This is a genomic window from Mycobacterium sp. E2327 (genome assembly GCF_001672675.1).
In the GTDB taxonomy this organism is placed as follows: Bacteria; Actinomycetota; Actinomycetes; order Mycobacteriales; family Mycobacteriaceae; genus Mycobacterium.
The window spans coordinates 1-54445 of the sequence record NZ_LZKE01000070.1 but is presented as its reverse complement, the minus strand read 5'-3'; the positions used below and the strand labels follow the sequence as shown (position 1 = coordinate 54445).

Sequence of the window (54445 nt, the reverse complement as noted above, 5' to 3'; positions counted from 1 at the left end):
GACCATTCTTGCGTCTGACGTGCACTACCACACCAGCGATACCATCATGCGCATCCCCGAACTGCCCGAGCACCTGGTGATCATCGGAAGCGGTTTTGTGGCAACGGAATTCGCGCACGTGTTTTCCGCACTCGGCGTCCGGGTCACCCTGGTGGTCCGGGGCTCCACGCTGCTTCGCCACTTCGACGACACGATCTCCAAACGGTTTACCCGCATAGCCTCGCGCAAATGGGAGCTGCGCACCCACCGGATGGTCGCCCGCGCCGCCAACCGCGGCGCCGGCGTGGCCCTCGAGCTCGACGACGGCTCCACCCTGAACGCCGACGTGCTGCTGGTGGCGACCGGCCGGTTGCCCAATGGCGACCTGCTGGACGCCGAGCAGGCCGGCATCGATGTCCAGAACGGCCAGGTGGTGGTCGACGAATACCAACGCACTTCGGCGCGCGGCGTTTTCGCGCTCGGCGACGTCTCGTCGCCGTACCAGCTCAAGCACGTCGCCAACCACGAGGCCCGCGTCGTGCAGCACAACCTGCTGTGCGACTGGGACGACACCGAGTCGATGGCGGTGACCGACCACCGATTCGTGCCGTCGGCGGTGTTCACCGATCCACAGCTGGCGACCGTCGGCCTCACCGAAAACCAGGCGATCGCAAAGGGATTCGACATCTCGGTCGCCTTCCAGGACTACGGCGACGTCGCCTATGGCTGGGCCATGGAGGACACCACCGGCATCGTCAAACTGATCGCCGAGCGCAACACCGGGTGCCTGTTGGGCGCGCACATCATGGGCCACCAGGCGTCGTCGATCATCCAGCCGCTGATCCAGGCGATGAGCTTCGGTCTGACCGCCCCGGAGATGGCGCGCGGCCAGTACTGGATTCATCCGGCGCTGCCCGAGGTGGTCGAGAACGCCCTACTGAGCCTGCGCCCCCCTCAGCCGCGCTGACACTGCGGGCACAGCCCGTGCAGCGTCAAGCCGGCCGCCTCCGACAGCGCGAACGCGCTGCCCGCCATCGCGTGCTCGAGCGCCGAGCTCAGCTGCCGGGCGGGCACCTCGATGATCGACCCGCAGCGGGTGCACACCGCGTGGTGGTGGGGGGCGGTGGCCAGGCCGTAGGTGGTCACGCCGCCCTCGAGGGTCAGCGCGTGCAGCACACCCTGGTCGACCAGGGTCGTCACGGTGCGGTAGATCGTCGCGACGTCGGGCGGCGGGGTGCCGGGCGGCAGGGACGCGCGCACCCGCTGGTGGATCTCGGCCACCGGCAGGTGGCCGTTGACCGGCTCGAGCACGGCCAACACTTGGATCCGCGACGCCATCCGCCGCAGCCCGTGGGCGCGAAGGAGACCACCGATCCGTTCGGTGACGGCGGGGTCCAGCGCGGTGGCCTGTTTGGAGGCCTTGGGCGTCATCCTCTCAGTGTCGCGGCCGACACCCCGGATTGCCAGTTTTCCCTCGGCTACTCCTGCAATCCACTTGCAATTGGCTCGCGACGCTCCCTAATGTCGTGATCGTGGCCGGTAACCTGCGAAGCGCCTTGGCGCCGGCGGAGTGGTGGCGGCTCGGGTCGATGCTGGCGGTGATCGTCGCGCTGCATGTGATTGGCTGGGGCACCCTGGTGCTGCTCGTCGATCCGGCGCGACTCGATTTGGGGGGCAAGGCTTTTGGTATCGGCGTCGGGCTGACGGCCTACACCCTGGGCATGCGCCACGCCTTCGACGCCGACCACATCGCCGCCATCGACAACACCACCCGCAAGCTGATGGGCGACGGGCAGCGCCCCCTGGCCGTCGGCTTCTTCTTCTCGCTGGGCCACTCCACCGTCGTCTTCGCACTGGCGGTGCTGCTGGCGACCGGGGTCAAAGCGGTAGTCGGGCCGGTCGAGGACGACTCGTCGACGCTGCATCACTACACCGGCCTGATCGGCACCAGCGTCTCGGGCGTGTTCCTCTACCTGATCGCGACCCTCAACATCGTCGTGCTGGTCGGCATCCTGCGCGTGTTCGCGCGCCTGCGCCGCGGTCATTACGACGAATCCGAGCTCGAACGGCAACTGCAGAACCGCGGGCTGATCAACCGGTTCGTCGGCCGCCTCACCCGATCGATCACCAAGTCCTGGCACCTCTATCCGGTGGGGCTGCTGTTCGGGTTGGGTTTCGACACCGCCACCGAGGTGGCGCTGCTGGTGCTGGCCGGCACCAGCGCGGCGGCCGGACTGCCGTGGTACGCCATCCTGTGTCTGCCGGTGCTGTTCGCCGCGGGCATGTGCCTGCTGGACACCATCGACGGCTCGTTCATGAACTTCGCCTACGGCTGGGCCTTCGCCAGCCCGCTGCGCAAGATCTACTACAACATCACCATCACCGGGCTGTCGGTGGCGATCGCGCTGATGATCGGGACCGTCGAGCTGCTCGGCCTGTTCGCCGGCCAGCTGGGGTGGCACGGCCCCTTCTGGCGGTGGCTAGCCGACCTCGACCTCAACGCCGTCGGCTTCGCCGTCGTGGGCATGTTCGTCCTCACCTGGGCGGTGGCGCTGCTGGTCTGGCGCTACGGGCGCATCGAGGAAAAGTGGACGTTCTCCTCGCCGGAGCCCGAGTCGGCGACTTAGCCGGTTGCAAACCAGGATGAGATCATGCAGCCCAGGTTGACCGCGCGGGTGGAACAAAGTCGGTCGATACCCGTACTGCTCTGGCAATTCGCCGAGCCTCGGCTGTGTATCTCGTCGGGCCCGCTCGGCGGCGGCATCGGCGCCCGGGACTGGGTGGTCAACGCAACGGTCCCCCTCGATTACAACCGGACCGACCCCGACCGCCACCTGACTGAGATCGGTACCGCGCTCAAGCTCGTCGGCGCCGGCTGCGGGCTACTCACCGCGGTCGACGTGACCCGGCACCACAGCGCCGACGACAGCGGCGTGCACGCCGCCGCGACGGTTGGGCTCTCCAGCCCGGCCTGGGCGGCCGCGCCCGACCGGCACTTCCGCCGCGAGATGCGGTCCAGCGTCCAAACGACCGAGTTCGCTGACTACCAGACTATGGAGCACCGACCGCCGACCGACGGTGACGAGCACCGGGCGGGGACGATCAACATCGTGGTTGCGGTGCCGGTGCGGCTGTCTCATGCCGCCCTCGTCAACGCCGTAGCCACCGCAACGGAGGCGAAAGTGCAAGCGTTGCAAGACACCGGGGTGCCAGCCACCGGAACCGCCTCGGACGCGGTTGTTGTGCACTGCCCGACCGACGGGACCCCGGAGACGTACGGCGGGCCGCGCTCGGCGTTCGGCGCACGCATCGCACGAGCGGTCCACGCGGCCGTGCTTGCCGGTGCCCGGTCCTGGATTTCAGGATCCCCCGAGCGGTGCTACGACCCGTGCACGCATAAACACTCGTGAGCGCGGACGGTGTCGAACCGCCGGCCGCTGGCTGCGTTTCACGCGGTGCCGTTTCCTCCATCGGATGGCTCTTGCTGCGTTGGTGAGTCGCCGCTCCACGTGCTCGGAATCATCGGCATGCGCGGGCTGCCGTCGAAGGCATCGTCGGCGAGCATGGTCAACCCTGCCGGTCCAGCGCCGGTTTTGGTGGCGATTCCGGCGAACCCCTGAGGCGCGGCGCCAATTGCCGATGCCGCCGCCGCGTCAACCGGGTCTTCGCCCGCATCGCTTGCGTCGTCCAAATCCATGTATTCGTAACCGCGCCCGAGCGTCTGGGTCCTCGTGCGCCGGCGCCGCTGCGTTCTGTTCTTTTCCATGGGTGTCGCCGCGGTCGCGGGCGCGGCGGCGCTGTCGAGTTGCGGCACCTTCTTTCGGGCCTTGCCGGCCGCCGCCGCGCCGGCAACCGCGCTCAGGTCGCCCACCAGATAGGCGAAGCCTTCCATGCCCACACCGGTACCCGCCCCGGTCATCGTCGGTGGGGTGGCCGACGGCGGGAGCGCTGCGGGTGTAGCGGCCGGCGCGGTGGCCTCCACCGGAGCCGGCGTCGGAGAAGAGGCGGGGGTCGGGATGCTCGGGGACAGCGCAAGGACCGGCGGCATGATGGGCGGCGCGACGGGGGGTACCGGCGGCAGGGCGGCCAGTCCCGCCAGGCCGGCGAGGCCAATCGGCGCCACCGCGCCGGAGGCCAACGCCACTATCGGAGCGGTTATCAGGGGCACGAAAACCGTCAGGACCACGGCAGTCTGCTCGAGCAGCGTCTTGAGCAACGCGATGGTGTCAGTGATGATCGTGCCGACGGCTTCGACGGTGGTGAACAGGATGGTGAAACCGATCGTCGCGGGATCGCCGCTGGCGAGCGCCGCCGTGAGATCCAGTCCGATAAAGAAGAACGTTTCCGACAGATACGCGACATACGAGCCGATATCCATCGGATAGCCCAGGGCGAACGCGATGTTGGACGGGCTGAAAAAGATCAGTGGGTTACCCAGCAGGGGCAGGTAGGGATCAAACCCCGAAAACATCGCCGCGAAGAAGGGATTGTCGTACAGCGCGTTGCTCAGCGGTTCTAGGACGTCGTTCCAGTAGTCGACGAAACCAATCTTCGTCAGCCAGGCCATGACCTGGTTCTCCGTGTCGGGAGGCAACGGGAAGGCCTGGTAGAAAGCTTCCACCAGCGCATGAAGATTCACGATCTTCGGCGCCGCCGGCACCTGCGGGGACGAGGCCACTGCCGCGGTCGAGACCGCATGGTAGATGCTCATCACGGTCGCGGCCTGGATCCACATCCGTGCATAGTCAGCTTCATTCAGTGCGATGGGGATGGTGTTGATGCCGAAGAAATTTGTCCCCAGCAACGCCGCGTGGGTGGCGTGGTTGGCGGCCAGCTCGGCCAGGGTGGGCATCGCAGCGAGGGCGGTGGTGTAGGCGGTGGCCGCAGCTTCATGTCGGACTGCCGTCGCCGCACTGTCAGCGGCGGCTAGTGCGAGCCAGGCAATATGCGGGCCGTGGCTGGCCACATACGCCGCCGCGCTCGGGCCCTCCCATGCCCCGGCCTGCACCCCCGCCATTAGCGCGGTCAGCTCCTCGGCCGACTCGGTGTACGCGATGCTCAACGAGGTCCACGACTCTGCCGCGGCCAGCAGCGGACCGGGCCCCGGCCCGCTGCTCAGCAGAGCCGAATGGACCTCTGGCGGCGAAGCCATCCAGATTGGGCCGGTCATCGGAGACGACCGAATTCGACAATGATGGTTCGACAACGAGGTTTCGGCGCCATGACAGGCCAGCTCTCTCGGGGTACTCCGCCCCGGGTAGCAGGACACGATGACGCGAGTCTCCTGGCTCTCGGATCACTGCTCGCCTCGCCTTCCGACCGGTGGCCGTGGCTTCGTGAGGTTCGCTCCCCGATGACAGTGGCGGGACCGCGCCGGATTCGCACCGGCTTCCTGCGTCGTCATCGCCTTACGCGGAATATTGTCGCACCCCGACGCCGAACTTGCCCGAATCGAGCAAATCCAAGCTGATGCTGAGATCGAGTTGGGCTTGAGTTCGGGCAACCACCGTTTCGGGTGTAGAAAAGTGCCATGCACGAGCTGTCGCTGTGCGAGGCCATCGCCGGTCTGGTCAAGACCCATGCCGAGGGCCGGCACGTCGACGTGGTTCGGGTGCGGATCGGGGCCCTGCGCCAGGTGGTGCCGGAATCGCTGTCGTTCTGCTGGACCCTGGTCCGCGATTCCGAGGACATGCCGGACGCCGAGCTGGAACTCGAGTGCGTCGGCGCCGAGGTGAGGTGCCGCTCGTGCGGCCGCGAATCGGAGATCACGTCGGCCTGGTCGATCTGGTGCCCGCGGTGCGACAGCCCCGATGTGGAGGTGCTGCACGGCAACGAGTTCCTGGTGACGTCCTTGGACGTCTCGTGAAAAGCGCTCCCCCCGAACGGATTTGACCATGGGCAGATTCCACCGGCACGACGACGGAACCGTGCACACCCACGATCACGACCATCCCGATCACCAGCACGGGGACCACAGTCAATACCAGACGGGCAAGCAGCGCATCGACGTGCTGGAGGCGATCTTCGCCGAGAACGACGTCCTCGCCGCGGCCAACCGGGCGGCGTTCGAGAGCCACGGGATCCGCACGCTGAACCTGATGAGCTCCCCCGGGTCGGGCAAGACCACCATCCTGCAGTCGACGCTGGACGAGCTCGCCGGCGAATTCGCGATCGGCGTCATCGAGGGTGACATCGCCACCGATCTGGACGCGGCCAAGCTCAGCGGGCGCGGTGCCCAGGTGTCACTGCTCAACACCAGCAATGGGTTTGGCGGGGAATGCCACCTGGACGCGCCGATGGTCAATCGCGCCCTGCCCGGCCTCGACCTCCCCGGGCTGGACCTGGTGATCATCGAGAACGTCGGCAACCTGGTCTGCCCGGCGGAGTTCGACGTCGGCGAGCACGCCAAGGCCATGGTGTACTCCGTGACCGAGGGCGAGGACAAGCCCCTCAAATACCCGGTGATGTTCCGGTCGGTGGACGTGGTGCTGCTCAACAAGATTGACCTGGTGCCCTACCTGGATGTCGACGTAGACGCGTACATCTCGCACGTCCGCGAAGTCAACGCCACGGCCGAGATCCTGCCGGTCAGCGCGCGCACCGGCGCCGGGATGGGCGCCTGGTTCGGGTGGCTGCGGCGATTCGCGGCGAACTCCGAGGACTGAGGGCGGTCGTACTGCGATTGACTCGCGTGACGGACCTGCCAACCACTCGCAAGACGACGGGAATTTTCCGGTGCATCGTTAGGCTGGCTCACGGGTTGGCCGGCCCAGCGCCCGACAGGCGAAATCCCCTGCGCGGCAACGCTAATGGGTGCAAACAGAGGTTAATAGCACATCTGTATATTTGCCGGCAAACGGTGGACCGTTGACAACCGACTGAGGCGGGAGTAGACCCAAATTCAGCGCTGCGCAAGTGGGCCGACGGTCGACTCCGGCAGCGCAAGGAGCGTCCAGCCCGGCTCCGGAAAGCTGCAGCATGCCAACAGAAGCGGCAGTCAAAGCAGAAGAAACATTGATCCATGTTCTATGGATTAACGCGGGCCTCAGTTGCGACGGCGATTCGGTGGCGTTGACTGCCGCCACCCAGCCCAGCGTCGAGGAGATAGCCCTCGGTGCGCTTCCGGGCTTGCCCAAGGTTGCCGTGCACTGGCCCCTGATCGATTTCGAATGCGGCCCGAACGGCGGGGCCGACGACTTCCTCGAGTGGTTCTTCAGAGCCGATCGCGGCGAGCTCGAGCCGTTCGTGCTCGTCGTCGAGGGATCAATCCCCAACGAGAAGATCAAGGACGAGGGGTACTGGTGCGGGTTCGGCAACGACCCGGCCACCGGCCAGCCCATGACCACCAGCGAGTGGCTCGACCGGCTGGCGCCCAAGGCCACCGCGATCGTCGCGGTCGGGACCTGCGCCACCTACGGCGGCATCCACGCGATGGCCGGCAACCCGACCGGTGCGATGGGCGTGCCCGACTACCTCGGCTGGGACTGGAAGAGCAAGGCCGGCATCCCGATCGTCTGCGTCCCGGGCTGCCCGATCCACCCGGACAACCTGTCCGAGACGCTCACCTACCTGCTCTACATGGCGACCGGCCAGGCGCCGATGATCCCGCTCGACGACGCGCTGCGCCCCAAGTGGTTGTTCGGCAACACCGTGCACGAGGGGTGCGACCGCGCCGGCTACTACGAGCAGGGTGATTTCGCCACCGAATACGGGTCACCGAAATGCATTGTGAAGCTTGGCTGTTGGGGCCCGGTCGTCAAATGCAACGTCCCCAAGCGCGGGTGGATCAACGGTGTCGGCGGTTGCCCGAACGTCGGCGGCATCTGCATCGGGTGCACCATGCCCGGCTTCCCGGACAAGTTCATGCCGTTCATGGACGAGCCGCCCGGCGGCAAGCTGTCCAGCACCGCGGTCGGGTTGTACGGCAGCGTGATCCGCAGCCTGCGCAGCGTCACGGGTCGCACCGTCGACAAAGAGCCGAAGTGGCGCCACAACGGCGACCAACTCACCACCGGGGCCCGCCGCACCTGGTAGGTCGCGGCACGCTTCGTTCTATTTCGCCTCACCCGGAGGGACTTCGATGACAACTATCGTCCCCGAGCCGACCACCGCCAAGCGGGAACCCGGCCAGCTCGTCGACATGGCCTGGGATCCGATCACCCGGATCGTGGGCAGCCTCGGCATCTACACCAAGATCGATTTCGAGAACAAGGAGGTCGTCGAGTGCCACAGCACCTCGTCGATCTTCCGCGGCTACTCGATTTTCATGAAGGGCAAGGATCCTCGCGACGCCCACTTCATCACCAGCCGCATCTGCGGCATCTGCGGTGACAACCACGCGACCTGTTCCTGCTACACGCAGAACATGGCCTACGGGGTCAAGCCGCCGCATCTGGGCGAGTGGCTGATCAACCTCGGCGAGGCCGCCGAGTACATGTTCGACCACAACATCTTCCAGGAGAACCTGGTCGGCGTGGACTTCTGCGAGAAGATGGTCTCCGAGACCAACCCGAGCGTGCTCTCGCTGGCCGAGAAGACCGAGGCGCCGCACGCCGACGCGCACGGATACCGCACGATCGCCGACATCATGCGCTCGCTCAACCCGTTCAGCGGAGAGTTCTACCGGGAGGCGCTCCAGGTGAGCCGCTGGACGCGAGAGATGTTCTGCCTCATGGAGGGTCGCCACGTGCACCCGTCCACGCTGTACCCCGGCGGCATCGGCACCGTCGCGACCGTTCAGCTGATGACGGACTACATGGCGCGGCTGATGCGCTACGTCGAGTTCATGAAGAAGGTCGTGCCGATGCACGACGACCTGTTCGACTTCTTCTACACCGCACTGCCCGGTTACGAGAAGGTCGGGCTGCGGCGCACGCTACTCGGCTGCTGGGGCTCGTTCCAGGACCCCGAGGTGTGCAACTTCGCATACAAGGACATGGAGCGTTGGGGCAACGCGATGTTCGTCACCCCGGGCGTGGTGGTCGACGGCAAGCTCGTCACCCACTCACTGGTGGACATCAACCTCGGCATCCGAATCCTTTTGGGCAGTTCGTATTACGACGACTGGACCGACCAGGAGATGTTCGTCAAGACCGACCCGCTGGGTAACGCGGTGGACCGGCGCCACCCGTGGAACCAGCACACCAACCCCCACCCCCAGAAGCGGGACATGGAGGGCGGCAAATACAGCTGGGTGATGTCCCCGCGCTGGTTCGACGGCACGGACCACCTGGCGCTGGACACCGGCGGCGGGCCGCTGGCCCGGCTGTGGGCGACGGCGCTCGCCGGCCTGGTCGACATCGGCTACGTCAAGGCGACCGGTAACAGCGTCAAGATCAACCTGCCCAAGACCGCGCTGAAGGGTCCCGTCGAGTTCGAGTGGAAGGTCCCCCAGTACGGCAGCAACACGATCGAACGCGACCGGGCCCGCACCTACTTCCAGGCCTACGCGGCCGCGTGCGCGCTGCACTTCGCCGAGAAGGCGCTGGAGGAGATCCGCGCCGGGCGCACCAAGACCTGGGAAAAGTTCGAGGTGCCCGACGAGGCCATCGGTTGCGGCTTCACCGAGGCGGTTCGCGGTGTGCTGAGCCACCACATGGTGATCCGGGACGGCAAGATCGCCAACTACCACCCGTACCCGCCCACCCCATGGAACGCGAACCCGCGCGACAGCTACGGCACGCCGGGCCCGTACGAGGACGCGGTGCAGGGTCAGCCGATCTTCGAGGAGAACGGCCGGGACAACTTCAAGGGCATCGACGTCATGCGCACGGTGCGCAGCTTCGACCCGTGCCTGCCGTGCGGCGTGCACATGTACCTCGGAAAGGGCAAGACCCTGGAGAGACTGCACACGCCGACGCAATCACCTGTAACGGAGTGACGCATGGCGGATCGCCCGGAGACCCCCGAGAACGACACAGAGTGGCGCGCAGCGGGCGATCGGATCCAGACCCTCCTGGATTCCTGCGCGGCGAGCGGGGCGGCCGCGCACGAGCGCGCCCAGCAGTTGGTCCGCGAGGTGGTCGGCCTCTACGGGGCCGGCCTCGAACGGATCGTGCGAGCCGGCGACGCCGGTTTCGCCGAGCGGCTGGCCACCGACGACCTGGTGGCCAGCCTGCTGCTGGTCCACGGGCTACACCCCCACGACGTGCACCGGCGGGTTTCCGAGGCGCTGGACCGGGTGCGGCCCTACCTCGGTTCGCACGGCGGCGACGTCGACCTGCTGGAGGTGCTCGACGAGGGCACGGTGCGGCTGGCATTCAAGGGCAGCTGCAAGAGCTGCCCGTCGTCGGCCGTGACGCTGGAGCTGGCCGTCGAGGACGCGGTCCGGGCGGCCGCGCCGGAGGTCACCTCGATCGAGGTGGTGACGGCGGAGCCGGCGGCCAACGCGGCCGTGATCCCGACGGAATCACTGATGGCACACGTGCGTTCGAACGGCCACAGCCCGAACGGAACCGGCACCTGGCACCCGCTGCCCGAATTGGCGGAGTTGGAGCCGGGCGACGTCGCGGGGTTCCGGGTTGCGGGCACCGCGCTGCTGGTGTGCCGAGTCGGCGACCTGCCGCTGGCCTACCGCGATCACTGCCCGGTGTGTGACGACTCGTTGGCGGGCGCACGACTGAACGCGACGCTGCTGGGCTGCCCGCGCTGCGGCACGCAGTTCGACGTCGTGCATGCGGGCGCCGGCCCCGACGGAACTCACCTCGAGCCGCTCCCCCTGCTGCCTCGCGACGGGGTGCCCTCGGTGGCGCTCCCCGAACCGATGGGAGCCGGCGCGTGACGACCCCGTATGACGTTCTTGCCCGCATCCGAAGCGACCGCGCGGCCCCCGAGCCGGCCGCCGAGCGGTGCGAAATGTGCTCGGAGATCATTCCCGACGAGCATCAGCACGTGGTGAACGTAGGCGCCCGGCAACTGATGTGCGTCTGCCGCGCCTGTTATCTGTTGTTCACCGACACGGGTGCCGAACTGCGCTACCGGTCGGTGCCGGACCGATACCTGGCGTTTCCCGATTTCGCGCTGGACCGCCGCGCGTGGGAGGCGCTCCAGATCCCGGTCGGCGTCGCGTTCTTCTTCACCAACTCCGCGCTCGGGCGCACCGTCGCCTTCTATCCCGGCCCGGCCGGGGCGACCGAGTCCGAACTCGACCTGGAGGCCTGGAACGCGATCGGCGGCGCCGACCCGCGGGTGGCCCTGCTGACCGACGACGTGGAGGCGCTGCTGGTCCGGATTGACGACGAAGTCGAAAGTGCGGACCCGCAAAGCTATCTCGTGCCGATCGACGCCTGCTACGAGTTCGTCGGGCGGCTGCGCATGCTGTGGCGGGGGTTCGACGGCGGTCAGGAGGCCCGCGCGTTCATCGACGACTTCTTTGCCCGGGTCGCCGCCCGGGCGGTGGAGACGCGGCCATGACGACAGAGCACCTGGACGTGAACTTCGCCGTCCTCGACGTCGCACCCGAGCCGTACGCGGTGAGCCCGGTGCTGACCGCGCGGGTCAGCGTCGCCGCCAGCGGGGACGACCCCGTGCACGCGATCGCCCTGCGCTGCCAGGTCCGGATCGAGCCGCTGCGCCGGTCGTACTCGGAGGCGGAGGCGGCCGGGCTGCTCGACTTGTTCGGTCCCCGCGAACGCTGGGCCGCCACCCAACGCACCTTCCTCTGGCAGCACGCCACCGCGATGGTGCCGGGGTTCGCCGGCAATACGACGGTCGCGCTGCCACTGGACTGCACCTACGACTTCGAGGTCGCCGCCGCCAAGTACCTGCACGCGCTGCGCGACGGCGCGCTGCCACTCCAGTTCCTGTTCAGCGGAACCATTTTCGTCAAGTCCGAACGCGGGTTCTCGGTCCAGCAGGTGTCGTGGGACTGCGAGTACCGCTACGACATGCCGGTCTCGGTCTGGCGGGACCTGATCGCGCAGCACTATCCGAACACCGGGTGGGTGCGGCTGAGCCACGAAACCATCGCGGCGCTGGCGGCCTACAAGTCGGCGCAGGGACTGCTCGACCTCGACCACGCGGTCACCTCGCTGCTGGACACCGAACGGGAGGCGGCCACATGACCTCCGCTTGGGACCGGGCCCGTGGCGTCGCCGACGCGGTGTTGTACGAGGGCTACCTGCTCTACCCGTATCGCGGCACGTCGAGCAAGAACCAATCACGCTGGCAGTTCGGCGTTTTGGGACCGCCCGGCGCCGCGGAAGCGGGCCTGGGCGAGGACGACACCCTGGCGGCGGAGTTCCTGGTCGACGGGTCGGCGGCGCTGACCCTGGTGGTCAGGTTCCTGCAGCTGCAGCACCGCAGCGCGGAGCGCGAATTCGCCCACGGCGCATTCGAACCGGTCGACGAGCTGAGAACCGCGGCCGGGTCGTGGCTCACCTGGGACGAGGCGGTCGAGTGCGAGCTGTCCTTCGGCCCCCTGGCGTTGGACGGTCGGCCGCGCACGCTGCCGGTGGTGGCGAATGCCGCCACGGACATCGAGCTGCTCGCCGGTGGTCGGCTGGTCCGCGAGCGGCGCGAGGTGCGCGGCGAGCTGACGGTCACCAGCGAGCCGGACGGCGACCTGCGCCGGGTGTCGGTGCGCGTCGCCAACGTCGCCGCGGCCGCGGAAAGCAAAACCGATTCCATCGCGCGGTCCATGATCGGCACCCACCTCATCGCCGAAGTCGTTGGCGGGGAATTCGTTTCGCTGCTCGAGCCGCCACCAAGCGCCGTCGAGGCGGCGTCGCGGTGTCGCCAGCACCGGTGCTTCCCCGTGCTGGCCGGCCCCGCCGGCACCCGCGACATCCTGCTGATCTCGCCGATCATCCTCTACGACCACCCCGAGGTCGCCGAACAGAGCAACACGGCGCTCTACGACTGCACGGAGATCGACGAGATCCTCACCCTGCGCGTGATGACGATGACGGACGACGAGAAGGCCCAGGCCCGGGCCACCGACCCGCGGGCCGCGCAAATCATCGACCAGTGTGACGCCATGTCGCCCGACGCGATGGCGCGCCTGCACGGGGTGCTGCGCGACCCGCACACCCTCTCGGGACTGGTTCCCGAGATCCCCGAGGGGGTCGACTGGTGGGATCCGCTGGCCGACAATGCCGTTCGTCCCGATCTCGACGCGGTGCTGGTGAACGGCGTGCGGGTCGCGCGCGGCAGCCGGGTGCGGTTGCACCCGCTGCGCAACGCCGACGCGCAGGACATCTTCGTCGCCGGCAAGACCGCCCGCGTGACGTCGGTGCACGAGGACGTGGAGGGCAACAAGCATGTCGCGGTCGTCGTCGACGACGACCCCGCCGCCGAGCTGCACGACTGGTACGGCCGCTACCTGTACTTCTCCCCCGACGAGGTCGAGCCACTCGAAGCCGGACAACCCGCAAAACCCTGAAAGGAGTTCCAAATGGAAGTCTTAGGCTGGATATTCGTCGCCATCATCGCGTTGGTGGCCGCGATCGCAGTCATGCTCGGACTGATATCGCTGCCCGACGCCCGCCGCTACCTGAAGTTGAGGCGTATGTAGCCGACCGGGGGAATCAATGACAGCGCGCATCCTGGTAGCCGGGATCGGCAATATCTTCCTGGGGGATGACGGATTCGGCTCGGAAGTAGTCCGCAACGCCGAGATCCCGCGGGATGACGCGGGCGTCCGGGTCATCGACTACGGCATCCGCGGCATGCACCTGGCCTACGACCTGCTCGAAGAGTGGGACTCGTTGGTCCTCGTCGACGCCGTGCCCAGCCGCGGCAGCCCCGGCACGTTGCACGTGTTCCAGGCCGACTGCGAGCAAGACTCGGACGCAACGGGTTTGGACGCGCACAGCATGGACCCGGCCGCGGTGTTCGCCAGCCTGCGGGCCCTGGGCGGCAGCCCGCCGTACACCGTGGTCGTGGGCTGCGAGGCGGGCAGCGTCGAGGAAGGCATCGGTCTGAGCGAGCCGGTGGCCAAGGCCGTCCCCCGCGCCGCGCGGGCCGTCGAGGAAATCGTCGCGGCGCTGCAAACGTCCACCGTACGAGAGGACCGCTGAGCCATGTGTCTGGGGATCCCCGGCCAAGTGATCCGGATGTTGGACGGATACGAGGGACAGCTCGCGCTGGTCGACGTCACCGGCGAGGAGCGCCGGGTCAACGTCGGCATGCTGCCGGAGGAGACGTTCGCGCCCGGCGACTGGATAATCATCCACATGGGCTTCGCCGTGGAGAAGACGGACCGCTCCGGCGCGGAGGAAGCGATGGCCGGCCTCGAGCTGATGGGCAGGGGCCGCCCCGACCCGACGGTCAGCCCGGGGGGCGGTTGAGATGACCCAGTCCCCCCTGATGCTGCGGATTGATGACGTCCGGCAGCGCTTCACCGTGACCGGTGTCGTCCAGGGGGTTGGCTTCCGTCCGTTCGTCCACCGCATCGCCAGCGAGCTCGGCCTGGCCGGATTCGTCGGCAACGATTCCGGCGCGGTGTTCCTCGAGGTGCAGGGCGACCGCGGACGCGTCGAGGAGTTCGGTCGCCGGCTGCGCGCCGAGGCGCCGCCGCTGGCGCGAATCGGCGGCGTGACCGTCACCGACCTGGCCGTCGAGGCCGTCGGTGACCGCGAGTTCCGGATCGTGGAGAGCCGGACGATCGCCGGTGAGCACATTTTCAAGACGCCGATCCCGCCCGACATCGCGGTGTGCGACGACTGCGTCCGGGAGTTGTTCGACCCGCGCGACCGCCGTTACCGGCACCCCTTCGTGACCTGTACCAACTGCGGGCCGCGGTTCACCATCATCCGCGAGTTGCCCTACGACCGCCCGGCGACCACCATGTCGGGATTCGCCATGTGCGACCGGTGCGCGGCCGAATACCACGACCCGGCGGACCGCCGCTTCCACGCGCAGCCCATCGCATGCCCGGATTGCGGTCCGTCGCTGCGGTTTTCGTCGGACGCCGGCGAGGTCACCGGGTCGGATGCCGCGCTGGCGGCCGCCCAGCGCGCGCTGGCCGCCGGTGCCGTCGTCGCCGTCAAGGGGATAGGCGGCTACCACCTGGCCTGCGCGGTCGACGACGACGCGGCGGTCGGCGCCCTTCGGGCCCGAAAGGCGCGGGGCGCCAAGCCGTTCGCCATGCTCGTCCGCGACCTCGAGGTCGCGCGGCGCTACGCGCACGTCGACGCCGACGAGGCCGCGGTGCTGTCGAGCCCCGCCCGCCCGATCGTGCTGCTGCGCCGCCGCGAGGGTGCGCCCGTCGCCGACGCCGTCGCGCCGGGCAGCCCGCTGCTCGGGCTGATGCTGCCGTACTCCCCCATCCATCACCTGCTGCTGACACCCGTCCCCGACGCGCTGGTGATGACCAGCGCCAACCGCTCCGACGAGCCCATCTGCTTCACCGATGGCGATGCGGCCGAACGCCTTCCGGCGCTGTGCGACGCGGTCCTCGACCACAACCGGCCGATCCACGTGCCGTGCGACGACTCTGTGGTGCGCGTGATTGACGGTCGCGAGTTGCCGATCCGCCGGTCCCGCGGCTATGCGCCGCTGCCCGTCGATCTCGGGCGGCCGGGCCCGGCGGTGCTCGCGGTGGGCGGGGAGCTGAAGAACACCTTCTGCCTCACCGACGGCTCGCGGGCGTACCTGTCCGGCCACATCGGCGACATGGCCACCTGGGAGACGCTGCGGGCATTCGAGCGCGCGGTCGTTCAGCTCTCCGGGATGCGCGGCGAGCCGGCACGAATGGCCGCGGACCTGCACCCGGGGTATCACACCCGGGGCTGGGCGGAGCGTCACGCCGGCGAGCGGCCGCTGGATCTCGTCCAGCACCACCACGCGCACGTGGTCTCGCTGCTGGCCGAGCACGGCCGGCTCGGGGAGCCCGTCATCGGGGTGTCGTTCGACGGGACCGGCTATGGCTGCGACCAAACCATCTGGGGTGGTGAGGTTCTGGCCCTCGGGACCGACAGCCACCGGTTCGTTCGGGCCGGTCACCTGCTGCCGGTGCCGCTGCCGGGCGGTGACGCCGCGGTGCGCAACCCGTGGCGGATGGCGCTGTCCCAATTGTGGATGGCCGGCATCGACTGGACGCCCGATCTCCCGCCGGTTGCCGCCGCGACCGGGGACGAATTGCGGCTCACCCGTTCGCAATTGGAGAGCGGAGCCGGGTGTGTGCCGTGTTCGAGCGTCGGCCGGCTGTTCGACGCGGTCGCCTCGCTGCTCGGGGTGCGGCACCGGATCGACTACGAGGGCCAGGCCGCCATCGAGCTCGAGGCGCTCGCAGAGACGGCCTCGGACGACCAGGGGCCGTCGCTGCCGCTGACGGTGCGGGCCGACGGGGTGATCGATCCGACGACCATGGTGCAAACGATGGTGGCGGCCCGCTACGCCGGCACCGCGCCCGCGCTGCTGGCCGCCGCCTTCCACGAGGCGCTCGCGGACGCCGTCGCCAAGGCGGTCCGTCGCGTGGCGGGCGATATCCGCCTGGTGGGGCTCACCGGCGGCGTTTTCCAGAACGTGCTGTTGCTGCGCGCCTGCCGTAAGCGCCTGCAGCGCAACGGGTTCGAGGTATTGACCCACCACATCGTCCCGCCCAATGACGGCGGGCTGGCGCTGGGTCAGGCCGCGATCTCGATGCTGACGGGTTTGGAAGAGGATGAGTGAGATGACTACCACCACCGCCATTGATCGCGGGCTGGGCGCCGAGTTGGCCGAGGACCTCGCCGCCGGCGCGTTCACGCTGGCCAAGCGTTTCGCCGCGGGGGCCACCATGTGGTCGATCGCGCCGTCGTGGGAACCGCACGCGCTGCACATCGCGGTTGAGTTCGTGCACCCGGTGATCGTGGGCAAGCGGGCGCTGCCCGCGGTCGCGCTGACCGGACCGGAGCTCGTGGACCAGGTGCGGGTGTCGGTGCGGCCCGGCGACATCGTGGTCGCGGTCGCCGGGGCCGACGACCCGCAGGTGCGCTCGGTGATGCGGCGCGCCCCGGCATGGGGGGTGACCACGATCTGGATCGGCAGCGGCGAGCGGCCCCCGGCCGGGATGGCCGATCACGTGCTGTGGCTCGACGACCCGGATCCGCGGGTGCCGGCGACGGGCGGCTTCGTGCTCTTCTATCACCTGCTGTGGGAGCTGACGCACGTGTGTTTCGAACACCCGGGGTTGCTGAAAGACGATTGCGGAGAAGAAGTTTGCGTTACGTGCAGCGACGAGGGTCGCCTGGGCGAGGTAATCAGCCCGTCCGCAGGCGGCCAAGCGTCGGTGCGCACCGCGCGCGGCGTCGAGGACGTGATCACCACGCTCGTCGACCCGGTCGCCGCCGGCGACCTGGTGCTGGTGCATGCCGGTGCGGCGATCGGCAGAGTCGAGGACGAGGCATGAGCACGGACGAGCCCACCAACTTCCTCTACCCGTTCATCGACGCGCAGGAGGATGACGCGAAGTCGCTGCTGGCCGACCTGGCCGCGTCGGCGCAGGCGAAGGCGGCCGAGAGCCTGGCGCTGCGCCGCTCCACCCTGGAGGCCAACGCCGACCTGGTGGAGGCGGCCGCCGCCGAGCTGGCGCGCCGTTTCGCGGTGGGCGGGCGGCTGTTCACCTTCGGAAACGGCGGCAGCTGTACCGATTCCACGACGCTGGCGAGGCTGTTCGCCCGGCCGCCCATCGGCAGGCCGCTGCCCGCGTGGTCACTGACGGCCGACCAGGCGGTCATGACCGCGCTGGGCAACGACGTCGGATTCGAGTTGGTGTTCGCCCGCCAGTTGATCGCGCGGGCGAAAGCCGGCGACATCGCGATCGCCATGTCGACGAGCGGCGGGTCGCCCAACCTGCTCGCCGCGCTGGGCGAGGCGCACCAACGTGGCCTGTACACAATCGGCTTCGCCGGCTACGACGGCGGCGCCTTCGCCGACAACCCGAACGTGGACGCCTGCTTCGTCGTTCGGTCGCAAAGCGTGCACCGGATTCAGGAGTCGCAGGCGCTGCTGGGCTACCAGCTGTGGCTGAGCGTGCATCACCAGCTGGGCGATGAGGGTCTGGGGGCGGCATGAACAAGCCGGCGGGCGAGTACCTTTCGTCGGGCCCACGGTTCGGCGAGGGCGAGGTCATCGAGCGGATCGAGTCGTTCCGCAGGCGTCGCCCCCGGTTGCTCGACGACCACGTGACGCTGGCGCACGGGGCGGGCGGCAAGGCCTCGGCCGCGCTGGTGGACGCGGTGTTCCTGGAAGCCTTCCGCAACCCGCTGCTGGAGTCCCTCGGCGACGGCGCGGTCCTCGCGCTGCCCGGCGGCGAGCGCCTGGCGATGTCGACGGACTCGTTCGTGGTGCAGCCCAGGCGTTTTCCCGGCGGGTCGATCGGTGAGCTCGCCGTCCACGGCACCTGCAACGACCTCGCGATGGCCGGGGCCGTGCCGTCCTGGATCTCGGCGGCGTTCGTCATCGAAGAGGGCTTCCCGATCGCCGAGTTGAAGGAGATCGTCGCCGACATGGCGGCGGCCGCCGCGGTCGCGGGCGTGCAGATCGTCACGGGAGACACCAAGGTAGTCCCCAAGGGCGCGGCCGACGGGCTCTTCGTCACCACCACCGGCGCGGGCGTCATCCCCGACGGGCGGGCGCTGTCGGCGCAGTCGGTGCGCACCGGGGACAAGGTGCTGCTGTCGGGGCCGATGGGCGATCACGGCATGGCCGTCATGCTCGCCCGCGGCGACCTGGCCATCGAGGCCGACATCGCCTCCGACACCGCCTCGGTCAGTCCACTGGTAGAGCTGCTCTTGGCGGCCGCCCCGTCCACCCGCTGGATGCGCGACGCGACCCGCGGCGGGGTCGGCACCGTGTGCAACGAACTCGCCCAGGCGTGTGGCCTCGGGGTGTTGCTCGAGGAGGAGCGACTTCCCGTGCGGCCCATGGTCAATGGCGCCTGCGAGTTGCTCGGCATCGATCCGCTGTACGTCGCCAACGAGGGCAAATTCGTCGCCGTCGTCGCCCCGGAGGAGGCCGACGCCGGACTGGCCGCGTTGCGGTCCCACCCCCTGGGCGCCGACGCGGCCGAGGTCGGGGAGATCGTTGCCGAACCCGCCGAAACCGTGGTGCTGCGTACCGGGTTCGGCGGAACGCGGATCGTCGACATGCTCGTCGGGGACCCGCTGCCGAGGATTTGTTAAGGAGCACTGAAGATGTGTCTTGGGATTCCGGGCCGGATCGTCGAAATCACCGATCCCGCCAACTATCTGGCCAAGGTGGACGTCAGCGGCGTGCAGCGCACCATCAGCGTGCGGCTGCTGGAGGATGACATGCCCGAGCCCGACGACTGGGTGCTGGTGCACGTCGGCTTCGCCATGGCCAAGATCGACGAGAGCGAGGCGCTGCTCACGCTGGCCGCGATCCAGAAACTCGGCGAGGCCTATCAGACCGAGATGGAAGCCTTCGACTCCTCGTCCATCGTCTAAGGGGAACCGCTATGAAATTCGTTGACGAGTTCCGTGATCCGGCCGCCGCGCGCAAGCTGCTGGGCGCCATAAACAGCCTGGCGCGCTTGGCCGGGGACGGTGGCGAGCAGTTCAAGTTCATGGAGGTGTGCGGCGGGCACACGCACACCATCTACCGGCACGGCATCGAACATCTGCTGCCCGACAACGTGGAGCTGGTGCACGGCCCGGGCTGCCCGGTCTGCGTGATCCCGATGGGCCGCATCGACGACGCGATGTGGCTGGCCGGCCAGCCCGACGTGATCTTCACCTGCTTTGGCGACATGATGCGGGTGCCCGGGTCCAACGGCAGCCTGCTGGACGCCAAGGCGCGCGGCGCCGACGTGCGGTTCGTCTACTCGCCGCTTGACGCGCTGAAGATCGCCGTCGACAACCCCGACAAGCAAGTCGTGTTCTTCGCCATCGGCTTCGAGACCACCGCGCCCTCGACCGCGGTGACGCTGGTGCGTGCCCGCGACCTGGGCCTGCCCAATTTCAGCGTCTTCTGCAACCACGTCACCATCGTCCCGCCGATCAAGGCCATCCTGGAATCCCCCGACTTGCGGCTGTCCGGGTTCATCGGACCCGGGCACGTGTCGACGGTGGTGGGCAACCGCCCCTACCGGTTCGTGCCCGAGGTGTACCGAAAGCCGTTGGTAGTGGCGGGTTTCGAGCCGCTGGACATCCTGGCGGCGGTCGCGATGCTGCTGACCCAGATCCGCGAGGGCCGCTGCGAGGTGGAGAACCAGTACAAGCGTGTGGTGCCCGAGCGGGGCAACCCCGCGGCGCTGGCGCTGATGGGCAAGGTGTTCGCGCTGCGCCCGCACTTCGAATGGCGCGGGCTGGGCTTCATCTCGCAGAGCGCGCTGCGGCTGCACGACGACTTCGCGGAGTTCGACGCCGAGCTGCGCTTTGCGATGCCCGGCGTGCGCGTCGCCGACCCCAAGGCCTGTCAGTGCGGCGAGGTGCTCAAGGGCGTCCTCAAGCCTTGGGAGTGCAAGGTTTTCGGCACCGCGTGCACCCCCGAGACGCCGATCGGCACGTGCATGGTCTCGCCCGAGGGAGCGTGCGCGGCCTACTACAACTTCGGCCGCATGCACCGCGACGCGGTCAAGCTGGTGGGGCGCACTTGACGCCGGAGCCGCGGGGTCCGGAAAATGGCGCAGCGATGTTCGCCCGGTACGCGTACGCCCCCAACGCCTTGGGCTACTGCGGTCCCCCGCTCGGGGCCACCCTGCGCGACGGGTCCGTCGACGAGGTGCGCCGCGCGGCGACGGGATTTTCCGGGGCCTGGCCCTACCTGCAGGTTCTGTCCCGGCTGACCGGCATCGCCGACCCGCTGGATTACCGGCTGGTCGAATCCTATTGGCTCGGTGGCGGTCTCGGCGCCGGCCTGGATCCGGGCGCGTTCTTCGACGCGCTGCTGGACATCATCGGCCCGCGGGCCGGCCGGTACTGGTCGCACCTCACGCCCGAGCTGGGCCACGAGGCCGCCGCCAACCACTGCTTCCACGTGTTCGGGGTGTATCCGTGGACCCGGTTCCTGGGTCGCGGCATGGTCGAGCACCCGCTGAGCGTGCTGGACAACTGTCGGATTACCTGGGGCACAGTCGTTTCCCGCGACAACGACGACGTCGAGGTGTCGTGCCGGAAGCTGCTCTGGGACGGCCGGGGCCTGACCCTGTCCGAGCCCGCGGCCCGCCCGCTCGACGTCTGGGCCGATGGGTACAGCGCCGTGCCCGACGTCGCCGTCGGCGACGAGGTCGCGGTGCACTGGGGCCGGCTGTGCGGCCGGCTGACACCGGAGCAGGTTAGCGCGCTCGCGGACAGCACCGACCGTCAGCTGCGGGTCACCAGCCAACGGCTGGCGCATGTTTAGGCAAGAATCGCGCAAGGATTAGGCAAGGCGCCCGCCGGACTCTGTGCACATGAGCACAATCTCGCATCGTCGGCGGGCCATCACCAAGCTCGCGCTGATCGCCGCGGCGACCGTTGTGGCCGCGTGTGCGCACACAACAGCGCCCGCAACGGTGATGTCCAAGACCAGTCCGACGACCACGTCGCGCGTGCCCGGCAAGGACGCGGTCACCTTCGAATACTTGCAGCGCGCGCCCGTCCCGGGGCTGTGCGACCACGATCCGGGCCAACTGAGAGGCGGTGCATTGCCGCCACAAGGGGGGCATCCCGGAGACGTCGGGATCGCGTTGAACTACAGCACCGGCGCCTACAAGGTCGCGTTTGGCGACCTGACCGGGCGCGGAGGCGACGCCGCCATGGTCATCCACTGCAATGCCGGTGGGGTCGGGTGGCCGGAGATCGTGCAGCTCTACACCGCGGGCCCGCAGCTCTCAAAAACCGGGCCCACGCGGCTGGGGGGAATCGACCTCGGCGACCTCACCCACGGCGGCAGGGAAGTCGTGACCGATCTATCCATCTCGGACCGTGTCGTGCATGTGAGGTGGATGACCACCGGTCCGAATGAGGCAATGTGTTGCGGGACCGTGGAGATGACGGCCGACCTGCGTTGGGACGGTTCCACGGTGGTTGCCCAGAACGTGCGCCGAGTCAACTGAGACCGTCTGGCGTGCCAGACTGGCCCGATGGCCGGTTCGATCTGCGACGTGCTGCCGGCCGCGGCCGCCCTGCTCGGCACCCCCGACGGGGCCGACCGGTTGGGCCTCGCGGAATCCGTCGGCGACGTCGACCGAGTCGCGGTCGTGCTGGTCGACGGGATGGGCTGGCACCTGCTACCCACGCTGAGCGGCGACGCGCCGCTGGTGGCCGCCGTGCTGGCCGGCGGCACCGGGAACCTGACCGAACTCACCTGCACCTTTCCGTCGACGACGCCGACCAGCCTGGTGTCCCTGGGCACCGGCGCTTGGCCCGGAGAGCACGGCATCCTCGGTTTCACCCTCAATGTGCCCGGCACCGAGCGGGTGCTCACCCACATCGTCTGGCGCGACGACCCGCCCCACGCCGAATGGCAGCCGCTGCCGAGTTGGTTCGGCCGGCTCGAGCAAGCAGGCATCCCCGCGCGGGCGGTGCTGCCCGCGCCTTTCATCGGCAGTGGGCTGACCGACGCGGCGTACCGCGGCGCGCGCTTTCGCCCGACACAGCCGACCGACGACTACGCCCAGCTGGTGGTCGACGAGGTGCAGGCGGGGCCGGGTCTGGTCTTCGGCTACATCGCCGACCTGGACACCGCGGCCCACCTGTTCGGCATCGGCTCCGACCAGTGGCACGAGGCGGCGGTTCGGGTCGACGCGCTGCTGACCCGGCTGGTCGACACCCTGCCGCCGAAGGCGACGCTGCTGGTGACCGCCGACCACGGCGGCCTCAATGTCCCCCCGGACGCCCGCGTCGATCTCGACACCGACCCGCGGCTGGGCGACGGGGTGCGCGTGGTCGCCGGCGAACCGCGGGTGCGCTACCTGCACACCGAGCCGGGCGCCGCCGCCGACGTGCGGGCCGCCTGGGCCGAGACGCTCGACGGCCGGGCGCACGTCTACGACCGCGAGGACGCCGTGGCCTCCGGCATGTTCGGGCCGGTCGACCCGGCGCACCTGGCGCGGATCGGCGACGTCGTCGTTGTCTGCACCGGCGACACGGCCGTGCTGGCGACCGCCCACGAGCCCCCGGAATCCGCCCGCCTCATCGGCTTTCACGGCGGGGCGACCCCGGCCGAGATGGCGATTCCATTGATCGTTTTCTGATCCGCCCACCCAGGCGAGTCACCACCAGGCCATGCGCAACCGCGCCAGGTCCTTCAGCCGAACGAACGCACGCCCGAGGCGCATCCGGACGGTCTCGGGGACACGCGGCCGCCGGATGCGTCGGCGCTTGGAGTCGCTGCCCACACCCGCGCTGGCCCGAACGCGGGAAGTATCCGGGGACAGCCACCGGGGCGCCCCCGCCAACTCGGAAGGCATGGGTTCGTGCAGCATCCGGGGACGGCGCAAGCCGGCTGAGACCGGGCAATAGATGCCATTGGGATCGCTTTTCATGGAGCCATCCCGGGGGATCCACACACCCGAAGGGTGCTGGAGAATTTCCCTGCCGCAGTGGCGGCAGGTGGCCGCGTACAACTTTCGTCCCCCGTGATATTTGCTTGCAGGTTAGCGCCGCCCCCGACTGCACCGCTGGTTATGTCAACCTTACTTCGCAGTCACCCAAAAATGAAAGCACCTGTTTTCAAAGTTGGCGCCGAGCGTTTTCACAGCTCATTCCCCGTTATGAGAGCGAACAGGCTGTAACCCTGGCACGTATATCAGGGAAGATTCCGTGCGTTTGGGTGCATTCGGCTGGAGAGGTGGCAATGGATTTCGCGACGCTTCCGCCGGAAATCAACTCCGGGCTGATGCATTCGGGACCCGGCGCGGGGTCGATGGCCGAGGCCGCCACGGCCTGGGACCGGCTTGCCGCGGGGCTGTATGCGGCGGCGGCGCAGACGCCAATGCTGGAGGGCGCGGCACCTTACGTGAATTGGCTGAACGCTGCCGCGGCGCGTGCCGAGCAGGCGGGCGCCCAGGCCGCGGCGGCGGCGAGAGCCCACGATTCGGCGCTGGCGGCGACGGTTCCCCCAACGGCGATCACCGCCAACCGCGCGCAGCTGAGGTCGCTGGGCCGCCGGAACTGGCTTGCGCAAAGCGGCCCGGCCATCGCGGACGTCGACGCCGAGTACGAGCAGATGTGGGCCCGCAATGCCGACGCCATGTATGCCTACGCCGTCGCCGCGGCCGACGCGGCGACGCTGGTCCCGTTCGGCTCGCCGCCGGGATATTCGGGCGCGACGGCCGGTCCCTGGGCCCTGCGCTCGGCGCCGGACGTCGTGTCCGCCGGCGGTCGGGTGATGTCGGCCATTCCCGAAGCGCTCCAGGCATTTTCGGCGTCGCCGCTGACGCCCCTGGAGGCGTCGCTGTCGCCGGTGACCGCGGCGCTGTCCAGGCTGAGTTCCCTGTGCGCACCGTCGGGCCCCGCGATCGGATACCTCAGCGCACTCAACAAATGGGCGGCGCTGCGCTCGCTCGTCCGAAGGCCGGCCCCCGTCGGCCCGTTGGCCAGTCTCGGACGCGGGGCGTCGATCGGGGGGCTCTCGGTGCCGCGGGCGTGGGCAATGGCGATGGCGCGGCTGCGCCACCCGGCCGTCAGAGCGGGGTGACGTAGGCGGAGCTGATGCCCCCGTCGACCAGGAACGTCGACGCGGTGATGAACGATGCGTCGTCGCTGGCCAAAAACGCCACCGCGGCGGCGATCTCGTCCGGCTCGGCGAATCGGCCCACCGGCACGTGCACCAGCCGGCGCGCCGCGCGTTCGGGGTCCTTGGCGAAAAGCTCTTGCAGGAGTGGGGTGTTGACCGGTCCGGGGCACAGCGCGTTGACGCGGATGCCCTGCCGGGCGAACTGCACGCCCAACTCCCGCGACATCGCCAGCACCCCGCCCTTGGACGCGGTGTAGGAGATCTGCGACGTGGCCGACCCGAGCACCGCGACGAACGACGCCGTGTTGATGATCGACCCCTTCTGCGCGGGCACCATGTGCCGCAGCGCGGCCCGGCAGCACAGGTAGACCGATTTGAGGTTGACGTCCTGGACTCGTTGCCACGCCGGAAGTTCGGTGTTCTCGATCAGGTCGTCCTCGGGCGGTGAGATGCCGGCGTTGTTGAACGCGATGTCGACCCAGCCGTAGGCCTCGGCCGCGGCGTCGAACAGTGCGTTGACCGCGTCCTCGTCCGAAACATCCGTCGGCACAAACAAACCCGAGAGTTCCTCGGCGGCGGCCGCGCCGGCGTCGTGGTCGACGTCGCCCACGACGATGCTCGCGCCCTCGGCGCGCATCCGCCGTGCCGCGGCCAACCCGATGCCGCCGGCACCGCCGGTGATCACCGCGACCCGGCCCGCCAGCCGCTGCGACAGGTCCATTACGAGCCCTCCTTGACGGCGATGAACACGTTCTTGGTCTCGGTGAAATGCAATGGCGCGTCGGGGCCCAGCTCGCGGCCCAGCCCGGACTGCTTGAACCCGCCGAAGGGCGTGTTGTAGCGGACCGAGGAGTGCGAGTTCACCGACAGGTTGCCGGACTCGACCGCCCGCGACACCCGCAGCGCCCGGGACAGGTCGTCGGTCCAGATGGATCCAGACAGCCCGTAGGCGGTGTCGTTGGCGAGCGCGACGGCGTCGTCCTCGTCGTCGAACGCCAGCACGGTGACGACGGGACCGAAGATCTCCTCGGTGACGGCGCGGTCGTCGCGCTGCGGGGTGAGAACCGTTGGCGGAAACCAGAATCCGCGACCGGACGGCGCGGTGCCCCGGAAGGCGACCGGGGCGTCGTCGGGCACGTAGGAGGCGACCTTGTCGCGGTGCGCGCCCGACACCAGGGGCCCCATCTCGGTGTCGCGGGAGGCGGGGTCGCCGACGGCGACGGCCTTGACCGCCGGCTCGAGCAACGCCATGAACCGGTCATACACGCTGCGCTGCACCAGGATCCGGCTGCGCGCACAGCAGTCCTGTCCGGCGTTGTCGAACACCCCGGCGGGCGCGGTCGCCGCCGCGCGCTCCAGGTCGCAGTCGGCGAAGACGATGTTGGCGCTCTTGCCGCCGAGTTCCAGCGTCACCCGCTTGACCTGCGCCGCCGCACCCGCCATCACGCTCTTGCCCACCTCGGTGGAGCCGGTGAACACCACCTTGCGCACGTCCGGGTGGGTGACGAGCCGCTCCCCCGCCACTGCCCCCTTGCCGGGTAGCACCTGGAGCAGGTCCGCATCGAGCCCCGCCTCGACCGCCAGCTCGCCCAGCCGCATCGTGGTCAGCGGCGTCCACTCGGCGGGCTTGACGAGCACGGCATTGCCGGCGGCCAGCGCGGGGGCGATGCTCCACGACGCGATCGGCATCGGGAAGTTCCACGGCGTGATCACGCCGATGACGCCCAGCGGTTCGTTGAAGGTGACGTCGATGCCGTCGGCGACGGGAATCTGCTTGCCGGACAAGCGCTCCGGGCTGCCCGAGTAGAACGTCAGCACATCGCGGACGTGGCCGGCCTCCCATTCCGCCGACGCGATCGGGTGTCCCGAGTTGGCCACCTCGAGGGCGGCGAGCTCGTCGACGTGGGCGTCCACGACGGCGGCGAACGCCCGCAGGGCCGCCGCTCGCCCGGCCGGCGCCAACCGCGCCCAGCGCCGCTGGGCCGCGTGGGCGCGCGCCACGGCGTCGTCGACGGCGGGGGCGTCGAAGAGCTCAACGGAACGCAGCACTTCCTCGGTCGCCGGGTTGACCAGTCGCGTTTGGGTCATCGGGTGACCCGCGCGGCTTCGACCACCGCCTTGAACAGCCGCAGATCGTCAAGCGATTTCTCCGGATGCCATTGCACCGCAAGCGCGAACGCCTCGCCCGGCGCCTCGACGGCCTCGACCACGCCGTCGGGGTCCATGGCGCTGACTACCAGCCCGTCGCCGACCTTGTCGATGGCCTGGTGGTGATAGCAGGGCGCGTCGACGCACTCCCCGATCAACGCGGACAGGCGCGTGCCCGCCACGGTGCGCACCGGCAACCGGTTGAACACCCCGTTGCCGGCGCGGTGGCCGTTGTGGCCGAGGACGTCGGGCAGGTGCTGGTGCAGGGTGCCGCCGAACGCGACGTTGAGCAGTTGCGCGCCGCGGCAGATGCCCAGCACCGGCAGCCCGCGGTCCAGCGCGCCGCGCAACAGCGCCAACTCCCAGGCGTCGCGGTCGGTGCGGGGCGAGTCGGTGGCGGGGTGCGGGTCCTGGCCGTAACCCGCCGGGTCGAGGTCGTAGCCGCCGGTGATCACCAGCGCGTCCAGGCTGTGCAGCAGGCGGTCGACGACCTCGGGGTCCGCGGGCTGCGGCGGCAACAGCACCGCGATGCCGCCGGCCATGACGACGCCCTCGAAGTAGTCGGCGGGCAGGTAACCGGCGGGGATGTCCCAGATCCCGGTCCGCACCTGCTCGAGATAACTGGTCAGGCCGACGACGGGGCGTCCCAGTGGCGATCGCAAGCGCGGCGTAGCCGGGCGCGGCGGGTCGCCACCATCGGACTCAGAGCCGTTCAAAACCTCGCATCCTCTCCCAGTCGGTGACCGCCGCGTTGAACGCCGCCAGCTCCACGCGGGCGTTGTTCAGGTAGTGCGCGACGACGTCGTCGCCGAAGGCCTCCCGCGCGAGCGCCGAGCCTTCGAACAGCGCCGCCGCCTCGGCGAGCGTGCCGGGCAGCCGGTCGACGTCGGTTGCCTCATAGGCATTCCCGGTGTAGGGCGCGGGCGGCTCGAGGCCCCGTTCGATACCGTACAGCCCCCCGGCGATCAGCGCCGCCGCAGCGAGGTAGGGGTTGACGTCGCCGCCGGGCACCCGGCATTCGACCCGCAGGTTGCGCCCGTGGCCGACCACCCGCAGCGCACAGGTGCGGTTGTCCAGGCCCCACGCGATCGCGGTCGGCGCAAAGCTGCCGTCGGCGAATCGCTTGTAGGAGTTGATGTTTGGCGCATAGAACAGCGCCAGTTCGCGCAGCGTGGCCAACAGGCCCGCGAGGAAACCGCAAAACGTCGCCGACATGCCGTGCGGGCGGGCGCCGTCGTCGAACACGGCCGTATCGTCCGGCCCTCGCAGCGACAGGTGGATGTGGCAGCTATTGCCTTCCCGCTCATCGTATTTCGCCATGAACGTCAGGCTCTTGCCGTGCTGGTCGGCGATCTCCTTGGCGCCGTTCTTGTAGATGGTGTGGTTGTCGCAGGTGACCAGCGCCTCGTCGTAGCGGAACCCGATTTCCTGCTGGCCCCGGTTGCATTCGCCCTTGACGGCCTCGAACCGCAGGCCCGCGCCCTCCATTCCCAGCCGGATGTCGCGCAGCAGCGGCTCCATCCGCGACGAAGCCAGCATCGCGTAGTCGATGTTGTAGTCGCTGGCCGGCGTCAGCCCGCGGTAGCCGCTCGCCCACGCCTGGCGGTACGGCTCGTCGAACACGATGAACTCCAGCTCGGTGGCGATGTCGGCGGCCAGGCCGCGCTCGCCCAGCCGGGCGAGCTGGCGGCGCAGGATCGCCCGGGGCGCGACGGCGACCTCACCGCCGTCGGCCCAGCCGAGGTCGGCGATCACCAGGGCGGTGCTCGGCAGCCACGGGACCAGGCGCAAGGTGGCCAGGTCCGGCGTCATCACCATGTCGCCGTAGCCGGTTTCCCAGCTCGACATCGCGTAGCCGGACACCGTGTTCATCTCGACGTCGACGGCGAGCAGGTAGCTGCAGCACTCGGCCCCGTGCGCGGCGACCTCGTCGACGAAGAGCCGGGCCGACATGCGCTTGCCGACCAGCCGGCCCTGCATGTCGGCGAACGCCACGATGACGGTGTCCACCGCGCCGCCGCCCACCAGCTCGTCCAGCGCGGCCAACGTGAGCATGGCGGAAGGCGCTACCACGTGCTGGTGCGCAGGACGATCTCGGCGGCCAGCTGTGCCGTCGACTCCTGCACGGTGCGCCGGCCCAGGTCGACCACGCGGTATTCGGCGTAGACGTACCGCTGGCTCGCGTCCGCCACGGCCTTGGCGGCCGGCGAGCTGACCAGCACGGTGGTGCCGATTTCCACCGGCGGGCAGTGGTCGTCGAGCACCACGCCGTTGGGGTCGGCCACCCGCGGATGCCCGCGGTCGATCACGACCAGGCCCACGAACCGGCCCAACCGGGTGGCGGCCAGTTCCCAGGCGAGCTCACCGCCGGCCCGGTCGCCGAAGACCACGGCCCAGCGGATGCCCAGCGAGTCGAGGATGCCGACCACCGATTTCGCGGTCAGGCGCGGGTCGAGGCCGACGACGACCGTGCGAAGCGAGGCGGTATGCAGGCGCTCGCACACCGCGTCGTAGGCGACCGGCGAACGCTGCTGGTCTCCGAGGATGACGACGACGACGCCCTTCTCCGGCCCGGCTACGGACACCGGAACGGGAAATCCGTCGAGCGTGGTCATCATCGAGTGCACTCACGCACGTTACCTGTCAAAGGCCAGCGTGCGCGAGGTTTCCTCCTCTCCTACTGGCGTAACGCACTGGCAATCAACGGTCGGCGCGGCGGCCCGTCGAGCAGCCCGAGGACCGCGTCGACGTCGAGATGGGCGGCCAGCAGGTCGGCGATCGCGTCGAGTTGGGCGTCGCGGCGCGCGGCGACGTCGGTGTCGGCGACGACGAAACCTTCGCGGCCGGCCGCGTCGGCGACCCGGGTGAGCCAGCCCCGGCGGAAGTCGTCGTTGTCGAGCAGGCCATGCCAGTGGGTGCCGAAGACGGCGCCGCGCACGACACCCTGGGGTTCGGCGTCCTGGGCGAACCAGGTGTCCTCGGCGCAGCGGGAGAGCCGCCCGTGGTGGATCTCGTATCCGGAGAGCGGCCGCTGCCAGCGCCGCAGCACCTTGGCCTGGCCGAAGGCGATGTCGGCGTCCAGCAGGCCCAGCCCGGCGACCTCCCCCGCGCCGGATTCGACCGTGTCCTCGATGCGCCGGCACAGCATCTGGAAGCCGCCGCAGATGCCCAGCACCGGCTTGCCGGCCCGGGCGTGGTCGACGAGCGCGCCGGCCAGGCCGCGTTCGCGCAGCCACGACAGGTCGGCGACGGTCGCCTTGCTGCCGGGGACCACGATCAGGTCGGTGTCGGCCAGGTCGGCGGGATCGGTGACCCAGCGCACCAGCACGCCGGGCTCGCAGGCCAGCGCCTCGACGTCGGTGGAGTTGGAGATGCGGGGCAGCCGGATCGCGGCGACCCGCAGCCACTGATCGCCGCGGGGCGGCGCGGGCGTGCCGAGGACGCGGCTCGCGACCACCGACAGCGAGTCCTCGGCGTCCAACCAGAGCTCCTCGACGTAGGGCAGCACCCCGTAGGTCGGGCGGCCGGTCAGGGTGTGCAGCTGGCGCAGACCGGGTTCCAGCAGCGCGGGGTCGCCACGAAACTTGTTGACGACGAAGCCGGCGATGAGCGCCTGGTCCTCGGGCTCGAGCACCGCGACCGTCCCGAACAGGTGCGCCAGCAGCCCGCCGCGATCGATGTCACCGACCAGAATCACCGGCAGGTTCGCGGCCCGGGCCAGCCCCATGTTGGCCAAATCCGTGGCCCGCAGGTTGATCTCGGCCGGCGAGCCGGCGCCCTCGCAGATCACCGCGTCGAATTCGGCTCGCAGGCAAGACAATTCGTATGCGACGATGCCGGTGAGCCGGTCGCGATGCTCGATATAGCCGGCCGCGGTGACCGACTCGGCGACCTGGCCGCGGATCACCAGCTGCGAGGTGCGGTCGCCGCCCGGTTTGAGCAGGATCGGGTTGAACCGCACGCTGGGCTCCAGCCCCGCCGCGCGCGCCTGGATCGCCTGGGCGCGGCCGATCTCGCCGCCTTCGACCGTGACCACCGAGTTGTTGGACATGTTCTGCGCCTTGAACGGCGCCACCCGAATCCCCTTGCGCGCCAACAACCGGCACAGGCCCGCCACCACCACCGATTTACCGGCGTCGGAGCTGGTGCCCGCGACCAGCAGAGCACCGCTCACCGTTTTACGGCGACCAGACGCAGAATCGCACTTTCCGGGCGGAAACAGTGCGATTCTGTGTCTGCTCGCGTTAGAGGCAAGTGAGGATCTCGGCGCCGGTGTCGGTGACCAGCAGCGTGTGCTCGAACTGGGCGGTCCACTTGCGGTCCTTGGTCACCACCGTCCAGCCGTCGTCCCAGATCTCGTAGTCCAGCGCGCCGAGGTTGATCATCGGTTCGATGGTGAACGTCATTCCCGGCTGGATGACCGTCGCCACCGACGGCTGGTCGTAGTGCAGGACCACCAGCCCGTTGTGAAACGTGGTGCCGATGCCGTGGCCGGTGAAGTCACGAACGACGTTGTAGCCGAACCGGTTTGCGTACGACTCGATGACGCGGCCGACCACCGAGAGCGCGCGGCCCGGCTTGACGGCGTTGATCGCGCGCATCGTGGCCTCGTGGGTGCGCTCCACGAGCAGCCGGTGCTCTTGCGCGACGTCGCCGGCCAGGAACGTCGCGTTGGTGTCGCCGTGCACCCCGTCGATGTAGGCGGTGACGTCGATGTTGACGATGTCGCCGTCCTCGATCACCGTCGAGTCGGGGATGCCGTGGCAGATGACCTCGTTGAGCGACGTGCAGCACGACTTCGGGAAGCCCTTGTAGCCCAGCGTCGACGGGTAGGCGCCGTTGTCGATCATGTACTCGTGGGCGATCCGGTCGAGTTCGTCGGTCGTCACCCCGGGCGCGACCGCCTTGCCCGCCTCGGCCAGGGCGCCGGCCGCGATCCGGCCGGCGACGCGCATCTTCTCGATCACCTCGGGCGTCTGCACCCACGGCTCGCTGCCCTCCTGCGCGGTCGGCTTGCCGACATACTCGGGGCGGGGGATGCGCCCGGGCACCGGCAGAGTCGGCGATATCACCCCGGGAGAAAGCGCGGTGCGAGCTGGCATGCAGGCCAGCTTAGCGAGGCTCGCACCGCACCGCCGTCGCCCAGCCTGTAATTTCGCAGGCCCCTACTCGCACTTCTCCTGCAGATTTACAGGCTCGGCGAATCAGGCCCCGGAGCGGCGGCGCAACAGCGAGCGCCGCGGCCCGCGGATGATCAGCGACCCGCACACCACCCGGCCCGTCAACACGACATGCGGCGTCCCCTCGCCGGGAGCCCCCTTGCGGCGGTCGCTGGCGCTGCCGACGTAGACCTCGACGTCGTCGATCGACGCGCTGGCGCCGTCGGGCAACCGGACGTCCACCGAGCCGAATCGCATGTCGAGCTCGATGATCACCACCGGCCCCGCGAACCGGGCCCTGGTCAGGTCGAGGTGCACCGACCCGAGCCGGCGCACCAGCGCCAGCCGCGTCGGCACGGTCCACTCGCCGTGGCGCTTCAGCGAGCCGGCCCAGCCGCGCAGCTCCACCCGGTCGGCCGCCGACGAGACGAACGCGCCGGGCCCGGGCAGGTCACCGACCAGCCCGTCCAGCTCGCTTCGGGTGCGCGCGTAGGACACCTGGGTCGAGCGCTGCTCGAACTCGTCGATGTCGATCAGGCCAAGCGCGACGGCGTTATGCAGCCGCCGCATCGTGCCGTTCCGGTCGGCGTCGGAGACCCGTAACGCCAGCATGTCCCCGCCGGTATCGGTCATGATCGCAAATTTACCGCTGTTGGAGCCGCCGGGACCGGGGCAGTTCAGGCCAGGTAGCCCGGCGGCATGGCCTCGAACATGAATTTCGTCATCCGCACCGCCCACTCCGAGCTGCCACCCCCGACGATCAGCGCGGCGAACGCGAGGTCGCCGCGGTACCCGGCGAACCAGGAGTGCGATCCGCCCGGGAACTCGGCCTCACCGGTCTTCCCGTAGATCTCGCCACAGCCGGCGATCTCTTTGGCGGTCCCGTTGGTCACCACCAGCCGCATCATCGGCCGCAGCGCCTCGACCATCTTCGGGCTGATCGGGGTGTCGTCCCCCTCGACCGTCGTCGGGCGGCCGGCGATGAGCTGCGGCACCGGGGTCTTGCCGGCCGCGACGGTCGCCGCCACCAGGGCCATGCCGAACGGGCTCGCAAGCACCTTGCCCTGGCCGAAGCCGTCCTCGGTGCGCTCGGCGAGATCCACCGTCGGGGGCACCGACCCGGTCACGGTGGTGAGGCCGTCAACGGTGTAGTCGAGCCCGATGCCGTAGCGGGTGGCCGTCTGGGTCAGGCCGCGGGGCGGCATCCTGCTGCTCAGCTCGGCGAACGTGGTGTTGCACGAACTGGCGAACGCGCGCGACATGGGCACCACGCCCAGGTCGAAGCCGCCGTAGTTCGGGATGGTGCGATGCCCGATGTCGATGTGGCCGGGGCACCCCAGCATCGAGTTGGGGGTGGCCATGTCGCGGTCGATGGCGGCGCCCGCCGTGATCATCTTGAAGGTCGACCCGGGCGGGAACAGGCCGTTGGTGGCCGGCAGGCCGTCGGCGTCGGCGCCCTTGTTCTGCGCGATCGCGAGGATCTCCCCCGTCGACGGCTTGATCACGACGATCATCGCCTTGCCGCCCTTGTTGTCCACGGCGCGCTGGGCGGCGTTCTGCACGACCCGGTCCAGCGTGATCGACACCGACGGCGCCGGCGACCCCTCGACCTCGTGCAGCACGGCGACGTCGACGTTGTTCTGGTTGACGCTGACCACCCGCCAGCCCGCCTGGCCGTCGAGCTGGTCCATCACGGCTTTCTTCACCTCGGCGATGACGGCCGGCGCGAAATGCGGGTCGGTGGGCAGCATTTCGGCCTGCGGCGTGACCACGATGCCGGGCAGCCGGCCGATCGCCGGGAAGACCTTGTCGTTGTCGTCGGGATGCAGCGTGACGCCCAGGTCCAGCGGGTGGGTCGCCGCGCTGGCCTGCTCGGCGAGCACCTGCGGGTCGGTGAGCGCGTTGTTGAACGGCCGCAACACGTCGACGATCGAGTGGGTGGTGAAGCTCAGCGACTGTGGCGGCCCGGCCGCGGCGGCGTCCAGCGTGTAGTGATAGCGGTAACCCGGCGCCAGCACGTCGCTGCCGCCGAGTTCATTGACCGACGCGCGCCGCGGCTGATCGGCCCGCAGCGCGAACGTCTGGTGCTCGCCAAGCTTGGGATGCAGGTCGGTGGTGGCCCACCGAACCTCCCAGCGCCCCTCGTCGCGGGCCATCTTCAGCTGGCCGTCATAGCTCCAGGTCCGGTTCTTCGGCAGGTGCCAGGTGAAGCGGTAGTCGACGGTGCCGGTGTCCTCGGCGTACTTGGAGGTGAGAACCTGGGCGTCCAAGTGGGTGGCCTGCAGGCCGGACCAGGCGGCGTTGAGCGCTTCACGGGCCTCGTTCGGGTTATCGGCGAGCTGCGCGGCCGTCGCGGTGTCCCCGATCGCCAAGGCGCCGAAGAACTTCTCGGCGGCCGGGCCCGGGCCGTCGGGCCGCGGGGTGCAGCCGGACAGCCCGACCGACGCGACCAGCAGCACGCTCGCCGTCGCCGATACCAGTGGGGTTTTTGTGACCATCGGTACAGATGTTATGAATGCCGGGCCGCCGACGAGCGCCGACACACCGAGACCGGACCGTTATGCGCGGATTGGGCTGCCGAGCGCTGCGCCAGCGCGGCGTTCGGCGCCGAGCGGCGCGCCAGAGCGACGCTCGCGGGAGCGGAACCTCAGTCCAGCAGGACCGTCGCGAAGGTGCCCACTTCGGCGAAGCCGACCCGCGCGTAGGCGGCGCGGGCGACGGTGTTGAAGCTGTTCACGTACAGGCTGGCGACCCGGCCGGTCGCCACGATCACGGCGGCCACGGTCGCGGTGCCCGCCGTGCCCAGCCCCTGGCCGCGCCACTCCGGGTGCACCCAAACCCCTTGGATCTGACCGACGCCCGGCGACTGGGACCCGACTTCGGCCTTGAAGATCACCTGCCCGTGCTCGAAGCGGGCCCAGGCCCGGCCGGCCGCGATCAGGCTGGCCACCCGCCGGCGGTAGCCGCGGCCGCCGTCGCCGAGCCGGGGGTCGACGCCGACCTCGCCGATGAACATGTCGACCGCGGCCACCAGGTAGGCGTCCAGCTCGTCGGGCCGCACCTGGCGAACGCCGGGGTCGATGTCGCAGTTCGGGTGGCTGGTCAGGGCCATCAGCGGCTGGTGGTCACGCACGTCGCGCGCGGGACCCCAGGCCGACTCGAGGCGCTCCCACATCGGCATCACCAGGTTGGCCCGGCCGACCAGCGAGGAACAGCGCCGCGTGGCGCTCATCGCCTCGTCGGCGAAGGCGTTCAGGTCGGCCGGTCCGCCGCGCAGCGGGATGAGGTTGGCGCCGGCGAAGCACAGCGACTCGTCGGGGCCGCGCCGCGTCCACAGCTCCCCGCCGATCGAATTGGGTTCGATGCCATGATCGGCCACCCGGGCCGCGACCATGCACGAGCCGACCGGGTCGTCGTTGAGCACCCGCCACACCGCGGCGGCGTCGCGCACCACGGAAACCCGCCGCTCGCCGACAAGGCGAAAGATGGGCGGAGCCGACATCGGGGGAACTCTCTGTGGTGCGAACTGACGATCTTAAAAACAGAGCGGGCGCGGGCCCCTATCAGCTTACGGTCACAATCGGCGAACCGCTCGGTTCTGTTCCCGGATCGGTACCCATTTCTGACGCGAGGCGCATGGCTTCCTCGATCAGCGTCTCGACGATCTGGGCCTCGGGCACGGTCTTGATCACCTCGCCGCGAACGAAGATCTGCCCCTTGCCATTTCCCGACGCGACGCCCAGGTCGGCCTCGCGGGCCTCGCCCGGACCGTTGACGACGCAGCCCATCACGGCCACCCGCAGCGGGACGTCGAGCCCGTCCAGGCCGGCGGTGACCGCGTTGGCCAGCGTGTAGACGTCGACCTGGGCGCGACCACACGACGGGCACGACACGATCTCGAGGCCGCGGGGCCGCAGGTTCAGCGACTCGAGGATCTGGATGCCGACCTTGACCTCCTCGACGGGCGGCGCCGACAGCGACACCCGGATGGTGTCGCCGATCCCCCGCGACAGCAGCGCGCCGAACGCGACCGCCGACTTGATGGTGCCCTGGAACGCGGGACCGGCCTCGGTGACGCCGAGGTGCAGCGGGTAATCGCATTGGGCGGCCAGCTGCTCGTAGGCGGCGACCATCACGACGGGGTCGTTGTGCTTGACGCTGATCTTGATGTCGCCGAAGCCGTGCTCCTCGAACAGCGATGCCTCCCACAACGCGGACTCGACCAGCGCCTCGGGCGTGGCCTTGCCGTACTTCTCCATGAACCGCTTGTCCAGCGAACCGGCGTTGACGCCGATGCGGATCGGGATGCCGGCCGCCGCCGCGGCCTTGGCGACCTCGCCGACCCGGCCGTCGAACTCCTTGATGTTGCCGGGGTTCACCCGCACCGCGGCGCACCCGGCATCGATGGCGGCGAAGATGTACTTCGGCTGGAAGTGGATGTCGGCGATCACCGGGATCTGGCTGTGCCGCGCGATCTCGGCGAGCGCGTCGGCGTCCTCCTGGCGCGGGCAGGCGACGCGCACGATGTCGCAGCCCGCGGCGGTCAGCTCGGCGATCTGCTGCAGCGTCGTGTTGACGTCGTGCGTCTTGGTGGTGCACATCGACTGCACCGAGATCGGGTAGTCGCTGCCGACCCCGACGTCGCGGACCATCAGTTGGCGCGTCTTGCGCCGGGGCGCCAGCGTGGGCGGCGGGGCGTCCGGCATTCCCAGGCTCGTCACTGGAACAGCCTGATCGGGTTGACGAGGTCGGCGGTCACGGTCAGCAGCATGTAGCCGACCACGAACACCAGCACCACGTACGTGGCGGGCATCAGCTTGAGGTAGTTCACCGGCGCCGCCGCGACCATGCCGCGCGCCGAGCGGACCAGGTTGCGGATCTTCTCGAACACCGCGATGGCGATGTGGCCGCCGTCGAACGGCAGCAGCGGCACCAGGTTGATGGCGCCCAGGATGAGGTTCAGCTGCGCCAGGAAGAACCAGAACGCCACCCACAGCCCGTGGTCGACGGTGTCGCCGCCGATGATGCTGGCGCCGACGACGCTCATCGGCGTTCCCGGGTCGCGCTGCCCACCGCCGATGGCGTGCACCAGCGCCCCGACCTTCGTCGGGATCGTCACCAGCGCCTTGCCCACCTCGACGGTCAGGTCACCGGCGAACGCGAAGGTGGCCGGTATCGCCGACAGGACGTTGTAGTGCGTCGGCGGGGTCTTGACGGCGCCGACGCCGATGGCGCCGACCGTGGCGGCCTCCGGCTTGCCTTCCCGCCCCTTGGCCGGGTTGGTCAGGTAGCGCTGGGTCGGGGTCACGTCGACGTACGTGGTGATGGTGGTGCCGTCGCGCTCGACGACGACGGGGACGGTGCCGTGCAGCTTGCGCACCGCGGCGGCCATGTCCTCGAACGTGGACACCGGGGTGTCGCCGACCTTGACGACGGTGTCGCCGGGGCGGATCCCGGCGGCCGCCGCCGGGCCGGGCCCGGTGCAGTTGCCGAGCTTTCCCGGGGCGGTTTCCGGTGCGACGCAAGCGGTTTCGCCGACGACGGCCTTGGTGGGCGGGTGCAGGTTCGGCAGCCCCCAGACCAGCGCGATGCCGTAGATCAGGACCAGGCAGATGACGAAGTTCATGCCCGGGCCGGCGAACAGCGTCGCGACCCGCTTCCAGGTCGCCTGCTTGTACATGGCGCGGTCGGCCTCGTCGGGCTCGAGATCCTCGACCGGAGTCATCCCGGCGATGTCGCAGAAGCCGCCCAGCGGGACGGCCTTGATGCCGTACTCGATCTCGCCGCGCCGGGTCGACCACAGCGTGGGCCCGAAGCCGACGAAATAGCGCCGCACCTTCATGCCGGTGCCGCGCGCGACCCACATGTGGCCACACTCGTGTAGGGCCACCGAGATCAAGATGGCGAGCGCGAACAGCACGATGCCGATTGCGAACATCATCGGGTTGCTAGGACCTTTCTGACAGCGCGCTGCGCTCGCTCGCGTGCCCAGCGCTGCGCGTCCAGTACCTCATCCACGGTAGCGGGTGAAACGGACCATTGGTCGGCGGCGTGCAGCACGTCGGCGACGGTTTTGACGATCGCGGGGAATCCGATCCGTCCCTGCAGGAACGCCTCGGCCGCCTCCTCGTTGGCCGCGTTGTACACGGCGGTCATGCAGCCACCGGTCTGACCGGCGTGCCGGGCCAGCTCGACGGCGGGGAAAACGTCGTTGTCCAGCGGCTCGAATTCCCAGCTAGAGGCCGTGGTGAAGTCGCATGCCGGGGCGGCGCCGGGCACCCGGTCGGGCCAGCCGAGCGCCAGCGAAATGGGCAGCTTCATGTCCGGCGGGCTGGCCTGGGCGATCGTCGAGCCGTCGACGAAGGTGACCATCGAATGAACAATCGACTGGGGGTGCACGACGACGTCGATGCGGTCGTAGGGAATGCCGAAGAGCAGGTGGGTTTCGATGAGCTCGAGCCCCTTGTTGACCAGCGACGCCGAGTTCAGCGTGTTCATCGGGCCCATCGACCAGGTGGGGTGGGCGCCCGCCTGCTCGGGCGTGACGGCCTCGAGGTCGGCGGCGGACCACCCGCGGAACGGCCCGCCCGAGGCGGTCAGCACCAGCTTGGCGACCTCATTTTTTTCGGGGTCGGGGTTCCCACAGCGCAGGCACTGGGCCAGCGCGGAGTGCTCGGAGTCGACGGGCACGATCTGGCCGGGCCGCGCCGCCCGCAGCACGAGCGGCCCCCCGGCGATCAGCGATTCCTTGTTGGCCAGCGCGAGCCGGGCGCCGGAGTCCAGCGCGGCCAGGGTCGGGCGCAGGCCCAGCGCCCCGACCAGCGCGTTGAGCACGACGTCGGCCTCAGTCTCCTGGACCAGCCGGGTCACCGCTTCCGGGCCGCTGTACGGGACGTCCCCAACCTGCTGCGCCGCGCGCTCGTCGGCGACGGCGACGTTGGTGACGCCGGTCTCGGCGCGCTGGCGCGCCAGCGCGTCGGGGTTGGCCCCACCCGCCGCCAGCCCGACCACCTCGAAACGATCGGGGTTGGCCGCGATGACCTCCAGCGCCTGGGTGCCGATCGAGCCGGTGCTGCCCAGCACCAGCACGCGCAGGCGCCCGGCGGCAGTCGCGTTAGTCACTCACTCATTGTGCCCGCTCGGTCGAGCGGGCGGGTGTGCCAGAATCTCCCCTACCAGCCGATCACGAAGGGGATTCGCCGTGGCCAGTACCGAGGTTGAGCACTACAACGGCGTCGACGTCGCCGAGGTGCCGTCGGCAGCCTGGGGATGGAGCAAGATCAACGTCCGCACCTGGCACGCGGTCGGGCTGTTCATCGTCATATTCCTGCTGGCCATGATGTGGGGCAACCACGTCGGCCACGTCGAGAACTGGTTCCTGGTCGGGTTCGCCATCCTGACGCTCGTCGTGCTGGTGCGCGACCTGTGGGGCCGCCGCCGCGGCTGGATCCGGTAGCGCTCGGCGGAGCCGCTGCGCCCGTCGTCGCCAGGCGGCGCCGATTAGCAACACGAACAGGGCGACCGCCCACGGCAGCACGCCGTGTCGGTGCACCCAGCCGGCCAGCGCCCCCTGCAGGCGCCCGGCGGACATGATCACAGCGTCGTCGGGACTGGCGTTCGTGTTGAACAGTCGCACCTCGTAGACGCCGTAATAGCCGACATACAGCCCGACCAGCACCAGCAGCGCCCCACCGATCCGGTTGACCAGCGGCAGGACGCGTCGCAGGCGGTCGGCCAAGGCCGAGCTCGCCGTCGCCGCCGCGACGGCCAGGACGCCCACCACCAACGTCAGGCCCGCCACATAGGCGAGGTAGACCGAGGCCCCCGTGGCGACCGACCCGCCCCGCAGGCCGGCGGCGGTGACGGCCAGGAACGGCCCGACGGTGCACGACAGCGATGCGATCGCATAGCTGACGCCGTAGGAGTACATCGAGCCCAGCCGCACGGTCGGCGCCCACCGCGGACCCAGCCGGCGTGGTGTGAGCGCCGTCAACTCGCGGCCCGACAGGAGCCAAACCCCAAGCGCGACAAGCACAATGCCGATGACCACGGTCGCGTAGGGCAGGTATCGCTGCACGGTCGAGGCCGCCGAGATGGTCAGCGCGCCGAACAACCCGAACACCGTCAGGAAGCCGAGCGCCATCCCGACCGTCGCCGCCACCGCGCGGCCGACCGGCGCGAGGGAGCTCGTCGGGGACCGTGCGCCGAACGTGCACTGGCTGCGGGATTTAGGCGTTTTTTCCGCAGTGAGTGCACGTTCGGCGTCTTGCCCGCGCACCACGAGGAGCAGGTACGCGGGCAGCATGGCAAACCCGCACGGGTTCAGCGCCGCGACCAATCCGGCCGCGAACGCCAGACCGACCAGGCCGCGGTCCATCCGATCAACGCAGCGCGGCGACCCGGCCGGCCAGCTCGTCCTGGGGCATGGCCGCGGTGGGGTTGTTGACGAACGTCGAGCTGCCGTCGGCCCGGTAGAACACCCAGGCCGGCTGCCAGGGGACGTTGTAGCGGGCCCAGATCGAGCCGTTGGCGTCGTTGAGGTTGGTGAAATTCAGGTTGTACTTGGAGACGAAGTTCTGCATCGCCCCCACGTCGGAGTGCGCCGCGATGCCGACGAACGTGACGCCCGGATTGGCGGCGGCCACCTGGCTGAGGCCGGGGGCCTCGGCGTTGCAGAACGGGCACCACGGCGTCCAGAACCACAGCACCGCCGGTTTGCCCTGCAGGCTGGCGCCGTTGAATGGCGCACCGCTGAGCGTGGTGGCGCTGAATTGCAGCCGGTCGTCGGCGGCAGCCGAGCGCGGCGCGTCGGCGAGCCCGAATATCAGGGCCGCGGCGAAAAGCGCCGCGGCAAGGAGCTTGAGCGGAGTCAAGAGCCGAAACATCATGGCATCACCTCGTTTGCTGGTTATGCCTAAAAGACGCGGCGCAGGCCCACTCGGTTCACCCTTCGGCGGCCAGCTGTCCGCAGGCTGGGTCTGATCGCCTGCGCTCCAGCTACCCGCCTTCGGCGGCCAGCTGCCCACAAGCAGCGCTGATCTCCCGTCCCCGCGTGTCGCGCACCGTGCAGGAAACGCCCTTCGCTCGCACCCGCCGGACGAACTCGCGCTCGACCGCCTTCGGGCTGGCGTCCCAGTCACTGCCCGGGGTGGGGTTGAGCGGGATCAGGTTCACGTGCACCAGCGGGCCGAGCGCGCCGTGCAGCCGCTTACCCAGCAGGTCGGCCCGCCAGGGCTGGTCGTTGACGTCGCGGATCAGCGCGTACTCCACCGACACCCGCCTGCCGGTCACGTCGGCGTAGTAGCGGGCCGCGTCGAGGGCCTCGGCGATCTTCCACCGGTTGTTGACCGGGACCAGCGTGTCGCGCAGCTCGTCGTCGGGCGCGTGCAACGACAACGCCAGGGTGACCCCGAGCCGCTCGTCGGCGAGTTTGCGGATCGCGGGAACCAGGCCGACGGTGGACACCGTCACCGAGCGCGCCGAGATGCCGAAGCCCTGCGGCGGCGCCTCGGTGATGCGCCGGACCGCGGCCAGCACCCGGTTGTAGTTCGCCAGCGGCTCCCCCATGCCCATGAAAACCACGTTGGACAGCCGGTCACCGAACTCGTCGCGCAGCTCCGCCGCGCCGGCGCGCACCTGCTCGAGGATCTCGGCGGTGGACAGGTTCCTGGTCAGGCCGCCCTGGCCGGTGGCGCAGAACGGGCAGGCCATCCCGCAGCCGGCCTGCGACGAGATGCACACGGTGTTGCGGTCCGGGTAGCGCATCAGCACCGACTCGACGGTGGCGCCATCGAGGGCCCGCCACAACGTCTTTCGCGTCTGGCCGGCATCGCAGGTGACTTCCGCGGCCGCGGTGAGCAGGGTGGGGAACATCGCCTCGGCGATCGCGTCGCGCACGGCCGCGGGGAGGTCGGTCATCTCCCGCGGATCGGCGATCAGCCGGCCGTAGTACTGATGCGCGAGCTGCTTGGCGCGAAAGGCCGGCAGGCCCAGCTCCGCGACGGCCGACGCACGGCCGGCGGCGTCGAGGTCGGCCAGGTGCCGCGGCGGCTTGCTCGGGCGCGGCTCGGTGAACACCAATTGTTGGACCATGACATGTCCAGTATCGCGTGGCGCTTGCGATCGCCACGCCTAGGGAACCAGGGTCAGCACGATCCAGGCGGCGACGGCCGACGGGAGGACCCCGTCGAGGCGATCCATCAGACCGCCGTGGCCGGGCAGTAGCCGGCCCATGTCTTTGATGCCGAGGTCGCGCTTGACCTGTGACTCCACCAGGTCGCCCAGCGTGCAGGTCATCACCAGGACGACGCCCAGCAACGCGCCGATCCACAACGGCTTCTCGGCCAGCAAGGTCGCGGTCAGGATCGCGGCGGTGATGCCAAACACCAGCGATCCGACCAACCCCTCCCAGGACTTCTTCGGGCTGATCGCCGGAACCATCGGATGCTTCCCAAACAGCACGCCCACGGCGTAGCCGCCCACGTCGGACGCGACGACGGTGATCATCAGGCAGAACACCCGTCCGGCGCCGTCCTTCGGATAGACCAGCAGCGCGGCGAAGGAGGCGAACAGCGGGACCCAGGCGGCCAGGAAGACGGTGGCGGACGCGTCGCGCAGGTAGTTCGCCGACGGCGATCCGGCGAACGGCTCGGACCGGTGGCGGTTGTCCTGCATGAACAGCCGCCAGACGTTGCACGCCACCACGGTCGACGCGAAGCCGGCCAGCGCCCCGGCGGCGTGGTACGGCCACGTCAGCCACACCGTGACCTGCCCACCGATCAGTAGCGGGATGAGCGGGATGACGTATCCGGCTTCGCGCAGCCGCCGCACCACCTCGTGGCTGGCCACCAGAACGGCTCCGGCGCAGTAGAGCACCCAGACGTGGGGGGCGAAGATCAGCGTCACGACGAGAACGGCGCCGATGCCGACGCCCACCGCGATCGCGGCGCGCAGGTCGCGTCCCGCCCGAGACGTCTTCGTGCCCGGCTGCTGTGTGGGGTTTTTCGGCGGACGCGGGGGCTCGTCGGGCGGAGTGCCTGCGCCGGTGGTTGCCACGGACATGATTGCTGAGCGGCCGCTAGACCTCCAGCAGCTCGCCTTCTTTGTGCTTGACCAACTCATCGATCTGGGTGACGTACTGATGGGTGGTCTTGTCCAAATCCTTTTCCGCCCGGCTGACCTCGTCCTCGCCGGCCTCGCCGTCCTTGCGGATCCGGTGCAGCTCCTCCATCGCCTTGCGACGGATGTTGCGCACCGACACGCGGGCCTCTTCCCCCTTGTGCTTGGCCTGCTTGACCAGCTCCCGACGGCGCTCCTCGGTGAGTTGCGGCACCGCCACCCGGATCAAGGTGCCGTCGTTGGTGGGATTGACGCCCAGGTCGGAGTTGCGGATCGCCGTCTCGATGGCGTGCAGCTGGCTGGTCTCGTAGGGCTTGATGACGACGAGGCGCGCCTCGGGGACGTTGATGCTGGCCAGCTGCGTGATCGGCGTGTTGGTGCCGTAGTAGTCGATGACGATCCGGTTGAACATGCCCGGGTTGGCGCGGCCGGTTCGGATGGTGGACAGGTCGTCGCGGGCTACGGATACGGCCTTCTCCATCTTCTCTTCCGCGTCGAAGAGAGCTTCGTCGATCATTTTCCGCGTCTTCCCCTCAGGTCGTAACCAGCGTTCCGATCTTCTCACCAGCGACCGCACGAGCGATATTCCCATTGGTCAGCAGGTTGAACACCAGGATCGGCATGCCATTGTCCATGCACAGGCTGAACGCTGTGGCATCGGCCACGCGCAGCCCGCGGTCGATGACCTCGCGATGGCTGATCGCGGTGATCAGCTCGGCCTCGGGGTCGTGCCGCGGGTCGGCGGAAAACACGCCGTCGACCGCCTTGGCCATCAAGACCACCTCGGCGCCGATCTCCAGCGCCCGCTGCGCGGCCGTGGTGTCCGTGGAGAAGTACGGCAGGCCCATGCCGGCCCCGAAGATCACCACCCGGCCCTTCTCCAGGTGCCGGACGGCGCGCAGCGGCAGGTACGGCTCGGCGACCTGGCCCATGGTGATCGCCGTCTGGACCCGCGTGACAATCCCCTCCTTTTCCAGGAAGTCCTGCAGGGCGAGGCTGTTCATGACGGTGCCGAGCATGCCCATGTAGTCCGAGCGGGTGCGCTCCATGCCCCGCTGCTGAAGCTGGGCGCCACGGAAGAAGTTCCCGCCGCCGATCACCACCGCGACCTGGACGCCGCCGCGGACGACCTCGGCGATCTGGCGGGCGACCTGCGCCACCACGTCGGGATCCAACCCGACCTGGCCGCCGCCGAACATTTCACCGCCGAGCTTGAGCAATACTCTCGAATACTTGGATCGGCTCTCCGGCTGGCCGGAAGCCCCGTTCGTCGGCTCCGTCATCAGACTCCTCGCATGAGAGTGCCATCCCGGGGCGAACTCATCCGGAACGGCATTTCACATCCTGCCTCATCGCAGCACAATGTTGCGCCGGCGGGGTGCATTATCTGCGCAGTTGGCGATTTCCTTCCCGTGTCGGATGTTTGAGCGGGCGGCGAGTCGGGGAATCTTCACCAACGCGGGGGGCGAACCTACGGCCTTGAGAATAAGGGCCAAGCCTCGCCGTGTGACGGGGCCGATCGCTTGGGCGGTCGGCGTTGAGCGAAATTGCTCAACCACGCACGCCAATGAGGAGGAACAGATCCATGGCGGACAACAAATCGGGACCTGCCGAAGCCGTTAAGGGCGTCGTCGAGGACGTCAAAGGCAAGGCCAAGGAAGCAGTCGGCGCGGTGACCGGTCGGGACGACCTCACGCGCGAGGGCGAGGCCCAGCAGGACAAGGCGGAAGCCCAGCGCGACGCGGCGAAGAAGGAAGCGCAAGCGGAGGCCGCTCGCGGCGGCGCCGAGGCGGCCGAAGAGCGTCAGAAGGCCAACCAGTAGCTTGTCGCTGCAATGGGTCCGGTCCGTGAAAACGGGCCGGACCCATTGACTTTCCCGGGGCAGAGTATTGATCCTGTGCACACGCGCAATAAACTTTGCATAGTTGACTCTGAATCGGGTACTCAGCGCTGCGCTGGCAGACATCTCGCCGTGAGGTGCCTACGGGTGGGGGGCGATGACAAACTCACGAGTTTGGAGATGTCTTTGGAAGTTCTACTGCTCACCGACGCAGACGATTTCGATTCGGCCCTGCCCACGCTGAGGTCGTTCACCCAAACCGTGCGGCGCGCCCCCCTTTCCGGCCACATCGACGGGCACCGCGGCAGCGCCGACGTCGCGATCATCGACGCGCGCACCGACCTCGACGCGGCCAGGGCGGCCTGCCGGCGCCTGACGGCCGACGCGCCGTCCATCGCGGTGGTGGCCGTGGTGACATCGGCGGACTTCGTGGCGGTGGACGTGGATTGGCATTTCGACGACGTGCTGCTGCCCGCCGCGGGGGCCGACGAACTGCAGGCCCGGCTGCGGCTGGCAATTGCGCGGCGGCGCAGCGCGATGGACGGCAGCCTGAAATTCGGCGACCTGGTGCTGCACCCGGCCAGTTTCACCGGCACGCTGAACGGCCAAGACCTGGCCCTGACGCTCACCGAGTTCAAGTTGTTGAATTTCCTTGTGCAGCATGCCGGCCGGGCGTTCACCCGCACCCGGCTGATGCACGAGGTGTGGGGTTACGACTGCAACGGCCGCGTCCGCACGGTCGACGTTCACGTGCGGCGGCTGCGCGCCAAGCTCGGTGCGGAACACGAATCGATGATCGACACCGTCCGCGGCGTCGGCTACATGGCGCCGACCCCGCCGCAACCGCAATGGGTTCTCAGCGGCTCGACGCTGACTCCGGTCTGGACGTCGACGGCGCGACCCGCGACGGATCCCGTCACTCAATAGTCTTGCCGCGCAGCGGTTTTCGCTGACCAATCAGGCAAACAGCGGTAATGCTCGCTTGCGCGCCAGCGCGTCCATGCCCTCCTGGATGGCGTCTTCGACCTCGTGGTACTTGCGGTCGATGTACTCGTCGTCGTCGGCGCGCGCGGGATCGTGGTCGAGCTCGACGGCGGGCATGAAGCGGGTCCGGATCTTGGCCGGCAGCGGCAATTGGGGCAGCGCCGCCGGGGCGATCCCCCACGGCAGCGAAACCGCCAGCGGAAAGACCTTGAGCCGCAGCACCCGGTCGAGTTTGAGCGCCTTGGACAGCCGGTCGCCGCGGATCAGCACCGGCATCGCATCGGCGCCGCCGACGGTCGCGATCGGCACGATGGGCACCCCGGCGCGAATCGCCATTTTCACGAAGCCCTTTCGGCCCGCCAGGTTGGCGCAATCCCGTTCACGCCACGGGCGCAGCGAGTCCACTTCCCCGCCGGGCCACAGCGCGACGTCGCGACCCTCCGCCAACGCCGTGGCGATCGCGTCCGGCGCGGCCGGCAGCACGCCCATGCACCGGAAGTACCGCCCGAAGAGCGGGATGGCCATCAACGCGTCGTGCGCCGTGCCGTGCAGGGGGCGGTCCTGACCGAAGCGCCGCCACCATTGCAGGCCGACGGTCCAGGCGTCCCAGACGAACGGGGCACCCGAGTGGATGCCCACCAGCAGGGCCGGCGGCTCGGGAATGTTCTCCCAGCCGTCGATCTCCATGCGGAACCAGTAGTCCACCAGCACATTCCAGAAAAACTTCTGGCGCTGCAGCGTGGCTTCGTCCTGGCCGCTGAGGTCCCATTGCCCGGCACGCTTGGCCAGCCAGCCGCTGATACCGCCGTCCTGCTGGCTGCGCCGCTCGTCCATGGTCACCCGCGCTCGCCTGGCATGCAGCTTCGCTTGCGCACGTACTTCCGCTGGTCTGTGATCGGGGTTACTCATGGGTTTCGGATACCCGATTCCGTCGCGCGGGATTCCCGCATACGCAAATCTCCCCGCGCTATCGGGGTAGCGCGGGGAGATGTTTGCAACCGGATCAGCTGTGCGGCGCCGGGGCGGGCGGTTGGCCCGGAGCCGGACTCGCGTTCGGCGGAACACCGGGGGCCGCGCCGCCAGGCACGTTCGACGTCCACATCAGGATGTCCTGCAATCCGTCGTTGTAGACGACGCCGTTCGGGGGCGCGCCGGTCACGTCGAAGTACAGCGTGCCGGTCGACTCTTGGCCCTGCGGGATGGGCGCCGGGTTCAAGGCGCCTGGCGCTCCAGCCTTATCGATCAGCTTGTAAGTCTGACCGTTGGGCCCGCGGGCGCTGAAGTCCTTGACCATCGGGGTAACGATCCCCGCGTCCGACCTGGCCGTGATGTCGGCCTGGTACAGCGTTCCCTTGGGGGTGTAGCCGGGAATCGAAACGTTGCTCGGCTGCAGGTTGCTCACCGTGTAGTTGGTGATCATGGGCCCGTCGACGAGCTGTTCGCTGGTCCCGAACCCCTGGATGTTGGGCGCAGCGGAAGCGGTTCCCGCCGCCAATAGGGCTGCCGCCGCAATACCGCCGGCAGCAATGCCACTCTTTAGGGCCGTTGTCGTGACCTTCATGGTTTTCCTTTCGTGTCGAACACCCACGCAGGGCGATACCCACTGGGCCTCGCATAACCTTTTACTTCCGGCGCTAAACACAAATGAATCGCGCCCAAGCGCTTTTCGCGCCACAGAATTCACACGGGCACCATTGGTTGCCGATTGCCCGGTGATTATTTGCGCCGCCAGGGGGTAGCCGCAGCTTACGAACTCACCTGCCTACCCGAGGGGACCGCCGATGGAACGCGGGAACGCCAAGCACAGTCCACGCGAAGACGACGAACTGAAGCACGAGCTCAGCGGGACGGTGCAGGGCAATCGGTCCAGCCGGGCGGAGGAATGGCGCGATCCCGAGCCCCCGGCCGACGACGATCCGGACATTCCCACGGCCGGGCCCACAACCCGCCAACCGTAATACTCACCCGAATCACGAAAGGGGAAGTGGCCATGAGCTTTCCGGCCCAGCAGCAAACCGCTCCCGGCATTCAGGCACAAATGAAGCCCATTCCGGACTGTGGCGAAAACAGCTACCGGGGCTCGGGAAAGCTCACCGGAAAAAAGGCGATCATCACCGGCGGCGATAGCGGCATCGGTCGCGCGGTCGCCATCGCGTTCGCGCGCGAAGGCGCCGACGTGCTGATCTCCTACCTCAACGAGGACGACGACGCCCGCGACGTGGCCCGCTACGTCGAAGACGCGGGCCGCGAGTGCGTGCTGGTCTCCGGCGACCTGTCCGACCCGTCCCACTGCCGCGCCGTAGTAGACCGGGCGGTGAACGAATTCGGCGGCGTCGACATCCTCGTCAACAACGCCGCCTACCAGATGATGCACAAGGACCTCGAGGAGATCAGCGACGAGGAATGGGACTACACCTTCCGGCTCAACGTCGGCGCGTACTTCTACCTCGTCAAGGCGGCGCTGCCGCACATGCGCCCCGGCTCCTCGATCATCGGGAGTTCCTCGGTCAACTCGGATACACCCAACCCCACCCTGGCGCCCTACGCCGCCACCAAGGCGGCCATTGCCAACTTTTCGGCCAGCCTGGCACAGCTGTTGGGCGACAAGGGAATCCGTGTCAACAGCGTGGCCCCCGGTCCGATCTGGACGCCGCTGATCCCGTCGACGATGCCCCCGGACAGCGTGGAATCCTTCGGGGAGAACGTGCCGTTGGGGCGCGCCGGCCAGCCGGCCGAGCTGGCGCCCATCTACGTGCTGCTGGCCTCCGACGACGCGAGTTACATCTCCGGGGCACGGGTGGCGGTGACGGGCGGCCGGCCGATTCTGTAGCGCCAAAGGCGTTCAGGAGTACCGGTTTTCGCCCAATTCCTCAACGATCGGGCTATCGGCGCCGGGCTTCCCGGCGCCATCGCTGTCCCCTTCGTCGGCGATGGTCACCGAAGACGCGACCTGGGCCACGTTGTTGTAGGTTTCCGGCGGGATCCCGCGCAGGACGCGGACAGTGTCGTCGTCGCAGCCGTTGCGGTCTGCGGCGTCGAGCAAGTCTTGCTTGTTGGCCGGAAAGTCCACGTCGTTGAGGCACTTTCGGAGTTGACTGCGGGTAGTAGACGCGACCATGGCTCTCGGGATGCCCAGCGAATGTCGGCCTAAACGCGCCGAATTCAGCGGCCGCGCACCCGCCGGTTCTCTTTCTTGATCGCGTCGACGAGCTCCGACTTGCTCATCGTCGAGCGGCCGCGCACGTCGAGCCGGCGCGCGACGTCGAGCAGGTGCTTCTTGCTGGCGTTGGCGTCGACGCCCTCGGCCGAGCGGCCGGTGTTACGCGGGCCGCCGCCCTCGGCCAGCTCGTCCGACGGGCCCTTCTCGTCTTTGGGCTCCCAGTGGTCGCCGACCTTCTCGAAGCTGTGCTTGAGCGCCGAGTACGCCACCCTGTGGGCGCGCTCCTCGTCGCCGTATTCGTCGGCCGCCGAGTCGTGAGTTTTGGCGAACGTGCGTTGCGCTTTGGCGTTGGAACGGCGCAGGGTGCTGGGCAGTTCGCTCTTCTTCGGCGCGCCGCCCTTCGTGGTCTTGGGCATCGAACCTCCTCGTGTCAGCCCTCGGTCATCTGCTGTGCCTTGGCGTAGGCGAGCTGCAGGAAGTCCGCGCCCGCCAGGGCGGTGAACGTTCCCGCGATCAGGCGGGTCAACCTGGGCGCAAAGATCAGCCCGATGACGAACGCGGTGGCCACCCACATGTCGAGGCAGAAGGGGCAGGTCAACAGCTCGCCGAGGCTGTGGCGCAGCGCGCTGCCGTGCCGGGTTTCCTCCATCACCTCGGCCGGGCCGCCCGTACCCGCGTAGCGCGCGAAGGGCGCCCGCAACGGGCTGGTCACCGCGTCCTTGGAGATCGTGCGCGACAACTTGTGGGTGCCGATTGTGACGGTGACGAGGTCCTGCAGGCTCCAGCGCTGCGGCAGCCTGCGTCCGGTGGCCGCGGCCAAAACGCCCGTGAGCGCGACCAGCAGGCCGTAAATGCCCAGGACGACCGAGTAGCCCTCCAGCGGTCGCGGGTTGTCCCCGCGGTACGCGTCGGCCTCACGTCGCGCGCGTTCGGCCATGCGTTCGGTAACTTCGGTTGCTTCACCCATGGGCGTGGGTTACCCCTTTGCGGCCGGGAAAATCACGACGGGGCCGCACCGGCCGACGTGCGCGGCGGCGTGCCCGGGATATGTCAAGATCGCTGACATGGGTGGTCAGGTTGAAGACGCTCCGCTTGGTTACCTGCTGTACCGGGTGGGAGCCGTGTTGCGGCCGGAGGTTTCCGCGGTGCTCGGTCCGCTGGGCCTGACGCTGCCCGAATTCGTTTGCATGCGCATCCTTTCGCTGAATCCGGGCATGTCCAGCGCGGAATTGTCCCGGCATACCAACGTCACACCGCAGGCGATGAACACGGTGCTGCGCGGGCTGCAGGACGTTGGCGCGGTGGAACGGCCGGCGTCGGTCTCCTCCGGCCGGGCGTTACCGGCCACCCTGACGGCTCAGGGACGCGCGCTGCTGAAGCGCGCGGAAGCCGCGGTCCGGACCGCCGACGCCCGGGTGCTGAGCAAGCTGACCGAGGCGCAGCGGCGCGAGTTCAAGCGCACGCTCGAAAAGCTCGGATCCGACTGACGCGCTAGCTCAAGCTTGGATGCGGGCCCACGGCCGGGCCTCTTCGAGCTCGTAGGCCAGCTCCAGCAGCAACGATTCCTGGCCGAGGTCGGCCGAGAGCATCATGCCCACCGGCATGCCGTCGGCGGATTGCGCCAGCGGCAGCGAGATCGCCGGCTCGCCGGTGACGTTCTGCAGCGGGGTGAACGAGACCCAGTCGATCAGCCGCTCGATGACCTGGTGGTAGTCGGTGGGTGCCAGATGCCCGATGCGGGGCGTCTCGTCGGCGAGGGTGGGCGTGAGCACCGCGTCGTGGGTGGCGAAGAACCGCGCCGTACGCCGCCGGGCCCGGCGTAGGCGCACGATCGCCAGCGGCAGCCGGTGCAGGTTGCGGATGCAGTGCCGCTCCAGCCCCAGCGTCAGGCTGTCGAGCCGCGTGCGGTCGAACGTCTTGCCGAACATCCGTGGGCCGCCGCGGACCTGCGCCAGCGCCAGGAAACCCCAATACAGCACGAAGTCGTCGACGAAGCTGGCCGCCACCGGCGGCTCGTCGATGTGTTCGACGCGGTGGCCCAGCTCCTCGAGCAGCGCGGCCGACTTGAGCGTCAGCTCCCGCACCTGCGGGCTGCTCTCGCGTTGCACCGATCGGGTCAGCACCGCGATGCGCAGCCGCTGCCGTCCGGGTCCGGTCACGTCGCCGACCGGCGCCAGCTTGTGGTTGCGCCAGGCGCGCTCGGCCTCGCGGAAAAACGCCGCCGTGTCGCGGACCGACCGCGTCACCACGCCGTTGGCGACGACGCCCACGGGCATCCGGCGCAGGTGCGGGTCCAGCGGCAACCGGCCGCGCGACGGCTTCAGCCCGACCAGCCCGTTGCAGGCCGCCGGGATGCGGATCGAGCCGCCACCGTCGTTGGCGTGCGCGATCGGCACCACGCCCGCGGCGACGAACGCGCCGGATCCCGACGACGACGCCCCGGCGCTGTAGTCGGTGTCCCACGGGTTGCGGACCGGGCCGAGCCGCGGGTGTTCGGCGGACGCGCTGAAGCCGAACTCCGACAACTGCGTCTTGCCGACGGGCGCGAGCCCGGTGTCGAGGAACACCTTGGTGAACTCGCCGTCGGAGGTGGCGTTCCACGGCCGCCACGCGTCGGTGCCGTGCATCGTCGGCTGGCCCGCGATGTCGATGTTGTCCTTGATGAACGTCGGGACGCCACTAAAGAAGCCGTCCGGCGGGTCGGCCGACGCCGCGGCGCGCGCCTGCTCGAACGCCGCGTACGCCAGGCCGTTGAGCGCCGGGTCGACGGCCTCGGTGCGGGCGATGGCGGCCTCGATGACCTCGGCTCTGCCGACCGAGCCGGCCCTTAGGGCGTCGGCCAGGCCGACCGCGTCGAGGTCACCGAGGGCATCGTCGCCGAAAGCGTGCACGCGTCGCATGACACGACGCTAGCCGCTCGCGCTTTGCGGTTAAGCCTGGCCCACCTCGAAGCGAACGAACCGCGTCACCGTCACGCCGGCCTCGTCGAGCAGGGCCTTGACGGTCTTCTTGTTGTCCGACACCGACGGCTGCTCGAGCAGCACCGCGTCCTTGAAGAAGCCGTTGAGCCGGCCCTCGACGATCTTGGGCAGCGCCTGCTCCGGCTTGCCCTCGGCCTTGGCGGTCTCCTCGGCGATGCGGCGCTCGCTGGCCACGACCTCCTCGGGCACGTCGTCGCGGGACAGGTAGCGCGCCTTGAGCGCGGCGATCTGCAGCGCGACGGCGTGCGCCGCCTCCTGACCGTCGGCGCCGCTGTACTCGACCAGCACGCCGACCGCCGGCGGCAGGTCCGCCGCGCGCTTGTGCAGGTAGGTCTCGACGGTGCCGTCGAAGAACGCCACCCGCCGCAGCTCGAGCTTCTCGCCGATCTTGGCCGACAGGTCGGCGATGGCCTGCTCGACGGTCGTGGCCCCGGTGCTGGCCGCCTTCAGGGCGTCGACGTCGGTGGCCTTGGACTCGGCCGCGGCCGCGACGATCTCGTCCGCGAGCTTCTGGAACTCCGCGTTCTTGGCGACGAAGTCGGTCTCGGAGTTGAGCTCGATGAGCGCCCCGCCCTTGGCCGCGACCAGGCCTTCGGCCGTGGCCCGCTCGGCGCGCTTGCCGACGTCCTTGGCGCCCTTGATCCGCAGCGCCTCGACGGCCTTGTCGAAGTCGCCGTCGGTCTCGGCCAGCGCGTTCTTGCAGTCCAACATGCCGGCGCCGGTGAGCTCGCGAAGCCGCTTGACGTCGGCGGCGGTGAAGTTCGCCATATCAACCTTCCTATGAGGTTTCAGGGGTTGTTTCGGGTGCGCCTCCAGCGGCGTCGGTGGTGGCTGTGGTGGTGGCCGTCGTGGTCGCCGAGGCCAGCAGCTCCTGCTCCCACTCCGCCAGCGGCTCGGCGGACTCCGCCTCGGGCTTGCCGTCGCCGCGGCCCAGCCCGGCGCGGGCCTGCAGGCCCTCGGCGACCGCGGAGGCGATCACCTTGGTCAGCAACGCGGCCGAGCGGATCGCGTCGTCGTTGCCCGGGATCGGGTAGTCGACCTCGTCCGGGTCGCAGTTGGTGTCCAGGATCGCGATGACCGGGATGCCCAGCTTGCGGGCCTCGCCGACGGCGATGTGCTCCTTGTTGGTGTCGACGACCCAGATCGCCGACGGCACCTTGTTCATGTCGCGGATGCCGCCGAGGCTGCGCTCCAGCTTGTTCTTCTCCCGGGTCAGGCCCAGAATCTCCTTCTTCGTGCGGCCCTCGAAGCCGCCGGTCTGCTCCATCGCCTCGAGCTCCTTGAGGCGCTGCAGCCGCTTGTGCACCGTGGAGAAGTTGGTGAGCATGCCGCCCAGCCAGCGCTGGTTGACGTAGGGCATGCCGACGCGGGTCGCCTCGGCCGCGACCGATTCCTGCGCCTGCTTCTTGGTGCCGACGAACAGCACCGACCCACCATGGGCGACGGTCTCCTTGACGAACTCGTACGCCTTGTCGATGAAGGTCAGCGTCTGCTGCAGGTCAATGATGTAGATGCCGTTGCGGTCGGTGAAGATGAACCGCTTCATCTTGGGATTCCAGCGACGGGTCTGATGCCCGAAGTGGGTGCCGCTGTCAAGCAGCTGCTTCATGGTTACGACAGCCATTGCCGCCATTCCTTTGTTGTCGGTTGTCGCCCGGCATCGGGTGAGGCCGGGCCCTGGCGCCTGCTGAGATGTCGAACCCTTACTCGGGACCGCTCGACATCCGGTTGTTGCGCAGACACGCGAAGTCAGCCCGTTTACACGGACCGCGGAAAGGAGTTTACACGGTTCAGCCAGGTGCTTTTGTCCACAGCGCTGGCTGGCCGGATCGGCGGCGCGGCGCTGAACTGATGCGGTGCGGTGGATGGCGCTGGTGCTGATGCTCGGGCTGGTCAGCGCGGTGCCCGCGGTCGCCGACGACATGCGGCTGGACTGGCCGCTGCGGCCGCCCCCGGCGGTGGCCCGCGGATTCGACGCGCCGTCGCCCGACTGGAATCCCGGCCACCGCGGCGTCGACCTGCCCGGCTCGCCCGGCCAGCCGGTGTACGCCGCCGGCGCGGCGACCGTGGTATTCGCCGGGATACTGGCCGGCCGGCCGGTGGTGTCGCTGGCCCATCCCGGCGGGCTGCGCACCAGCTACGAGCCGGTCAAGGCGGCCGTGCGGGTGGGCCAGGCGGTGACGGCCGAGACCGTGATCGGCTCGCTGGTGGCCGGGCACGCCGGCTGCCCGGCCGCGGCGTGCCTGCACTGGGGCGCGATGTGGGGTGCGGCGTCGCGCGCCGAGTATGTCGACCCGCTCGGGCTGCTGAAGTCCACACCGGTGCGGTTGAAGCCGCTCGACGGGGCGGCGGCGCATCATCCGTAACAGGCGCCACGGGAGTCTCCGCGCGAAGGCGGCACCCGACGTGCCCGCCTCATAGCGACAATTCCGCCTGCGCGCGCCGACGTTCCGGTTGTCGCTATGAGGCG

General features: G+C 69.2%; 58 protein-coding genes, 2 pseudogenes and 1 riboswitch (1 of these 61 cut by a window edge). Of the genes and pseudogenes, 30 read left to right on the top strand and 30 right to left on the bottom strand.

The window, feature by feature from the left end:
- A protein-coding gene (gene mtr / locus A5712_RS08650) for a mycothione reductase (protein ID WP_068103565.1) crosses the window boundary here: on the top strand, positions 1 to 946 show its 3' portion. Its footprint begins 449 nt before the window's first position; only the last 946 of its 1395 coding nucleotides appear in the window; the start codon falls outside the window, past its left edge; the stop codon is at positions 944 to 946.
- Here the strand turns inward: mtr and A5712_RS08645 are convergent.
- The gene (locus tag A5712_RS08645; RefSeq protein ID WP_068103563.1) at positions 934 to 1410 is read right to left on the bottom strand and encodes a Fur family transcriptional regulator; all 477 of its coding nucleotides are present in this window, start codon (positions 1408 to 1410) and stop codon (positions 934 to 936) included. The genes mtr and A5712_RS08645 overlap by 13 nt on opposite strands.
- A 101-nt stretch (positions 1411 to 1511) precedes the next feature.
- Between A5712_RS08645 and A5712_RS08640 the strand changes: the two genes are divergently transcribed.
- Together A5712_RS08640 and A5712_RS08635 are read left to right on the top strand one after the other, a co-directional pair.
- Positions 1512 to 2606, top strand: a complete 1095-nt coding sequence (locus tag A5712_RS08640) for a HoxN/HupN/NixA family nickel/cobalt transporter (RefSeq protein ID WP_231982057.1) — start codon at positions 1512 to 1514, stop codon at positions 2604 to 2606.
- Between the two features lie 24 nt (positions 2607 to 2630).
- Complete coding sequence (locus A5712_RS08635) at positions 2631 to 3389, top strand: adenosylcobinamide amidohydrolase (protein WP_197519342.1); 759 nt, start codon at positions 2631 to 2633, stop codon at positions 3387 to 3389.
- A 38-nt stretch (positions 3390 to 3427) separates the two neighbouring features.
- On the opposite strand, the gene A5712_RS08630 is transcribed toward A5712_RS08635, so the two are convergent.
- Positions 3428 to 5149 carry a PPE family protein gene (locus A5712_RS08630; RefSeq protein WP_068103558.1) on the bottom strand — a complete coding sequence of 574 codons (1722 nt, stop codon included), beginning with the start codon at positions 5147 to 5149 and terminating at the stop codon, positions 3428 to 3430.
- 86 nt (positions 5150 to 5235) lie between these two features.
- A riboswitch (cobalamin riboswitch) is annotated at positions 5236 to 5425 on the bottom strand.
- Between the two features lie 84 nt (positions 5426 to 5509).
- Here A5712_RS08630 and A5712_RS08625 point away from each other — a divergent pair.
- The 19 genes from A5712_RS08625 (at position 5510) to A5712_RS08535 (ending at position 23101) form a co-directional block, all read left to right on the top strand.
- A complete protein-coding gene (locus A5712_RS08625; protein ID WP_068103556.1) occupies positions 5510 to 5845 on the top strand; it encodes a hydrogenase maturation nickel metallochaperone HypA in 336 nt (111 codons plus the stop codon).
- Positions 5846 to 5873: 28 nt separating this feature from the next.
- The gene (hypB, locus tag A5712_RS08620) at positions 5874 to 6644 is read left to right on the top strand and encodes a hydrogenase nickel incorporation protein HypB (protein WP_068103555.1); all 771 of its coding nucleotides are present in this window, start codon (positions 5874 to 5876) and stop codon (positions 6642 to 6644) included.
- A 313-nt stretch (positions 6645 to 6957) separates the two neighbouring features.
- The gene (locus A5712_RS08615) at positions 6958 to 8013 is read left to right on the top strand and encodes a hydrogenase expression protein HypE (protein ID WP_068103554.1); all 1056 of its coding nucleotides are present in this window, start codon (positions 6958 to 6960) and stop codon (positions 8011 to 8013) included.
- Between the two features lie 46 nt (positions 8014 to 8059).
- Positions 8060 to 9859 carry a nickel-dependent hydrogenase large subunit gene (locus tag A5712_RS08610; RefSeq protein ID WP_068103553.1) on the top strand — a complete coding sequence of 600 codons (1800 nt, stop codon included), beginning with the start codon at positions 8060 to 8062 and terminating at the stop codon, positions 9857 to 9859.
- 3 nt (positions 9860 to 9862) lie between these two features.
- On the top strand, positions 9863 to 10759 hold the full coding sequence (locus A5712_RS08605; protein ID WP_068103550.1) for a NifU family protein: 897 nt from the start codon (positions 9863 to 9865) through the stop codon (positions 10757 to 10759).
- The gene (locus tag A5712_RS08600; RefSeq protein WP_068103548.1) at positions 10756 to 11391 is read left to right on the top strand and encodes a DUF5947 family protein; all 636 of its coding nucleotides are present in this window, start codon (positions 10756 to 10758) and stop codon (positions 11389 to 11391) included. Before A5712_RS08605 ends, A5712_RS08600 begins: the two co-directional genes overlap by 4 nt.
- Positions 11388 to 12041 carry a DUF6084 family protein gene (locus A5712_RS08595; RefSeq protein WP_068103545.1) on the top strand — a complete coding sequence of 218 codons (654 nt, stop codon included), beginning with the start codon at positions 11388 to 11390 and terminating at the stop codon, positions 12039 to 12041. The genes A5712_RS08600 and A5712_RS08595 overlap by 4 nt, the downstream gene beginning before the upstream one ends.
- Complete coding sequence (locus A5712_RS08590; protein ID WP_068103543.1) at positions 12038 to 13360, top strand: hypothetical protein; 1323 nt, start codon at positions 12038 to 12040, stop codon at positions 13358 to 13360. The genes A5712_RS08595 and A5712_RS08590 overlap by 4 nt, the downstream gene beginning before the upstream one ends.
- 148 nt (positions 13361 to 13508) lie before the next feature.
- On the top strand, positions 13509 to 13997 hold the full coding sequence (locus A5712_RS08585; RefSeq protein WP_068103541.1) for a hydrogenase maturation protease: 489 nt from the start codon (positions 13509 to 13511) through the stop codon (positions 13995 to 13997).
- Between the two features lie 3 nt (positions 13998 to 14000).
- Entirely contained in the window at positions 14001 to 14267 is a 267-nt protein-coding gene (locus tag A5712_RS08580; protein WP_068103539.1) for a HypC/HybG/HupF family hydrogenase formation chaperone, read from the top strand.
- Position 14268: 1 nt separating this feature from the next.
- Positions 14269 to 16593, top strand: coding sequence for a carbamoyltransferase HypF (gene hypF, locus A5712_RS08575; RefSeq protein WP_068103537.1), 2325 nt, complete (start codon positions 14269 to 14271; stop codon positions 16591 to 16593).
- Between the two features lies 1 nt (position 16594).
- Positions 16595 to 17311: a HypC/HybG/HupF family hydrogenase formation chaperone gene (locus A5712_RS08570; protein ID WP_068103535.1), complete on the top strand. Its 717-nt coding sequence runs from the start codon at positions 16595 to 16597 to the stop codon at positions 17309 to 17311.
- Complete coding sequence (locus tag A5712_RS08565; protein WP_068103533.1) at positions 17308 to 17976, top strand: SIS domain-containing protein; 669 nt, start codon at positions 17308 to 17310, stop codon at positions 17974 to 17976. The genes A5712_RS08570 and A5712_RS08565 overlap by 4 nt, the downstream gene beginning before the upstream one ends.
- Positions 17973 to 19085 (top strand): hydrogenase expression/formation protein HypE, encoded by a 1113-nt coding sequence (hypE, locus tag A5712_RS08560; RefSeq protein WP_082973345.1) that lies wholly within the window; start codon positions 17973 to 17975, stop codon positions 19083 to 19085. The genes A5712_RS08565 and hypE overlap by 4 nt, the downstream gene beginning before the upstream one ends.
- Positions 19086 to 19097: 12 nt before the next feature.
- Positions 19098 to 19370: a HypC/HybG/HupF family hydrogenase formation chaperone gene (locus A5712_RS08555; RefSeq protein WP_068103532.1), complete on the top strand. Its 273-nt coding sequence runs from the start codon at positions 19098 to 19100 to the stop codon at positions 19368 to 19370.
- A gap of 11 nt (positions 19371 to 19381) precedes the next feature.
- Positions 19382 to 20521 (top strand): hydrogenase formation protein HypD, encoded by a 1140-nt coding sequence (gene hypD / locus A5712_RS08550; RefSeq protein ID WP_068103529.1) that lies wholly within the window; start codon positions 19382 to 19384, stop codon positions 20519 to 20521.
- Positions 20518 to 21267, top strand: a complete 750-nt coding sequence (locus A5712_RS08545; RefSeq protein WP_255404398.1) for a DUF6390 family protein — start codon at positions 20518 to 20520, stop codon at positions 21265 to 21267. Before hypD ends, A5712_RS08545 begins: the two co-directional genes overlap by 4 nt.
- A gap of 49 nt (positions 21268 to 21316) precedes the next feature.
- A complete protein-coding gene (locus tag A5712_RS08540; RefSeq protein ID WP_068103582.1) occupies positions 21317 to 21961 on the top strand; it encodes a hypothetical protein in 645 nt (214 codons plus the stop codon).
- A gap of 27 nt (positions 21962 to 21988) precedes the next feature.
- On the top strand, positions 21989 to 23101 hold the full coding sequence (locus A5712_RS08535; protein ID WP_068103524.1) for an alkaline phosphatase family protein: 1113 nt from the start codon (positions 21989 to 21991) through the stop codon (positions 23099 to 23101).
- Positions 23102 to 23119: 18 nt separating this feature from the next.
- On the opposite strand, the gene A5712_RS31290 is transcribed toward A5712_RS08535, so the two are convergent.
- Positions 23120 to 23392 carry a hypothetical protein gene (locus A5712_RS31290; protein ID WP_197519341.1) on the bottom strand — a complete coding sequence of 91 codons (273 nt, stop codon included), beginning with the start codon at positions 23390 to 23392 and terminating at the stop codon, positions 23120 to 23122.
- 311 nt (positions 23393 to 23703) lie between these two features.
- Between A5712_RS31290 and A5712_RS08525 the strand changes: the two genes are divergently transcribed.
- On the top strand, positions 23704 to 24546 hold the full coding sequence (locus A5712_RS08525; RefSeq protein WP_068103520.1) for a PPE family protein: 843 nt from the start codon (positions 23704 to 23706) through the stop codon (positions 24544 to 24546).
- Here A5712_RS08525 and A5712_RS08520 read toward each other — a convergent pair.
- The 13 genes from A5712_RS08520 to dxr all read right to left on the bottom strand — a co-directional run bounded on the left by A5712_RS08520 (position 24533) and on the right by dxr (position 39014).
- Positions 24533 to 25306, bottom strand: a complete 774-nt coding sequence (locus A5712_RS08520) for a 3-oxoacyl-ACP reductase (protein WP_068103519.1) — start codon at positions 25304 to 25306, stop codon at positions 24533 to 24535. The two genes, A5712_RS08525 and A5712_RS08520, sit on opposite strands and share 14 nt — an antisense overlap.
- The gene (locus A5712_RS08515) at positions 25306 to 26673 is read right to left on the bottom strand and encodes an aldehyde dehydrogenase (protein ID WP_068103517.1); all 1368 of its coding nucleotides are present in this window, start codon (positions 26671 to 26673) and stop codon (positions 25306 to 25308) included. Before A5712_RS08515 ends, A5712_RS08520 begins: the two co-directional genes overlap by 1 nt.
- Positions 26670 to 27449, bottom strand: coding sequence for a gamma-glutamyl-gamma-aminobutyrate hydrolase family protein (locus A5712_RS08510; protein ID WP_082973344.1), 780 nt, complete (start codon positions 27447 to 27449; stop codon positions 26670 to 26672). Before A5712_RS08510 ends, A5712_RS08515 begins: the two co-directional genes overlap by 4 nt.
- Positions 27436 to 28788: a glutamine synthetase family protein gene (locus A5712_RS08505; protein WP_068103513.1), complete on the bottom strand. Its 1353-nt coding sequence runs from the start codon at positions 28786 to 28788 to the stop codon at positions 27436 to 27438. Before A5712_RS08505 ends, A5712_RS08510 begins: the two co-directional genes overlap by 14 nt.
- A gap of 11 nt (positions 28789 to 28799) precedes the next feature.
- Positions 28800 to 29351: an alpha/beta hydrolase gene (locus tag A5712_RS08500; RefSeq protein ID WP_068103511.1), complete on the bottom strand. Its 552-nt coding sequence runs from the start codon at positions 29349 to 29351 to the stop codon at positions 28800 to 28802.
- Between the two features lie 59 nt (positions 29352 to 29410).
- Positions 29411 to 30907 (bottom strand): cobyric acid synthase, encoded by a 1497-nt coding sequence (locus A5712_RS08495; RefSeq protein ID WP_068103509.1) that lies wholly within the window; start codon positions 30905 to 30907, stop codon positions 29411 to 29413.
- Positions 30908 to 30977: 70 nt separating this feature from the next.
- Entirely contained in the window at positions 30978 to 31835 is an 858-nt protein-coding gene (gene map, locus A5712_RS08490; protein WP_068103507.1) for a type I methionyl aminopeptidase, read from the bottom strand.
- Positions 31836 to 31937: 102 nt separating this feature from the next.
- The gene (locus A5712_RS08485; RefSeq protein ID WP_068103505.1) at positions 31938 to 32525 is read right to left on the bottom strand and encodes a DUF1707 domain-containing protein; all 588 of its coding nucleotides are present in this window, start codon (positions 32523 to 32525) and stop codon (positions 31938 to 31940) included.
- A 44-nt stretch (positions 32526 to 32569) separates the two neighbouring features.
- Entirely contained in the window at positions 32570 to 34390 is a 1821-nt protein-coding gene (locus tag A5712_RS08480) for a penicillin-binding transpeptidase domain-containing protein (RefSeq protein ID WP_068103503.1), read from the bottom strand.
- Positions 34391 to 34539: 149 nt separating this feature from the next.
- Positions 34540 to 35394: a GNAT family N-acetyltransferase gene (locus A5712_RS08475; protein ID WP_068103502.1), complete on the bottom strand. Its 855-nt coding sequence runs from the start codon at positions 35392 to 35394 to the stop codon at positions 34540 to 34542.
- A 61-nt stretch (positions 35395 to 35455) separates the two neighbouring features.
- Positions 35456 to 36598 (bottom strand): flavodoxin-dependent (E)-4-hydroxy-3-methylbut-2-enyl-diphosphate synthase, encoded by a 1143-nt coding sequence (gene ispG / locus A5712_RS08470; RefSeq protein ID WP_068103500.1) that lies wholly within the window; start codon positions 36596 to 36598, stop codon positions 35456 to 35458.
- Positions 36599 to 36609: 11 nt separating this feature from the next.
- Positions 36610 to 37833 carry an RIP metalloprotease gene (locus A5712_RS08465; protein WP_068103498.1) on the bottom strand — a complete coding sequence of 408 codons (1224 nt, stop codon included), beginning with the start codon at positions 37831 to 37833 and terminating at the stop codon, positions 36610 to 36612.
- Complete coding sequence (gene dxr / locus A5712_RS08460; protein WP_068103496.1) at positions 37830 to 39014, bottom strand: 1-deoxy-D-xylulose-5-phosphate reductoisomerase; 1185 nt, start codon at positions 39012 to 39014, stop codon at positions 37830 to 37832. Before dxr ends, A5712_RS08465 begins: the two co-directional genes overlap by 4 nt.
- A 79-nt stretch (positions 39015 to 39093) precedes the next feature.
- Between dxr and A5712_RS31830 the strand changes: the two genes are divergently transcribed.
- Positions 39094 to 39348: a DUF2631 domain-containing protein gene (locus A5712_RS31830; protein ID WP_082973348.1), complete on the top strand. Its 255-nt coding sequence runs from the start codon at positions 39094 to 39096 to the stop codon at positions 39346 to 39348.
- Positions 39349 to 39363: 15 nt separating this feature from the next.
- Here A5712_RS31830 and A5712_RS08455 read toward each other — a convergent pair.
- The 6 genes and pseudogenes from A5712_RS08455 to pyrH form a co-directional block, all read right to left on the bottom strand.
- Positions 39364 to 40269: pseudogene (locus tag A5712_RS08455) on the bottom strand (cytochrome c biogenesis CcdA family protein); the annotation flags it as partial.
- A 4-nt stretch (positions 40270 to 40273) separates the two neighbouring features.
- Positions 40274 to 40780 (bottom strand): protein disulfide oxidoreductase, encoded by a 507-nt coding sequence (locus A5712_RS08450; RefSeq protein WP_068103494.1) that lies wholly within the window; start codon positions 40778 to 40780, stop codon positions 40274 to 40276.
- Between the two features lie 109 nt (positions 40781 to 40889).
- On the bottom strand, positions 40890 to 41984 hold the full coding sequence (rlmN, locus tag A5712_RS08445; RefSeq protein WP_068103492.1) for a 23S rRNA (adenine(2503)-C(2))-methyltransferase RlmN: 1095 nt from the start codon (positions 41982 to 41984) through the stop codon (positions 40890 to 40892).
- 39 nt (positions 41985 to 42023) lie between these two features.
- Positions 42024 to 42953 carry a phosphatidate cytidylyltransferase gene (locus tag A5712_RS08440; RefSeq protein WP_068103490.1) on the bottom strand — a complete coding sequence of 310 codons (930 nt, stop codon included), beginning with the start codon at positions 42951 to 42953 and terminating at the stop codon, positions 42024 to 42026.
- Between the two features lie 16 nt (positions 42954 to 42969).
- Entirely contained in the window at positions 42970 to 43527 is a 558-nt protein-coding gene (gene frr, locus A5712_RS08435) for a ribosome recycling factor (protein ID WP_068103487.1), read from the bottom strand.
- 16 nt (positions 43528 to 43543) lie between these two features.
- On the bottom strand, positions 43544 to 44293 hold the full coding sequence (pyrH, locus tag A5712_RS08430) for a UMP kinase (protein WP_068103484.1): 750 nt from the start codon (positions 44291 to 44293) through the stop codon (positions 43544 to 43546).
- A gap of 302 nt (positions 44294 to 44595) precedes the next feature.
- On the opposite strand from pyrH, the gene A5712_RS08425 reads away from it, so the two are divergent.
- A complete protein-coding gene (locus tag A5712_RS08425) occupies positions 44596 to 44832 on the top strand; it encodes a CsbD family protein (protein ID WP_066930240.1) in 237 nt (78 codons plus the stop codon).
- A gap of 198 nt (positions 44833 to 45030) precedes the next feature.
- Positions 45031 to 45777 carry a response regulator transcription factor gene (locus tag A5712_RS08420; protein ID WP_068103482.1) on the top strand — a complete coding sequence of 249 codons (747 nt, stop codon included), beginning with the start codon at positions 45031 to 45033 and terminating at the stop codon, positions 45775 to 45777.
- 30 nt (positions 45778 to 45807) lie between these two features.
- On the opposite strand, the gene A5712_RS08415 is transcribed toward A5712_RS08420, so the two are convergent.
- Together A5712_RS08415 and A5712_RS08410 are read right to left on the bottom strand one after the other, a co-directional pair.
- The gene (locus A5712_RS08415; protein WP_082973343.1) at positions 45808 to 46743 is read right to left on the bottom strand and encodes a lysophospholipid acyltransferase family protein; all 936 of its coding nucleotides are present in this window, start codon (positions 46741 to 46743) and stop codon (positions 45808 to 45810) included.
- 94 nt (positions 46744 to 46837) lie between these two features.
- Positions 46838 to 47395, bottom strand: coding sequence for an MPT63 family protein (locus A5712_RS08410; protein ID WP_068103480.1), 558 nt, complete (start codon positions 47393 to 47395; stop codon positions 46838 to 46840).
- Positions 47396 to 47615: 220 nt separating this feature from the next.
- Here A5712_RS08410 and A5712_RS31285 point away from each other — a divergent pair, with 220 nt between their 5' ends.
- Both A5712_RS31285 and A5712_RS08405 read left to right on the top strand, forming a co-directional pair.
- Positions 47616 to 47792, top strand: coding sequence for a hypothetical protein (locus A5712_RS31285; RefSeq protein ID WP_197519340.1), 177 nt, complete (start codon positions 47616 to 47618; stop codon positions 47790 to 47792).
- 32 nt (positions 47793 to 47824) lie between these two features.
- The gene (locus A5712_RS08405) at positions 47825 to 48664 is read left to right on the top strand and encodes a glucose 1-dehydrogenase (protein WP_068103477.1); all 840 of its coding nucleotides are present in this window, start codon (positions 47825 to 47827) and stop codon (positions 48662 to 48664) included.
- Positions 48665 to 48676: 12 nt separating this feature from the next.
- Here the strand turns inward: A5712_RS08405 and A5712_RS08400 are convergent, their stop codons facing one another.
- The 3 genes from A5712_RS08400 to A5712_RS08390 form a co-directional block, all read right to left on the bottom strand.
- Positions 48677 to 48904 carry a DUF2795 domain-containing protein gene (locus A5712_RS08400; protein WP_197519339.1) on the bottom strand — a complete coding sequence of 76 codons (228 nt, stop codon included), beginning with the start codon at positions 48902 to 48904 and terminating at the stop codon, positions 48677 to 48679.
- A 92-nt stretch (positions 48905 to 48996) separates the two neighbouring features.
- Positions 48997 to 49410 carry a ChaB family protein gene (locus tag A5712_RS08395; protein WP_068103472.1) on the bottom strand — a complete coding sequence of 138 codons (414 nt, stop codon included), beginning with the start codon at positions 49408 to 49410 and terminating at the stop codon, positions 48997 to 48999.
- A 14-nt stretch (positions 49411 to 49424) separates the two neighbouring features.
- Complete coding sequence (locus tag A5712_RS08390; protein ID WP_068103470.1) at positions 49425 to 49961, bottom strand: DUF1360 domain-containing protein; 537 nt, start codon at positions 49959 to 49961, stop codon at positions 49425 to 49427.
- A gap of 97 nt (positions 49962 to 50058) precedes the next feature.
- Between A5712_RS08390 and A5712_RS08385 the strand changes: the two genes are divergently transcribed.
- Complete coding sequence (locus A5712_RS08385) at positions 50059 to 50481, top strand: MarR family winged helix-turn-helix transcriptional regulator (RefSeq protein WP_068103578.1); 423 nt, start codon at positions 50059 to 50061, stop codon at positions 50479 to 50481.
- A gap of 9 nt (positions 50482 to 50490) precedes the next feature.
- Here A5712_RS08385 and A5712_RS08380 read toward each other — a convergent pair whose 3' ends face one another.
- Genes A5712_RS08380 through rpsB form a run of 3 tightly spaced genes read right to left on the bottom strand, consistent with a single transcriptional unit; the run spans position 50491 to position 53599 of the window.
- Positions 50491 to 51894 carry an amidase gene (locus A5712_RS08380; RefSeq protein ID WP_068103468.1) on the bottom strand — a complete coding sequence of 468 codons (1404 nt, stop codon included), beginning with the start codon at positions 51892 to 51894 and terminating at the stop codon, positions 50491 to 50493.
- Positions 51895 to 51924: 30 nt separating this feature from the next.
- Positions 51925 to 52743 carry a translation elongation factor Ts gene (gene tsf / locus A5712_RS08375; RefSeq protein ID WP_068103466.1) on the bottom strand — a complete coding sequence of 273 codons (819 nt, stop codon included), beginning with the start codon at positions 52741 to 52743 and terminating at the stop codon, positions 51925 to 51927.
- 10 nt (positions 52744 to 52753) lie between these two features.
- Complete coding sequence (rpsB, locus tag A5712_RS08370; protein WP_068103464.1) at positions 52754 to 53599, bottom strand: 30S ribosomal protein S2; 846 nt, start codon at positions 53597 to 53599, stop codon at positions 52754 to 52756.
- A 271-nt stretch (positions 53600 to 53870) separates the two neighbouring features.
- Here rpsB and A5712_RS08365 point away from each other — a divergent pair.
- A pseudogene (locus tag A5712_RS08365) lies at positions 53871 to 54335 on the top strand (M23 family metallopeptidase); the annotation flags it as partial.
- Positions 54336 to 54445 lie beyond the last annotated feature (110 nt).

Bases quoted from the DNA above. Each gene is read 5' to 3' on its own strand.
- A5712_RS08645 (WP_068103563.1), bottom strand. From the start codon at position 1,410: ATGACGCCCAAGGCCTCCAAACAGGCCACCGCGCTGGACCCCGCCGTC.
- A5712_RS08635 (WP_197519342.1), top strand. From the start codon at position 2,631: ATGCAGCCCAGGTTGACCGCGCGGGTGGAACAAAGTCGGTCGATACCC.
- A5712_RS08630 (WP_068103558.1), bottom strand. From the start codon at position 5,149: ATGACCGGCCCAATCTGGATGGCTTCGCCGCCAGAGGTCCATTCGGCT.
- A5712_RS08625 (WP_068103556.1), top strand. From the start codon at position 5,510: ATGCACGAGCTGTCGCTGTGCGAGGCCATCGCCGGTCTGGTCAAGACC.
- hypB (WP_068103555.1), top strand. From the start codon at position 5,874: ATGGGCAGATTCCACCGGCACGACGACGGAACCGTGCACACCCACGAT.
- A5712_RS08615 (WP_068103554.1), top strand. From the start codon at position 6,958: ATGCCAACAGAAGCGGCAGTCAAAGCAGAAGAAACATTGATCCATGTT.
- A5712_RS08610 (WP_068103553.1), top strand. From the start codon at position 8,060: ATGACAACTATCGTCCCCGAGCCGACCACCGCCAAGCGGGAACCCGGC.
- A5712_RS08605 (WP_068103550.1), top strand. From the start codon at position 9,863: ATGGCGGATCGCCCGGAGACCCCCGAGAACGACACAGAGTGGCGCGCA.
- A5712_RS08595 (WP_068103545.1), top strand. From the start codon at position 11,388: ATGACGACAGAGCACCTGGACGTGAACTTCGCCGTCCTCGACGTCGCA.
- A5712_RS08590 (WP_068103543.1), top strand. From the start codon at position 12,038: ATGACCTCCGCTTGGGACCGGGCCCGTGGCGTCGCCGACGCGGTGTTG.
- A5712_RS08585 (WP_068103541.1), top strand. From the start codon at position 13,509: ATGACAGCGCGCATCCTGGTAGCCGGGATCGGCAATATCTTCCTGGGG.
- A5712_RS08580 (WP_068103539.1), top strand. From the start codon at position 14,001: ATGTGTCTGGGGATCCCCGGCCAAGTGATCCGGATGTTGGACGGATAC.
- hypF (WP_068103537.1), top strand. From the start codon at position 14,269: ATGACCCAGTCCCCCCTGATGCTGCGGATTGATGACGTCCGGCAGCGC.
- A5712_RS08570 (WP_068103535.1), top strand. From the start codon at position 16,595: ATGACTACCACCACCGCCATTGATCGCGGGCTGGGCGCCGAGTTGGCC.
- A5712_RS08565 (WP_068103533.1), top strand. From the start codon at position 17,308: ATGAGCACGGACGAGCCCACCAACTTCCTCTACCCGTTCATCGACGCG.
- hypE (WP_082973345.1), top strand. From the start codon at position 17,973: ATGAACAAGCCGGCGGGCGAGTACCTTTCGTCGGGCCCACGGTTCGGC.
- A5712_RS08555 (WP_068103532.1), top strand. From the start codon at position 19,098: ATGTGTCTTGGGATTCCGGGCCGGATCGTCGAAATCACCGATCCCGCC.
- hypD (WP_068103529.1), top strand. From the start codon at position 19,382: ATGAAATTCGTTGACGAGTTCCGTGATCCGGCCGCCGCGCGCAAGCTG.
- A5712_RS08540 (WP_068103582.1), top strand. From the start codon at position 21,317: ATGAGCACAATCTCGCATCGTCGGCGGGCCATCACCAAGCTCGCGCTG.
- A5712_RS08535 (WP_068103524.1), top strand. From the start codon at position 21,989: ATGGCCGGTTCGATCTGCGACGTGCTGCCGGCCGCGGCCGCCCTGCTC.
- A5712_RS31290 (WP_197519341.1), bottom strand. From the start codon at position 23,392: ATGAAAAGCGATCCCAATGGCATCTATTGCCCGGTCTCAGCCGGCTTG.
- A5712_RS08525 (WP_068103520.1), top strand. From the start codon at position 23,704: ATGGATTTCGCGACGCTTCCGCCGGAAATCAACTCCGGGCTGATGCAT.
- A5712_RS08520 (WP_068103519.1), bottom strand. From the start codon at position 25,306: ATGGACCTGTCGCAGCGGCTGGCGGGCCGGGTCGCGGTGATCACCGGC.
- A5712_RS08515 (WP_068103517.1), bottom strand. From the start codon at position 26,673: ATGACCCAAACGCGACTGGTCAACCCGGCGACCGAGGAAGTGCTGCGT.
- A5712_RS08505 (WP_068103513.1), bottom strand. From the start codon at position 28,788: ATGCTCACGTTGGCCGCGCTGGACGAGCTGGTGGGCGGCGGCGCGGTG.
- A5712_RS08500 (WP_068103511.1), bottom strand. From the start codon at position 29,351: ATGATGACCACGCTCGACGGATTTCCCGTTCCGGTGTCCGTAGCCGGG.
- map (WP_068103507.1), bottom strand. From the start codon at position 31,835: ATGCCAGCTCGCACCGCGCTTTCTCCCGGGGTGATATCGCCGACTCTG.
- A5712_RS08485 (WP_068103505.1), bottom strand. From the start codon at position 32,525: ATGACCGATACCGGCGGGGACATGCTGGCGTTACGGGTCTCCGACGCC.
- A5712_RS08480 (WP_068103503.1), bottom strand. From the start codon at position 34,390: ATGGTCACAAAAACCCCACTGGTATCGGCGACGGCGAGCGTGCTGCTG.
- A5712_RS08475 (WP_068103502.1), bottom strand. From the start codon at position 35,394: ATGTCGGCTCCGCCCATCTTTCGCCTTGTCGGCGAGCGGCGGGTTTCC.
- ispG (WP_068103500.1), bottom strand. From the start codon at position 36,598: ATGCCGGACGCCCCGCCGCCCACGCTGGCGCCCCGGCGCAAGACGCGC.
- A5712_RS08465 (WP_068103498.1), bottom strand. From the start codon at position 37,833: ATGATGTTCGCAATCGGCATCGTGCTGTTCGCGCTCGCCATCTTGATC.
- A5712_RS08450 (WP_068103494.1), bottom strand. From the start codon at position 40,780: ATGATGTTTCGGCTCTTGACTCCGCTCAAGCTCCTTGCCGCGGCGCTT.
- rlmN (WP_068103492.1), bottom strand. From the start codon at position 41,984: ATGGTCCAACAATTGGTGTTCACCGAGCCGCGCCCGAGCAAGCCGCCG.
- A5712_RS08440 (WP_068103490.1), bottom strand. From the start codon at position 42,953: ATGTCCGTGGCAACCACCGGCGCAGGCACTCCGCCCGACGAGCCCCCG.
- frr (WP_068103487.1), bottom strand. From the start codon at position 43,527: ATGATCGACGAAGCTCTCTTCGACGCGGAAGAGAAGATGGAGAAGGCC.
- pyrH (WP_068103484.1), bottom strand. From the start codon at position 44,293: ATGACGGAGCCGACGAACGGGGCTTCCGGCCAGCCGGAGAGCCGATCC.
- A5712_RS08425 (WP_066930240.1), top strand. From the start codon at position 44,596: ATGGCGGACAACAAATCGGGACCTGCCGAAGCCGTTAAGGGCGTCGTC.
- A5712_RS08420 (WP_068103482.1), top strand. From the start codon at position 45,031: ATGTCTTTGGAAGTTCTACTGCTCACCGACGCAGACGATTTCGATTCG.
- A5712_RS08415 (WP_082973343.1), bottom strand. From the start codon at position 46,743: ATGAGTAACCCCGATCACAGACCAGCGGAAGTACGTGCGCAAGCGAAG.
- A5712_RS08410 (WP_068103480.1), bottom strand. From the start codon at position 47,395: ATGAAGGTCACGACAACGGCCCTAAAGAGTGGCATTGCTGCCGGCGGT.
- A5712_RS31285 (WP_197519340.1), top strand. From the start codon at position 47,616: ATGGAACGCGGGAACGCCAAGCACAGTCCACGCGAAGACGACGAACTG.
- A5712_RS08405 (WP_068103477.1), top strand. From the start codon at position 47,825: ATGAGCTTTCCGGCCCAGCAGCAAACCGCTCCCGGCATTCAGGCACAA.
- A5712_RS08395 (WP_068103472.1), bottom strand. From the start codon at position 49,410: ATGCCCAAGACCACGAAGGGCGGCGCGCCGAAGAAGAGCGAACTGCCC.
- A5712_RS08390 (WP_068103470.1), bottom strand. From the start codon at position 49,961: ATGGGTGAAGCAACCGAAGTTACCGAACGCATGGCCGAACGCGCGCGA.
- A5712_RS08385 (WP_068103578.1), top strand. From the start codon at position 50,059: ATGGGTGGTCAGGTTGAAGACGCTCCGCTTGGTTACCTGCTGTACCGG.
- A5712_RS08380 (WP_068103468.1), bottom strand. From the start codon at position 51,894: ATGCGACGCGTGCACGCTTTCGGCGACGATGCCCTCGGTGACCTCGAC.
- tsf (WP_068103466.1), bottom strand. From the start codon at position 52,743: ATGGCGAACTTCACCGCCGCCGACGTCAAGCGGCTTCGCGAGCTCACC.
- rpsB (WP_068103464.1), bottom strand. From the start codon at position 53,599: ATGGCTGTCGTAACCATGAAGCAGCTGCTTGACAGCGGCACCCACTTC.